Source organism: Candidatus Cloacimonadaceae bacterium, assembly GCA_030693415.1.
Taxonomy (GTDB): Bacteria; Cloacimonadota; Cloacimonadia; order Cloacimonadales; family Cloacimonadaceae; genus JAUYAR01.
The window spans coordinates 1-57,671 of sequence record JAUYAR010000094.1 but is presented as its reverse complement, the minus strand read 5'-3'; the positions used below and the strand labels follow the sequence as shown (position 1 = coordinate 57,671).

Here is a 57,671-nt window from a genome sequence, read left to right as displayed (position 1 = left end):
TCCTCGCTGCTGCACTATCTGGCACTGAAAAAGGAAAGCCTTGGGATCTATGCCATCCATGCTGAAAGCGAACTGGCAGCGATCAATATGGCGATTGGAAGTGCGGTCGCGGGTTGCAGATCGGCAGTTGGAAGCAGTGGAGGCGGATTCGCATTGATGCAGGAAGCTTTTTCCATGGCGGGAATCGTGGAAGCTCCGCTTTTGTGTGTGCTTACTTCGCGTCCCGGACCAGCAACCGGAGTTTCCACATATACGGCACAGGAAGACCTATGGTTTGCCATCAATCAGGGACATGGGGAGTTTCCGCGCGTGGTCGCATCACCGGATTGTCATGAACGGGCTTTTTCACTGGCAGCGGAATTGCTTTCCCTTGCCTGGGAAGTGCAAACACCTGCGATCCTGCTCACCGAAAAACAGCTTTCCGAGGACATGAGAAACCTCCACCTTGATCAGACTTCACTTCCGGAGGCGTCATGCCTTATGGATAACTGCTCAAAAGATTACAAGCGTTATGCGATCACCGAGAGCGGAATTTCGCCGTTGCAGTTTCCGCAGGATTGTCCTGAAAGTGTTGTCAAATGGAACAGTCATGAACATTTTGAGACCGGGCTCAGAACCGATGCCGCCGGTGCTATGATCGCGATGAAAGACAAACGCAACCGTAAAAACGCCGTTCTTGAAAAAGCCACACGGAAGTATCAAAGAGTGGCGGTTTATGGCAATGGAGAAAACGTGATCTTTGCCTATGGCTCCACAGTGATGGAATTGCGTGAAGCACTTAAATATACTGATTCCGGTTTCAGAATCGTGGCGCCAATCTATCTGGAACCCTTTCCTTTTGAAGAACTTAAAGAATATGAAGGCAAAGCGGCGATCGTGGTGGAACACAGCTCCACCGGTCAGTTTGCCAGGTTTCTTCAGTGGAAATTGAAACTTCAAACAAAGCGGAACATCCTCAAATATGACGGGCGTGCTTTCGATCCCATCAAGCTTGCCAACCTGCTCGAGGAGGCGATCCATGCGTGAACTGGACACCAATAAAGCCAATACCTGGTGCAGCGGCTGCGGAAACTTTGGCATCATCAATGCTGTTAAAAAAGCCATCCATGATTTGAACGCTAAAGAAGTCGGAACAGACGATATCGTTATCACCGCCGGAATCGGATGCCATGGGAAGATCTTTGATTACCTCAATCTCAGCGGTATCTATGGCTTGCATGGCCGCGCCCTGGCAACTGCACAGGGCATCAAACTCGCAAATCCGGATCTCAAAATCATCAGCTTCGGCGGAGACGGAGACAGCCTCGGCGAGGGTTTGGAACATACGCTTTTTGCCGCCAAACGCAATATGGACATCACTTTGATCCTGCACAACAACGGAAATTACGGACTCACGACCGGGCAGTTTTCACCGCTTAGTTTTCAAGGTTACAAAGGACTTTCCACTCCCTTCGGAAGCATCGAAAAGCCTTTTGATGCCGTGCCGTTGTTGATCGAAGCGGGTGCCACGTTCGTCGCCAGAGCCTATAGCGCGCGTATCGATCACCTCTGCGAGATGATCGTCAAAGCAGTGCAGCACAAGGGGTTCTCCTTCGTGGAAGTGCTGCAGCCATGCGTGGCATATAACAACACCTATCAGCTTTTCAACCAAAAAGTCAAGCATTTGGAAATCGTTCCGGACAAGCTTTCGCAGGCTCTCACGCTGGCAAGATCAACCGAAGATATCTATATCGGCATCTTCCATCAGGAGACAAGGGCAGTCTATCACGAACTGCTCTATCAGGACGCGAATCCTTACCGGCAAAGGAAAAGCGCCGCCGAGCGAAGGGAGCATAAAGCATGAAGATGGAACGTTCACAAAAGATCAGGCTGGCGATTCAGCTCTTGTTTTTGTTGCTCTCGCTTGCTTTTCTGGCATTGACGATAGCAGGAACACGCTTAAGTATCCATCAGGGTTGTCCTTATGCGATCGTCTGTTTCGGATTGAGCGGAACGACCTTTCTCCAGCTGGCGAATACCATTGCCTGGCTGTCGATCTTTGCCGGTTTCCTCATCCTTGTCTATGGCATGTTTCGCGGCAGGAAGTTTTGTGCCTATGTCTGTCCTCTGGGCACTGCTCAGGAAGGCGTTTTCGCATTACGCAGCAAAAAGTACCGGACCAAGAAACGTGTGCCATGGCTCTATGAGCGCAAGTATGCCTTCGTCAAATACCTGATCCTGCTGCTCACGTCGGTCATGGTCATCCGTGGCGTGGGATATCTGTTTATTCAATTATGTCCTTTCTACGCGCTTTCGCGGCTTCCCATCATCGGGCAAAGGGGTTTGCTGCTATTGGTATTGATCCTGTTCGCAGGCTTTTTCACCGAACGGTTTTGGTGCAGGTTTTTGTGTCCCTATGCGGCGTTGATGAACGTCTTTCAGTGGATCGGAGCCAGAATTGGGCTCAAACGCAGAAAGGTAAAACGTAATCTTGAACGCTGCAACGATTGCGGAGTCTGTATGCTCTATTGCCCGATGAATATCAATATCGCCGAATACGAATATGTGCGCGATCCAAATTGCATCCATTGTCAAATTTGTGCTGAAAAATGTCCCAAACCGGGAACCTATTCCGAGGAGTTCGAATGAACAAAATCTCCACTACTATCGTCATAATCCTCCTTTCCGGCATCGCTATATTGTTGCTGCTCTCCGGATTGGGAATCTTTCCAAGATATGAAACCGTGCCCGTCTGCCCAGTGGACGCGATCTCAATGGTAGGTCAAAAAGCTGTGATCGACAGCAACAAATGCATTGGCTGCAAGAGATGCGTGATCGGGATCAAGGTGCCGGTGAAGCAAAAATCGATCATTGATATCGGTGGCGCTTTGGCGGTGGAAGACAGTCTGCAACCACGCACTGTTCAATCTGAAAGAGAGCTTAGCTCCTCTGTGGCACCAGTGGCTGCGCAAAAACCAATCAAGAATGTCAAGCCGGTGGAGACAGCAAAAAGCACCAAACCCAAGGTCAATCCCGATAAATGCATCGGCTGCAAACTCTGTGTGATCTATTGTCCAGTGGATGCCATCACTATGGTCAAAGGCAAGGCGGTGATCGATGCTGACAAATGCATCGATTGCGGTATCTGCATCAATGGCAATGGTGATGATTTTGACGGCTGTCCGGTAAGCGCCATCTCAAAACCTTGAAGCTCTTTCATTGGCGAAGATTCTTCCATCATCTCCAATTTTGCTCAAATTGCTATTGACCAAATCGCGGGCTTTTTAAGACTTGCATTAAAGAATAAGAAACCAAGTGGAGGATACCATGAAATCAGTTGTGGTCGTTTGCGCAAAACGAACTGCGATCGGTAATTTCGGCGGAGCGTTCAAAGACGTTTCCGCGGCTCAGCTTGGCACGGCAGTGCTCAAAGCTCTTTTGGAAGAAACCGGCATCCAAGCGGACAGGATCGATGAAGTGATCATCGGCAACGTCTGCGGAGCGGGAATGGGACAAAACGTCGCGCGCCAAATAGCAATTCACAGCGGCATTCCGGTTTCCGTTCCTGCCTACACTGTGAACAAAGTTTGCGGCTCGGGAATGAAATCGGTGGCTCTGGCAGCTTTGATGATCGCGTCCGGCGAAGCGGAGATTATCATCGCGGGCGGATCTGAAAACATGAGCCAGATACCTTATGTCTCAATGGATACCCGCTGGGGAGCCAAGATGGGAAATCGGGAATTGATCGATCTGATGGTCAGAGACGGACTCAGCGACGTTTTCAACAATTACCACATGGGCATCACTGCCGAAAACCTGGCAGAGAAATATGCTATCTCCCGGGAAGAACAGGATGCCTTTGCCGCTGCCAGTCAAAACAAAACCGAAACCGCTATCTTCTCCGGTAGATTTAAAGACGAAATCGTCCCCATCGAAATTCCCCAAAGAAAAGGGGAGCCGATCGTCATCGACACCGATGAAATGCCGCGCAGAGGCGTGACTCAAGACAGCCTCGCCAAGCTTCGTCCCGCGTTCAAATCCGACGGCAGTGTGACTGCCGCGAATTCTTCCGGGATCAATGACGGTGCCGCGATGATCATGCTCATGAGCGAAGACAAGGCAAACGAGCTTGGATTGGAAATCCTTGCCCGATTCGTGAACAGCGCTTCCGCGGGTGTTGACCCTTCTGAAATGGGTTTCGGACCTGTGCCCGCGATTGCCAAAGTATTACAAAAAGCAAACTGGAAACTCGGTCAAATCGAGCTGGCTGAGCTCAACGAAGCCTTTGCCGCGCAATCTCTTGCTGTGCTGAAAGGCTTGGAATTGGAAAACATAGGCAAGCTCGATCACTCAATCGTCAACGTCAATGGCGGAGCCATCGCTTTGGGACATCCCATCGGAGCCAGCGGCACTCGCATTATTGTGAGCTTGTTGCATGAAATGAAAAAACGCGATTTGCACAAAGGCTTGGCATCGCTTTGTATCGGCGGCGGAATGGGCATCGCCAGTCTGTGGGAAAGATAAAGGAGAATCATCATGGCAGATAAATTGAAACTGGACAAAAGCTTCGCGCTCTTTGAAGAAGCGCAGACCCTTGTGCCCGGCGGAGTTGCAGGGATCAGACGTCCCTACAATTTCGTTCTGGGAGAGTATCCGATCTTTTTTGAATCCGGCAAGGGCGGTCACGTGATCGACGTGGACGGAAACGAATACATCGATTATCTTTGTGCATACGGTCCCATCAGTATCGGTTACCGCGAGGAAGAGATCGATGACGCGGTGATCGATCAGATAAAAAATAAGGGCTTTTGTTTTTCTCTAACCCAGCAAACACAAAACGAGCTTGTCAAAGCGCTCAAGGAAATCATCCCCTGCTGTGAAATGGCGGCATTTGTCAAAACCGGCAGCGACGCTACCACCATCGCCATCCGCGTCGCCAGAGCTTATACCGGCAAACTCAAGATCGCGCGTTGCGGCTATCACGGCTGGCACGACTGGTGCGTGGAAGTCAAAGGCGGCATCCCGCAAAAGTTCTATGAAGACGTGATCGAGTTTCACTACAACGACCTGCACCAACTTGAAGAGATTTTAAAGAACAACCATGACGACATGGCGGCAATCATCATCACTCCGGTGGGGCATCCTTTGGCAGCAGAGGTTCAGATGCCCGCTCCCGGATACTTGGAAGGGGTGCGCAAACTCGCCGATCAATATGGCTGTGTGTTGATTTTTGACGAGATCCGCAGCGGTTTCAGATGCCACATTGGCGGAGCGCAAGCTCTTTTTGGGGTGACTCCGGATCTCTCCACTATCGGCAAAGCCATGGCAAACGGATATGCCATTGCCGCTTTGGTAGGCATAAGCAGGATCATGAAAGTGATGGCGGACAAGGTCTTCCTATCTTCGACATTTTTCCCCAATAGCGATGCCCAGATTGCAGCGTTGAAAACGATCGAGTTTCTGAAGCAAAACAGGGTGATGGAAACTATCGCCGAGAAAGGATGGTATTTTGCCGAACAGGTGGAAAAGGTGATCGGTGAATCCGGCATGCCGGTTCGTTTTTCCGGAGCGCCCTGGATGCCTTTCATCACTTTCCCAAAAGACGAAACCGGTTTGTATAAGAATCTGAGAAACGAGTTTTATACTCAACTGATTCGCCGCGGCGTGTTTTTGCAGCCCTATCATCACGGTTACATCTGCTATCGGCATACGAAGGAAGACCTGGATTACACGGTCAACGCCATCAAAGAATCCCTTGCAGAAACCAAAAAACTGATCTGAGGAAACAAAGTGGCGAAATATATCTTTGTGATGGGAGGAGTGCTTTCTTCCTTGGGAAAAGGGATCGCAACGGCGTCCATCGGATTTCTGCTCAAATCCATGGGCTACAAAGTGGCAACGCAGAAATTCGATCCCTACCTGAACGTCGATCCCGGCACGATGAGCCCTTTCCAACACGGCGAAGTGTTTGTCACGGACGATGGCGCTGAGACCGATTTGGATTTGGGGCACTATGAAAGATTCGTCGATGAGGCGCTCACCCGCGCGTCAAGTTGCTCCGCCGGACAGATCTATGAAACCGTGATTCAAAACGAACGCAAGGGAGTCTATCTGGGCAAGACAGTTCAGGTGATCCCACACGTCACGGACGAGATCAAGAGCCGCATCACAAAGCTAAACGCCTTCTATGATATCATTATCACCGAGATCGGAGGCACGGTTGGCGATATCGAAAGCCTTCCCTTTTTGGAAGCGATCCGTCAAATGCGCCTCGAGCTCGGAAGTCAAAACTCGCTGTATATCCTGCTCACATACGTTCCCTACATCAAGTCCGCAGGCGAGCTGAAAACCAAGCCTTCACAGCACAGCGCATACAAACTGAGGGAGATCGGTATCCAGCCGGACGTCCTGCTCTGCCGTTCGGAAAAACAATTTGACAATGACATCTACAGCAAGATCGCCCTCTTCACAAACGTCCCCAGAGATCATGTGATCAATGCTATCGATGTAAAATGCGTCTATGAAGTACCATTTACTTTCCAGAAAGCCGGATTACCCCAAATCATTTGCGATCAATTCAACTTGGAAACAAGACCTATGGATCTGAGCGCCTGGGAAAAGTTTCTGGAGGATAGCACCCAACCAACGGACAAAGTCACCGTCGCGCTTTGTGGGAAATACGTGCGTCATCAGGATGCCTATAAAAGCGTCGAAGAAGCGCTGCACCACGCTGCTGCCTTTCACAGAAAGAAACTTCAGATCAAATGGGTGGATTCGGAACGAAGTTTCAAGCCCGGCGACCTGGAAAAAGAACTTTCCGGCGCGGACGGCATTCTCATTCCCGGGGGATTTGGAATTCGCGGCATCGAAGGCAAGATCAGCATCGCCGAATATGCCAGAATCCACAATATCCCATTTTTCGGCATCTGTCTCGGGATGCAGGTGGCGGTGATTGAGTTTGCCCGCAACGTCTGCGATTTGAAGGATGCCAACAGCACGGAGTTTGACGAATTCAACCAATACCCCGTGATCAATCTCATGGAAGAACAACGCTATATTGAAATGGTGGGCGGCTCCATGCGTCTTGGCGCCTATCCATGTCAACTGATTCCTGGCTCTCAAGCGGAAAAATCTTATGGGATAAAGGTGATCAGCGAACGGCACCGGCACCGCTATGAGTTCAATAATCAGTACCGTGAAACCCTCACCGAAAAAGGCATGGCGCTCACCGGTTTCTCGTTGGACGAACTCTTGGTGGAGATCATCGAAATCCCCAAAAACGACTTCCACATCGGCGTCCAATTCCACCCTGAATTCAAATCCCGCCCCCAAAACCCTCATCCTATCTTTCGCGAGTTTATCGGTGCAGCTTGTAAGTTCAAGCAAAGATAACACATAACCCAAGTTGTTGATTATTATCCACAGTTATTTGTTTGACTACGTTGCTATATTGATGATAATCCTTGCCTAATTCATTGACCTCTCTTTTAAAGACTCAAACTCGTGTTGATTAATGTTCAAAAGAAGGTTGGATCATGTGTAACGCTCTATCGATCGAGAGATTAGATGCTTAAATCGAAGCGAACGCTCTTTGCAGCGAAGGTGATCATCATATCGATTGTTTTGCTCAGGATTATCCTGTTTACCATATCCTGCAGCAAAAGCGACAACCTCCCGCAGGCTGAGCAAGAAGCATCAGCACTGGCATCTGCCGACAGCACCGATCTTTTCAAGATCCGCTTTCGACCCCAATGGCTGCATCAAGCTCAATTTGCCGGAGTTTACATGGCTCTGAAAAAGGGTTTTTATCGCAACTACGGTCTCGACGTGGAAATTCAAAGCGGAGGTCCAGACTACCCAGCCTACGAATCTCTCTTGAACGGGAGCACGGACATCGTCACTCTCGGACTGGCAACCGCAATCGCCAAGACGGCTCAGGATCACGAGCTGGTGAATCTTGCCCAAGTATCGCAGAAATCGGCGCTCATGTTAGTTGGCAAAAAAAGCCCCCGGCTGCAATCTATCAATGATTTGAATGGAAAGAAAGTAGGTCTGTGGCGTTCCGATTTTCAGGATTTGCCGCTGGTATTTTTCCAAGAAAAGAACCTTCACGTGAAAGTGATTCCCATCGATTGGACGATAAGCCTGCTTTTGAATGATGCAGTTGACATGATGAACCTGATGGTCTATAATGAATATCATCAGGTACTCATGTCGGGAATCGACAAAGAGCAGCTTTTTGAGATTCGTTTCAGCGACATCGGCTACAATTTTATCGAAGATGGAATCTACACAACCAGAGAGTTCTATGAAAAGAACCCGGTAATCTGCAAAAACTTCGCGGAAGCTACCATGGATGGATGGTTGTATGCGATCAATCATCAGGATGAGACCTTGGATGTGGTGCTGGACATCATGCGCCGCAATTTTATCCCGGCAAACATTCCCCACCAGGCATGGATGCTGAAGACTTGGGCTGATTTGATTCTGGCAAAACCAACCAGCATCGGAGTGCTGGAAAAAAGGGACTTCGAATTTGCCCAAGGCCTGCTGTTGAAAAACAAGGTCATCCCTCGAAAACTTGATTATGAGCGCTTTTACCCCCATGCAGCAGAATAAACCGACTAAGGCTTTTGCCTACAGCATCATCTCTTTTGTATTCATTTCCATGGCGATCATCTTTACCTTATCGATTATGATCAACCGTTATTTCGTGTCGCGGATTATGTTGCGCAACGTGTTGGATTCCACCACCTCCATTGCCAATGAAACTAAGCTCATGATCGACAACAAGCTGGATAAGATCATGACCATGGGGATGAGCCTGCGCTACATCAAGGAACAGGACTTGATCACGAAAGAGAAACTGGACGAATATGTCTTTCAGATGCTGCGTTTCAATCCCGATCTGACCTCCGTCTGCATTTCCTATGATCCCACGGTGGATACCATTCACCGCAACCGCATATATTCCCTGGGGCAGAATGTCAAGAATATCCAGTATCTTGCCCGTGGAGACTTTTTATATAAAGACTGGTTTCAGATCCCGCAGCTCACCCAGTCCGATCATTGGTCAGAACCCTGGTTCGATGAATTTGGAATCCGGCAACTGATTACTTCGTATTCAGTTCCCATTCGACGCGATGGAAAGACAGTTGGTGTGGTGCGTATGGACATCTCGTTGGACTACTTGGAAAACATCATCAAGCCCCTGCAGGTAAAGAAAACCGGCTTTGCATTTTTGATCTCCAACCATGGAACGATCATCACCCACCCCGCCGATTCGCTGATGATGAACTACAGCATTTTTGATTTGGCTGAGCTATATGAAGATATCGCTCTGAGGCGCATCGGACAGGATATGATCAGCGGCAAAACCGGGTTTCGCCAAAGCACCGGCAATTCTTTTTTTCGCGATGAGTGGATCTATCATACACCCCTCATTTCAAACCATTGGTCGATGGCAATCGTCATCAACCACAAAGAGATTTTTGCCGATTTGAACAGCTTGTTTTTGCTATACATCCTCACCTCTGCCGTCGTTTTCATAGCTACGGGATGGATCATTTTCTTTAAGACCATCCAGATCCACAGACCTCTGCAGCTTTTGGCGAAAGCGGCTAATCAGATCGGATCCGGAGATTTTGACGCAGAATTGCCCTCCACGAGCAAAGTCTATGAGATTCAGACGCTCATGGATTCTTTCGGGACTATGCAGCGCTCGCTGAAAGATTATATTGCCAACTTGCATCGGGTCACCGAGGTAAAAAACAAGATTTTCTCCGAAGTCGTCTTCGCCTCCACTATCCAGAAAAATCTGATTCCTTCAAACGTTGAATTTGCCACTCCCAGAGGAGAGATAAGCGCGTTTGGCATTCTGGAACCGGCTGGGGAGATCGGTGGCGACCTTTATGATTATTTCATGATTGATGAAAATCACTTTTGCTTTGACATCGCCGACGTGCTTGGCAAAGGGATCGGAGCAGCGATGACGATGACGATGGTCACTACCCTGTTGCGTTCGATCGCGCCAAATTACGAGACTCCCTATGATATGCTCGCCGTGTTGAACACCTTCCTGTGCAAAAACGAGCAGGAAACGAACTTTGTCACCATCATTCTGGGCATCATCGACCTGCGAACCGGGCAGCTCTGTTTTTCCAACGCCGGGCATGTTCCGCTCTATTTAAGAAAAAAAGACCGCCGGGTGATCAAATATGGAGAGACCCATTCCACTGCCATCGGCGTGTTTGACCACATCCAGATCGGTTCCGCTTGCGTGCAGCTCGATCCCGGAGACGAGCTCATTATGTTCACGGACGGAATCACCGAGGCGATGAGTTCCAAGGAGATTCTTTTCGGCACCGAGCGCCTGGAAGAGATTTTGAGCAAGCTGCAAAATCCCCAACCGGAGACGACCGCCAACGCTATCCTCAATGGCGTGCTCAAATTCTCCGATCCGGATCAATTTGGCGACGATATCACCATCCTCGTCATCGATTTCATCCACCCGCACAAATAAAACCGCCGCCACGATCCCCGACAGACCGCTCCCAATTGCGTTCGCCGGTCTTGAGGATGGCATTCTGGATCCATAAGCCCTATATGGCTTTATACCGGCAAATGATTTCCGGCAGGCAGAAAATTGGCATTGGGTAGCGCATTTTTATCTTGATCAAATGCTACCGGCACAAATAGGCATTGACACAAAGACCGAGGCTCAGGAACGTTGTCTCAATAAATGAGAGATGACGGAATTATGAGCGATATTATCAAAAAGATCAACACATACATGCGGGGTTTGAACCTCAGAATCGCCACCCGGACTGCGATCCAAGCCGGCGTATGCTTCGCGCTCGCGGTGCATCTGTATTTTCTTTTATGGCTGAATTTGCCCGCCGCGTCCCAGGCTTTGATCTATTTCAACATCGCGCTGAGAGTGTCTTTGGCACTCATTATTCTATACATCGTTCTTGATGCCTTGCGCTCGCGATACGCTCCGGTTACCGCCGCACGCTGGCTGGATCGCCATCACAACTTCAGCGACGATCTCTACCAGAATCTACTGGAGTTGAAACAGCAAAGCGAATCCGAAGCTGTATTGGACGCTCTGGCGATGCAGGCGAATGCGAGATTTGAAAGCTTAAAATATCGGCTGCCGCCGGTGCTAAAAACTTCCTTGCTGTTCGTTCTGCTCTTTTCTCTGGCGGGGTTGATGAGCGTGTGGGGGCTTTCTTGGGATGACTTTCGTCTTTCATTGAATCAGTTTTACACCAATAAGGCACAAAGCGTTGCCTATAAAGCAAGCATCGAGATCAGCCCCGGAAACCACACCATCGGCAAGAATCAGGCGCTTACGATCAAGATCCTCAATCCCGAACGCCGCCTTCCACATCGTCTTTTCTACCGTTGGGACACTCAATGGCGGGAATTGGGGATGACGGATTTCAGCTATTATTTCAGCTCCGTGGAGCATTCCTTTGAATACTACGTGGAAAACGAGATCGCCAAATCCGCGATCTTCAAGATCACCTGTCTGGACGAACCCTATGTGCGATCCTGGGAAGTGCATTATAAATATCCGCCGCACACGCGTTTACCTGCTTCCCATGACAGCCTGAACTACGGAAATATTGAAGCTTACAAATATACCCAGGCGATTCTTTCGATCAGAACCAATATCCCGGTGGAAAAAGCGGTCATGCGCTTTTCCGATGGCAGGGACATCATCATGCAAGCTATTGACGCGCATAGCTTTTCCACACAGCTCCAGGTGCTCGAACCCAAGAGCTGGTATCTGGAACTGACAGACAAACTGGGCAGAAAGTCCCAGCCCGACGAGAAGTATATCACTATCATCCAAGACGCTCCGCCGCAGGTGAAGATTCTCTATCCCGGTGAGGATGTGGCGTTGAATCAAACGCTCGTCCTGCCTCTGATCATTTCTGCCGACGACGATTTTGGCTTGCGCAATCTGGAATTGAAGTATCAGGTGAACGATCATGCGATGCAAACGATCGCCATCCAAACCGTGATCCCCAACCGGCTCTTCAATCGGGATTATCTTTTTGATATGAAAGAACTTGGGCTGCTGCCGGGGGATAGAGTTCTCTATTGGGCTGAGGTCTATGACAATTCTCCGGATCAGCAAAAAGCTGTCAGCGCCAAATATATCGCCCGCTATCCCACTATCGAGGAGATCTATCGGGAGATCGAACGCCAGGAAAGCAAAAAAACCGGCGAACTGCAATCCGCGCTTGAACAGACCAAAGACCTGCAGAAAGATTTTGAACAAAAACGCCGCGAACTGCTCAAACAGGATAAACTCAACTGGGAAGACAAAAAGCAGCTCGAAAATATCCTTCAAAACCAGGAAAATCTATCCCGCCAAGTGGAAGAAATCGCGCAGGATTTTCAACAACTTATTGATAAGATGCAGGTCAATCAAGCGATCTCACCCGAGACAATGGAAAAGATGATGAAGATCCAGGAACTGATGCAGGAAATCTCAAACGAAGAGCTGGAAAAAGCCATGAAGAAATTTGGCGACGCCCTGCAAAAGATCGATCCCGAGAACCTACGCAAAGCAATGGATAATTTCAAGTTTTCCGTGGAAGATTTTGCCAAGCGCATTGAACAGACCCTGCAGCTTCTCGAAAGCATCAAAAAAGAACAGGCGGTGGACAAAGCCCTCCAAATTTCCAAAGAAATGGAGAAAATGCAGGAAGCTCTTCACGACCGCTCCGGCGACCTCAAACAGGATAAAGATAAGCTCGCTGCCGATCAACAAAGCATCATGGACAAGTATCAGAACCTGATGGAAGAGCTGAAAAAGATCGATGCCATGCTCGATCCCGTTAAAGACAAGGAAACCAAACAGATGCTCTCCGAACTGGTGAAGGATATGCAGCAAGGCGAAGCTAAGAAAAACATGCAGCAAAGCAAAGCCAAACTTGGCGAAAACAATCGCTCCTCCGCCATGAGTGCCCAACAGGAAGCGATGAAAAAAATGCGCCAATTTACCACTAAACTTGATCAGATGAAGAGTTCCATGGGCGGTGGCAGCCAGCAGGAAGTCGTTCAGGCGCTGCAAAACGCCATCCGCGAACTGCTTATCTTCTCCAAAAAGCATGAGGAACTGGCGGCTCGTTATGGCAACGATCCATATCAGATCATGCCGGATCTGATCGCTCATTATGACGGTATCCAACTCTCATTGAATAAATTATTTGCCATACCTCAGGTGACGATGTTCATTCCCCCAAAGTTTTACATCGATCTCACCGATACCAACCGTGCCTACCGCGAACTCTTTACCGGAGTGGGAGAAATGCAGTATATGCGCATCCCCGAATATCTTACATCGATCCAGAAAGGCATCAACCTGATGGTCTATGACCTGATGCAATCGATGAAAAGTCCTTCTTCCGGCAGCGGTGGCGGAGGCGGCATGCAATCGCTGATGCAAATGCTCGATTCGATGAGTCAGGAACAGATGGCAATGAGCATGCTCACCGAGCAATTGATGATGCAAATGCAACAACAGGGCGGAGGCATGGACCCCGCGATGCAACAACAGATCCAGAAACTGGCAAACGATCAGCAGCGCCTGGCGGACAACCTCAAGCGCGCTCTGCAAAACGATCCTGAGGCTCAGAAACAAGGAAACGCCATCAAACAGATCATCGAGGAGGCGGAAGCGGTTGCCCGTCAATTGCGTTCCAACCAACTCTCACGGGATATCATGCAAAGACAGGAAAATATCGTCTCACGACTGTTGGATGCCCAACGCTCGATCAACAAACGCGATACCAGCCAAAGACGAAAAGGCGAAAGGGCAATCGATCAATATCAGGGAACAAAGCCGGAAACGATGGACATCAACGCATTGCGCCGCGCCGCGATGCTGGATGACGCTTATCGCAATTTCCCGCCCGCCTATCAACAAGTGATCATCCGTTATTTTACATATCTCAACGACAAGATGGAGTAAGATGATGCGCAAATTACTGTTGATCATCCTTCTGCTTCTTGCTTGCTCAATCACGCTTGCTCAATATAACGAAAAAGACATCCTCGCCCAGCAGGCTTATCAACTTCTCGCCCGCAGGCAATTTACCGAAGCGGAGGCGATCTTCATTCAGATTCTGGAAAAGTTTCCCAACGACGTCAACAGCGTCGTCCAGCTTCTGCAAATCTATTTTCAGACCTCGCAACTGGATAAGGCGGAAAGCACATTGAACCGCTATCGAAACGTCCTGCCGGAGCTGAGCGCCGAGGAGCAAACGATCCAGCTCTTTGTGATGCAAGGCTTACCAGCACAAGCATGGAGCCTGAGCATGACGCATCTGCAAAAACAAAGGCACGATATCCATCGCTATCGCATAATCGCTTCCTATTTCGAACGCCGCGGTTTCTATGAACAGGTGCTCGATCTCTATCGTCAGGCAAGGATTCAGCATAGCAACGACACGCTGTTCATGCTCGAAATTGCCAACACAGCGCTCAATTTCCGGCTTTTCGGCATGGCGCTGACTGAATATCTTCGCTTTCTGGAAGCCAATCCCACAAATATCTATCACATCAACAATCAGTGCAAGATCATCATGGCGCAGGATTCCACTATGATCAACGTCATCGGAGAATACGCAAATGCAAGCGGCAACGCTGCCGTGAAAGAACTTTATGCCAATTCGCTACTCTCCATGGGCAGACAGAAACTCGCCCTGAGTGTCTATAAACAGCTGCCCTGGGATAAATTGCATCGCTTTGCGGAAGATCAGTTCATTGCCCTTGTCGATGAGACCGCTTATCCGGCTTACGCTCATTTGATCGAAATCACACAGGACAAGATCCGCCGGGCTGAATACCTATATCGCATGGCGCAGATAGACTTTCGGAACAACCGGTTTGCGGGGTGCGACTCACTGCTGCTGCGCATCATCGACGATCCCACTTTGGTGGAAAGACAATACCGCAATCGCAGCCAGATAAACTTTAACGCCCGTAAACTGATGGCTCAAAACGTGCTTGCCGCGGACAAGGATCTGCTTGCCGGCATGCGCTGGTATCAAGAGGCACAGGGCTTTGCCAGAAACCAATCCGAATCTCAGGATATCGAGCTGGAGATCACCCGTCTGCTGCTTATCAATGGTGAATACATGAACGCCATGGACAAACTGCACAGCGTCACGGAGCCCCAATTGGTCGAAACGAGAGACTTTCTCACGTATCTTTCCCGCCTCATGCAAAAACAGATCGACGCCGCGGATTCCCTGATGAACGAATACATCATCCGCTATCCAGCCGGGAAGTATGTGAACGACTCCATCTATCTGATGATGTTTATGTTGGATTTTTCCGAGGCTCAGATGGATACATTCTTTGCCGCCTACAAGAAAATGCAGCTTCACGATCCTCTATCGGTCGATTTGCTTTTGGCTTTGTTTGAGACCAACAATGATGAGGAATTGCGCATCCTTGCCGTCGAGTGGGCGATCGCGCTTTCGGATAAAAGCCGCGCTTTGGAGATTTTGGATTATCCTTGGGAAGATGAGATCGCGCTTGAATATGCCGCTCTGCTGAAACTGCTGCTGATGCAGGATGGAAACGAACGCATCCGCCTGGCAAGAGACTTTTTGACCCAAAACCCCAATTCTATCTTTTCACCCAATTTCCGGCAGCGCCTGACAAGCCGTGAATACAGCAAACCAAAACTCTGAGCATGCTTGACAGGATTTCTGCTATCAAATTACTTGGCATCGTATGGAGCGATAAATGAAAAAGATCATACGTAAGTCCTTCACTTTTGATGATGTTTTGCTGGTTCCTCAGCATTCAAAGACCCTGCCGGCGCAAGTGAATCTTCACACCAAGATCACGCCAAATATCAGCTTGAAGATTCCGCTTTTAAGCGCTGCCATGGATACGGTGACAGAATCCGCTCTGGCGATTGCTATGGCTCGCGAAGGCGGCATCGGTATCATCCACAAAAACCTCACCATTGATGAGCAGGCGAGGGAAGTACATCTCGTCAAACGCGCCGAAAGCGGAATCGTGACCAATCCCTACACCTTATCCCCCTCGGACAACATTGCCACGGTCATGTCCCTGAAAAAACATCACAAGGTTGGCGGTTTCCCCGTGGTGGAAAATGGGTTCTTGGTGGGAATCCTGACCAATCGGGACATTCGCTTTGAGACCAACATGAAAAAACGCGTGAGTGAGCTGATGACTCCGCGGGAAAGACTGATCACCGCTCCCATCGGAATCGATATCGAAGCCGCAAAGTCGCTTTTGCAAAAAAACCGCATCGAAAAACTGCTGTTGGTGACACCCGAATTTCAACTTGCGGGCATGCTGACCGTGCGGGATATCATGAAAAGCATCGATTATCCCTCCGCAGTTCAGGATGCAAAGAATCGCCTTCTCGTAGGTGCCGCGATCGGTGTTACCGGAGATTATCTTGAACGGGCGCAAGAGCTTATACGCATGGGTGCGGATATCATCGTCATCGATACTGCCCACGGTCATCACCAAAACATCCAAAGCGCTTTGAAGAAAGTGAAAGCCAATCTTTCCATCGATGTCATCGCTGGAAATGTCGCCACCGCCAAAGCAGCGAGATTTCTCATCGATGCCGGAGCGGACGGTGTCAAGGTAGGCATTGGACCTGGTTCGATCTGCACTACCAGAGTGGTGGCGGGCATCGGAGTTCCCCAACTCAGTGCCATTATGGAATGTGCTGAAACAGCCGAAAAATCCGGCATCCCCATAATTGCGGACGGTGGCATCAAATACTCCGGAGACATCGTCAAAGCCATTGCCGGAGGCGCCAATGCCGTAATGATCGGTTCGCTTTTTGCAGGAACCGATGAGAGCCCCGGTGAATTCATCATCTACAATGGCAGAAGCTTCAAAAGCTACCGCGGCATGGGATCAATCGGAGCGATGAAACGCGGCAGCAAGGAACGCTATTTTCAAGATAGCAGCGACGAAAGCAAGCTCGTGGCGGAAGGCATCGAAGGCATGGTGCCCTATAAGGGACCGCTGAAAGACTTCATCTACCAACTTATGGGTGGTCTGCGTGCCGGAATGGGATATTGCGGATCCGCGAACCTTGCACAACTTTGCAAAAACGCCCAGTTTATCGAGATTTCCTCTGCGGGTCTCAAAGAATCTCACCCGCACGACATACGCATCACCAAGGAGACTCCGAATTACCACAGCAATGAATAGACCCGCCATGAGCACAAAACTGACCAGCCTGTTAAACAGCTTTGTCTATCACATCAAAGTGGAAAAGGGCATGGCGGAAAACAGCATCGAAAGCTATAAACGCGATATCAGAGATTTTCTGGAGTTTTGCCCCAAAGCTGTGGAACAATATGTGGCGGACGATCTTGTCCAGTATCTCATCGCGCTCTCCGACACCGGTTTGGTGTCTACCTCCATCGCCCGCAAACGCATCGCCATCAAGCAGTTCTTTCTATTTCTGTCCGAAAACGACTACAAGATCAATCTTGACTTTGATAGAGTGCCCAAGATCAAACTCAGTGAGCATTTACCCGATGTCATAGACGTGGAAACGATGCTTGGTTTTCTCAATCGTCTGCCCGTCTCAAACTCCCTGGAAACACGCAACAAGCTGATGTTTGAGCTCCTCTATGCCACCGGCATGCGAATCTCGGAACTGCTGGGTCTTTCCACCCACGATATCAATCTCACGGAAAAAGTGATCCTCGTCCACGGCAAAGGCAGCAAACAGCGCTATGTCCCTTATGTGGAAAGCGTTTCCGAGTGGATTGACCGATATTGGAAACAGCACCGTCCTGTCCTGCTGAAGTTCAAAAATACGGATGTCTTTTTTCTCAACAACCGCGGCGGAAAGCTCAGCCGCATGGGTTTTTGGAAGATTTTGCGCAAAGCCGCTCTGATTGCTAATATCAAACAGGAGATCACACCCCATACTTTCAGGCATTCCTTTGCCACGCATCTTTTGGAAGCCGGCGTGAATCTGCGTATCGTGCAGGCGCTGCTTGGTCATGCCAGCTTGAATACCACCCAAATCTATACTCACGTGGACATCCGCCATCTGATGGAAACACACAAAGTCTATCATCCGCGAGCATAGTTTCATATCATTATTTACAAATAGGAGCATAGATGAACAAGATTTTGACCGTTTTGCTGATGGCGCTTTTGCTATTCAGCGTGTCCTGCAAGAAAAAGAGTGACCTGCGCAGGGTCACGGTAGTATTGGATTGGACTCCAAACACAAATCACGCAGGACTTTACGTCGCTTTACAACATGGATATTTCCGCGATGCCGGACTTGATGTGAATATCATCCAACCAGGACAAAACACTGCAGATCAGATCGTCGCCTCCGGAAATGCCCAATTTGGCGTCAGCTATCAGGAAAGCGTGATGCTCGCCCGCGCGGAAGACATTCCGGTAATTTCAATCGCCGCGATTATGCAACACAACACCTCCGGATTCGCGGCACTCAAATCCGCCAACATCAAGCGTCCCAAAGACTTTGAAGGAAAACGCTATGGCAGTTCCGGCTGGCCTTCCGAGCTTGCCATTCTGGAAACGATCATGAAGGACGACTCTGCCGATTTTGCCAAAACCAAGATCATCTCAGGCGTCTATGACTTCTTTTCCACCATCGGCAAGGATGCCGATTTTGAATGGATCTACTGGGGTTGGGACGGCGTCGAAGCTCATCGCAGAAACATCGAGATCGATTTTATCCCGATCCGCGGACTCAATCCCATCTTTGATTTCTACACTCCGCTGATCATCGCCAATGAAAAGACCGTCAAAGCCGAACCGGAACTCGTTGCGGCTTTTCTTGCCGCGGCAAGCAAGGGTTATGAGTATTGCATCGAAAATCCCACCGCCGCTGCGGATATTTTGATCAAGCAGGTTCCCGAATTGAATCCTGAACAAGTGCATCTGAGCATGAATTACTTGAGTAAGGAGTATCGTTCCGATGCAGATAAGTGGGGCATGCAAAAGCTGGAAGTGTGGCAGCGTTTTGGTGATTGGATGCACGAGAAAGCTCTGATCCCTGTTCCAGTCAAAGCCGAAGCAGCCTTCACAAACAAGTATCTGCCCTGATGCATCCCATTCTGACGACCGAGAATCTGGCAAAGTCCTTCCTTTTCAAGGGAGAAAAAAAACCGATCCTGGAAGGAATCAATTTTTCGATTGATAGTGGTAGATTTGTCTCGATCATCGGTTCCAGCGGATGCGGGAAAAGTACTTTTCTGGAACTGCTTGCCGGAATCACGTTCCCCGATGCGGGATGTATCATATACCAAAATAATGACATTACGGGAAAGAGCGGCTGCCTTGGATACATGCCCCAGGACGATCTGCTCTTCCCTTGGTTGAACGTCTTTGACAACGCGATGCTCCCGCTACGCGTCAAGAATCTTGACCTGGAAAAGGGCAAACGCAAAATTGCGGAGTTGCTCCCCGTTTTCGGATTGGAAAACCATGAAAAGCATCTGCCGCATCAACTCTCCGGGGGCTTGTGCCAAAGAGTGGCATTTTTGAGAACTTACATGACCGGATCGGAGCTTTTGTTATTAGACGAACCTTTCGCTTCTTTAGATGCGATCACGAGATCGCAAATGCAAGCCTGGCTGAAAGATATCACCCGCGAATTAAAGCTCTCTGTGATATTGGTCACCCATGATATCGATGAAGCCATTATCCTCTCCGACTCCATCCATCTGATGACCGGCACTCCCGGCAGTTTCACGGAGAGCTTTGACCTTGCGTCCATAACCAATGCTCTATCCCTGAGAGACAGGATCCGGGAAAGTATCTCAGCTCAGCTCGGTTTTACTCCAGTTTCAAATCTTCCTTGATAACTGATAGATTGCTTCTACTAAACTCACCTCCTTCTCCCCCACGTCTATTTGTCGGGTGAGATAATGCTTTCAGCAAATAGGTCTTGACACAATGTCGTCATTTCTGCAAGAAGTGCTTTCAATGATATACGAGTAGTAAAATAAGAAATAAAAAACTAAACGAGGGAGGATAAGATGCGCTTTTTAAAGTATCTTATGCCATTGATCTTCATTACGCTGCTATTGGTGAGCGGATGCAGTAAAAACGTTTCATTGTACAATACCGCCAAGAAACAGTATAAGCACGGAAATCTGGAAGCTGCCCTACAGACGAATGTGCAATCGCTGACTATCAAGCCCGGCTACGTCAAAGCACAGGATCTGCTCAAGGATATCTATCCCCGTCTGATCAGGATCCGTGAAGAGAAGATCGCCAAGCTCGCAGCTTCGGATGACGCGCTCAAATGGGACAAACTCTATAAGGAATACACAGAACTGGACGCGATTCAAACCAAGGTGAAAGACCTTCCCAGGTTGATGAACCCCAAGACCGGCGAAGTGATCTATTTTGATTTTAAGGATTACAACCCGAATATACGTGAGAGCAAGACCAACGCTGCCGAGTATCATTACTCCAGCGGCATCAAACTCGCACGCAGCGGAAACAGCACGGACATCCAAAAAGAAGCCGCCAAAGAGTTTAAACTGGCGCAGGAGTTTATTCCAGGATACAAGGATTCCGCCTCCCGCTATGAGCAGGCACGCAAGCTCGCGATCAAACGCATCGCCATCATGGCTTTCGAGGACAAAAGCGGCTCAAAAAGCAAGTATGGTGGCATCCCGGAAATGCTGGTCGATTCCATCATTGGCTCTCTTTTGCAGGACAAAAGCGCCAGCGAGTTTTTGGAGATCATCACCCGCGATCAGATCAATACAGTACTGCTCGAGCAGAAACTCGGCGCTTCCGGTTTGGTCGATGAAAAAAGCTCGGCAAATGTGGGTATGCTCCTTGGCGCACATGAGATCATGACCGGCAAGATATTACAGATCAATTATGTCCAACCTCGCACCGTTGACTTGGAAAAGAAGGAAACCGCCAATGTCACAGTGAGCGAGGAAACCTATATCGACGTCGAAGGCAATGAACGCACCCGAGCCATCAAAGGCGACGTCTCTTGCCTCTATACCAAATACACCAAAACCGCAGGCGCTCAGATCACGGCTTCATACACGATCGTGGATGTCTCCACCGGCAGGATCAAAATCCAAGACAATTTCACTTCCGAAGAAAACTGGTCGGACGTCTGGGCAAGAAAGGGCGCCGGAGACGAAAGAGCGCTCTCCCCCTCTACCAAAGCTCTGATCGCCAAATCCGAACCTCTGCCGCCATCTGATGTCGAGTTGGTCAACCGCGCCGTTCGCAAACTCAGTGGTATGTTCATTTCCCAGATCAAAAACTACGTCAAATGAAAATAGTAAAGATCACGCTGCTTCTGATCATTATTTGGATGCTTTGTTCTTGCAGCTTTTCCAAAGCGGTGCCGACTTGGACAAAAGCGGAACCGATCGATCCCGCTTTCTATTCCAGTGTAGTCAATATCAACAAAGGCATCGCCAACTACAAGGATCGTGCATTTGATAACGCAGTGAAGAATATCTCCATGCAGATCAGCGTTCAGGTGGACGCGCAGCTATCCCTGATCGATACAGAGAGTTCCGGCATCCCGCGATCGGAGTTTGTTTCACAGATTCAAACCAGTTCAAGAGCGTTGTTGACGGATGTCCAACTCACAGGAACGTATGAGTCCAAGAAAGAATATTGGGCATATTACCGGCTCAGCAAGGATATCTATCGCAGCCAACGGATGAGACGGCGAGACCTTGCTGTATCTCAGGCTTTGGGGCAATTGATCCAGTATGATAATGCAGGTTCGGACATAGCCACCGGCATCCCGCTGCTACTGGAAGCCCTTGAACAGGTAGTGGATTATCTCGATCTGGATCTGAGTGCGGATTATCTTTCCCAAAGGATCAACCTCTATAATGAATTGAGCCGGCGACTGCGTCAATTGCCCTTGCAGCTTACATTCTCTGCCGATCCATCAATATTGGAGATGGTGGCGAAGCAGAAAACGGAAAAGAGAATACTGATCACTCTCAATTACAAAAAAGACGATCAGCAAAACTATGGCTGCGATCACTTCCCGCTGGTCTTCAGATTCTCCCGCGGCAGCGGAAAGATGCCTCTATCAGGAATGACCGATTCCAAGGGACAGTATCTCCTACCGGTGGAACGAATTACAAGTTTCGAAGCCAATCAGTTGATCGAGGTGGGGATCGATAAATCCCATTATGCCAAGCGGCTCACCAACCCTATCATCCGCAAACTTTTGGACACGATTGTGTTTAAACACGCCCAGATACCGATCCGAGTGGGCAAGCCGAAAGTTTGTCTGCAATACAGCTTCAATGATTCTAAAGGAACAATCTATCGCAAAGTCTTGCAGGACAGACTGATCGACATGGACATCGACATCACGGACAGCCCCCAATCCGCGGATTATATCATCGAAGTCAAGATCGTTTCACGTCCTGGCACTTATATCTCCGCGCTGAATTTGCATTCCGCCTTTGGAGACGTCTATTGTGCTATTAAAAATGCCAGAAGCGGTGAGATCATCATCAGCGACACGATTCAAAACGTGAAAAACAACGCTCCAAGAATGCTGCAAGCGGAGACCGACGCGGAACTTTCCGCTGTGAACGCTCTCTCCGATGGCGTTCTTTATCGCCTGGTGATGGCATCGATCATGGCGGACTAAGATTATTTAGGGAAAACTTACTCAGTCAATATAGAGCTTTATCCCCACTGGCCTGTGGTCGGACACCTGATTGTAATAGTTTGACCAGTTTCCCATCCAATTCTCAGCCACAATCGTTTTGCAGACGCTGCGAGAATCGGCATAGGACTCAAAAAGTTCGTTGGATATGAGAATGTGGTCGATGTGAGAAAAGGATATTGGGTAGGAGACCGTCGTCGATGTGGGGTTTTGCGCGGTGTGCATAGTGGTGAAAAGATATTCCTCAGGGCGGTTTAGGAAACTCAGGAACACGTTGGTCTCGACCGATTCCTGGATCTGGTCGTTCAAGTCTCCCAGCACGATCACCCTGTTTGTATCAAAGTTTTGGCGGATATACAGATCGAGTTTTTCGCAAGCGAGGCGGCGTCTCATTTCCTCATCCCATGAATCACTAACGTCGATAATGTTGTCACCCATGGCTTTCAAATGATTGTTGATCAGCACGATATCCTTTCCCTGCCAGGTGATTTCCAACACATAGGGCGCACGGGGAAAGGGATTGGTCTCACCATTAAAGATAGTGTATTGATCGCGCACCTCGACGGTTCTGCTATCATACAGATAGGCAAGGCGATAACTGGTAGTGGCAGTGTAAACATAAGCGTTGTAATGTGGAATCATCCCCGCAAGTTGCATAAACGCGGAATAATCCATGATCTCCTGAAAGGCGATCATGTCCACCTTCATCAGAGGAATCATTTGCGCGAGGACTTCAAGCGTACCGGGATTAATTAGCGGAAAGGTGCGCAGATTCCAAGTAACCGCATCAAAGCTGTCGTCGCTGCCAAAGAGCAGCACATCTTGATCATCGGGATTGGTCAGCTTCGTATTTGTCCCGCAGGAAACAGCAAGCAACAGCATTACGAGCACCAGGATCGAGCCAAGGCGAGTCTTTATTATCATTATATATCCTTTTAGATTTTGCGGCTGAGAACGCTCTCATAGATCATGCGTAGCGCTCAACCGCGAATAGAGCATAAGCTTTTAAATCAGTTGCAATTACTTTTCCAACTGTAAATAAATATCGGAGATCACTTGAAAGCACTTCGGAATAGTTCTTGCATATACACAAGGTACCAAAATTGGGAGGATTAATGAGATCATTTATATTATTGACACTACTGCTTTTTGTGAGCCTGCTAAGTGCGGCGGCTTATGAAAGATACGACACACATGCAGCAGGGCTAAACGCCAGGGTTGAAAACCTGCGCCTCGCCCCTGCAGAAGTGTCCGAACCCGGTGAGGATGATGAATTTGTATCCCACACCGCCATTTCCAAAACTTTTGCCCTGCCATATCAAGCGGCGACACTAAATATTTCCAGAAGTCTTTGGAACGTCTTTGACGAAAACGGAAACTTCCTATATACCGAAAGCAACCGCAACCACGACATGATCAATCTGGCAAACTCATTCACCATGCGCGAGATGCGTGGTTTCACAGTCGTCATCGAAACCCAGGTATTACGCGACGGCAAGATCTACACCCTCAAGGATGTGGATTTCGCGCTGGCGGGCTCACAGCCGATTGTCATGCCCACCTCCGTCTCCCCCGCTTTCATCGATGCTTACAAGGTTTTGGCGGATAATTTCGAAACGTCCTATTTGCGCAACCTGCCGGTGGCGCGTCCCAAAATGCTCATTCTGAGCCACACCAACCTTGCCAGCTATCAAAATGACTATATCAACTGGAAACGTTCCATTGGCTTTGATGTCTATGTGGCATACAAATCCCAGATCGGCACGACCCTGGATCATTATATACAATTCATCCAAAATCATTGGAATGAAAACCACTGCGACTATCTGATGCTGTTGGGAGACGTGACCGGAAACTATTCGATCCCCACGGCTTTCTTTCCCTCTCCGGAATATGCCGAAAACGACGCTGACGACCATCAGTACGCGCTTTTGGATGGAGACGATTATTTCCCCGAAATGCTTGTGGGACGTTTCTCATTCAACGATATCTCGGAGTTTATGACTATGGCAAACAAGACCGTGGTCTATGAGAGAAGCCCTTTCATGTCCAACCCTGCCTGGATGAAACGGGGGCTCGCAGTTGCCGGAAACTATGCCGAAGGCGGTCTCAGACCGATCACTCCGGTGCAAATGTCCCGTTGGTTGCGCAACAGGATGTTGGACTATGGATACACCCAGGTGGATACTGTTTTCTATCCACCTACTTATCCGGGCACGCAATCGATCATCTCCGCCATCAATCAAGGCGTGCAGATCATCAGCTATCGCGGATGGGGAGATGCCAACGGCTGGCACTATCCCTCTTTCCATATTCCCGATTTGAACAACACCTTCAACGGTCCGCGCATGCCGATCGTCTTTTCCATCGTCTGCAACACCGGTGATTTTGCCAATTCGGTGAATCCCAGTTTTGGCGAAAAATGGATGCGCATGGGCAGTGTCGCCCAACCTGGAGGAGCCATCGCTTTCGTAGGTCCCTCGGATCTGCACACCAAGACGAGATACAACAATTCCATTTCCAGCGGAGCCTTCCGCAGCATCTATGATTATGGCGTGAGAGGCTTTGGCACCAGCGTCCTGATCGGAAAGATAGAATTGTATAAAAACTTTCCCAATGACCTCGCGCCAAACCAATATGTCGCTTTCTATTACCATGTCTATAACCTGCTTTCCGATCCCAGCCTAAATATGTGGATACTGGAACCTTCGACGATCTCCTCAAACGTCATCCAAGGTGGATTGACCTATGCTCAGTCCGCAAGCCACATCCGCATCAGCGCTCCACATCTGGAAAACGCCATGGTCTCCGGTACTAAAAATCAAACCACATACTCCTATGCGGTGGTGAAGAACGGATATGCAATCCTGCCAGTTAATCCTGAAGAAAGCGGAAACCTTGTAGTCACCATCAGCAAGCCCAATTTTGTGCCGCTGGTAGCAACGATGACCCCCTCCGCCGCCGCTACTATCGGCATCACAGTAAACTCCCTTATCGAAACAACCATCAACCCGGCAACGAGCCACACTCTTCAACTAACCTTCAAGAATTATAGCAGCGGCAACTACAGCAACATTAACGTCTCCTTGATCAACATCGAGGGTGTTTCAATCGCAAATCCGACCCAGACTATCACTACGCTTGCAGCGGGCGCAACGACCACCTTGAGCTTCAACCTCACCGCTGGTGCAAACATCCAACCCCGAGACTTGCTGCATTTTGATGTCAATATCACCAATCCCGCCACTAATCACAGCTTCCAGTTGGTCGCCGGAGGAGCCGAATTCACCGTTGTGGACGCAAGCGGTATCCTCCACCTCGGTGTTTCCAGTCCGGTCGTCATTTCGGTTATCAATACCGGAAACGTGGCGCTGACAAATGCCGGCGTGCAAATAGTATCACTCACCGAAGCCGCGGTTATCGGATCAGGTCTCATAAATATCGGCACCGTCGCAGTCGGCGAAACCAAACAGTTCACCGCAAACATCCAGGTGGCTTCGGGTGCATGGCATGGCAGAAACATCCCGATCAAACTGCTCATCAGCGGCAGCGGATACAGCACCACGGCTTTCTATGCGCTCACTGCGGGAACGCCTGCAACCACTTCGCCCACCGGCCCTTGTCCCTACGGATACTATGCCTATGACAGTTTTGATGCCGGTTTTGCCCAAACCCCGACCTATAATTGGATCGAACTTGATCCTCTCCTGGGCGGACAGGGCAACCTTTGGTTGATCATGGACGATGGATCCCGCACGGTCGATCTGCCCTTCAACTTCAGGTTCTATGGCAGAAACTATAATCACGTCACCATGTGTTCCAACGGTTGGATCTCACTGTTGCCCACGGATATGGAAGATTTCTACAATCACTACATCCCCGCAGCTTTGGGTCCCTATGCCATGATCGCAGGTTATTGGGATGACCTCAAAGGAAGAAAAACCGGTGTGGACCCAGATGGCAACCCCATCTTCGCCAATATGCGCATTCTCTATTGGTTTGACGCGGCAAACAACCGCTATATCGTCCAATGGAACGATGCCTACAACCAATATACCATCAATTCAAACACCCCTTCGCTGGAAAAGTTTCAGATCATCCTCTATCCGCAACAGGATCGGGATGGCGACATCGTGGTTCAGTATCACACCGTTGACAACCCCGGGACCACGACAAACTATTGCACCGTCGGCATCGAAAACCACAGTCAGACTGTAGGTTTGTCCTATACCCACGCCAATTTTTACCCTCCGACCGCAACTCCTTTGCAAGCCGGATTGGCGATCAAGTTCACGACCATCCCACCGGATAATTATGTGAGCAACGATGATCACATCATTCAAAAACCATTCGAGCTGCTGCAAAACTATCCCAACCCCTTCAACCCCACCACCACCATCGCTTTCAACGCCGCACAAGGCGGAAACGCGAAACTAATGATCTATAACATCAAGGGACAGGTGGTTAAAACCTTGCTGGAATCCGATGTAGCGCGTGGAAAGCACTCAATTATCTGGAACGGAACCGATGACGGCGGCAAAGCTGTCGGCTCCGGTTTATACTTCTACAGTCTGTCTATCAACGGAAACAGCCAGACCCGCAAGATGCTGCTGTTGAAATAATTATGATCACTTCATCGGCGGATGGCGCTGCCGCTTTTTCGTCCGATGATCGATGACCCTATACGGGCGCGATCTCAATGATCGTGCCCGTTCTTTTTTTTATCATGAGTATCCTCCAGCATGGCAAATTAATCACCTTCAAATCCATAATTCCCTGCTTTTCCTCGTAGTGCCGCATCATACTCTCCCTGAATCGTTTACACGATCTCACCCTATCCTTCCCCGTGAGCATTACGGAGTCAATACGGACTAAGTCCGTAATGAGTCCGTATTGATACCGTAATGCAAAGGGGGAAGGTGTCCCGTCCTGATGGAGTTTTATCCATTCAAATCGAATTCACATCTCGCCTTCAATCAGTTTGCACATCGGGTTTCGATTCTTGATAAAACGAAATGGCAGATCATCTTGAAGAGCTTCACGAAGATGGCGTTTCAGAGTTGTTAACCGCCCTATCTTGAGATACAATTTGAGTATCTGTTGTGGCTTCGGCTTATTTGGTGTTGTTTGAGGATGGCTGTGTTAAGGGACATCTTTCACCCTTTAGCAGACAGCTTTTGCATAGGCTATTCTTGAGCTTTAGATAGCTATCTACCAGAATACCGATTTGGTTATCTTTGCTATTGTTAGATTTTGTCGCAAGCGCCAGATTCCGGAGCGCACCACCAATGGGTGTTACAAGCTTGTAATAGCAGAGCATATAGGAAACTGGAACGGCATTGCTAGTTTTCAGTTTCTCCAGTAATTTCTCATACTCCAAACTGGGGAAGTATTTTTTTTCTTTCTTAGCATAAGCTTGACGGTTGACAGGTATTCCCAAGCCAAGTATTTTCAGCGTTTCCATATCATGCGGCTCTGTCATCTTGACCATTATCTCGCAGGCAAGGTCTTTTCTTGGGCTGGTATTGGGAACACCCAAATACCACGTTTGATATAAAAACTTGGTTGGTATAACATAGGAAATTTGGTAGTCTTCAAAGAAATCAGGTTGGTTCTGCAAAACCGTATTGATCAATTCCTGATGTGCAGAATACCAGTCTCTGATGACTATAGTCTTGTTAACTCCTAAATCTTGGATATTACAGAGAAGGTCATTTTGCTTTTCATAGCTGTTTGTTAGAATAACACCAAGCTGTTCTTGCTGCCTCTCTTCCGAATTCAATTCGCAAAATGTGGCAAAGTAGTCCTCTGCAGAATGATTCTTGTAAATATAATTATCCTTTGTTTGGGGAGAAACATCTTTGCCTTTTCTGATGATCAGATCAATTCTCGGATCAATGTAAAACGGGTATGCCCTTACGTCGATACGTCCTTCAAAGAGTTCGGTTGGCTTGCCATCATCATCATAATTTAGTACCAAAGCATACTTTCCCCCATGCTCTTTGACGTCTTTCAACCTGATTTTATAGCCATGCTCCGGGCTGGTGGACAAACCCGTTGTGGGGTATCTATCAATTGCCGGATTGAAGAGTATATCCGGGATTATAAATGTTTCCTCTTCCTCGGTTGAAGCTATTTTAGTAGAGGATGTATGCATAAAATAGTAGGATTTTCCAAGGATGCATTTTTTAATGCGACTAGATTGATTGTCAGTTTCAAATGTTATTGAGGTGTAGTTATCATCTACTGTAACGAAATGTTCAGCGAACTTTTTGTTGTAATCAAGCGCGGGGTTATTGTAGAAATTGATATAATCCGATATAACGAGCAGGTTGCTCAGGTATCTGTGCAATAAATGACCGGGGATGATTTGCAGAGTAACGGCATCTTTCACGGATTCATTATCCAGAACGATCGACACATCGGAGATGCTATAGGGCTTGGTCGTTATGCTGACATCCTGATGTGATAAACTGGCGCTGATCATTTCCTTGATGTAATTGTGCCATTCGTTGATCGTGGAGACCGTTGCGACATCACCGGATTTGATAGTTCCGTAGTTGAGTTTTAGGGCTGATTTGATAGCCTGATTATCAATTTTGGCATGAGCTACTTCAAAATCATCAAGCAGTTTCGTTCTTTCCAATTGAAACCTAATATCGGAAATAAACTGGATAAACTCTTTCGAGTTACCTGGAGCAAAAATCCTGATGGGAAGCAAAGCATGTTCGGAACATGCAAAGTTTTTAATCAGGGAAAAGCTGTCCAATAATTCCAGTAAACCGTCTTGTCTTCTATAAACGTGCAGTGTTACCTCATTATGCAAGCTTCTTGAGGAGCGGGTAACCCGCATAGTGGGATACCAATTGCCCAGCAAGTTGATCTTTTGGAAGAGGAATACGTTATCCGCAATTGCCTGACACACTTCTGTGATCTCGTTGCTTTCACCATGGTTAATCGTATTGATCAACATCATGGTGATATTGTTCACAGAACTGAAATGAGCAAGGATGGTGAGCAGACTCTTCGCGGTAATATTGGAAAACACATTGACAAGGTTTTCACAATTATCCACTAATAGACGAGAAACTCTCATAGGATTTTTTCAAATAAACACAAACCCATACTCACTTACAGGGGATATATCAGCAACAAACGAACCTCATAATAGTCATGTGTTTCATTATTTCTTCTTAGACTTTAAGTAATAGAATGTCTTCGCTTGCCGGTAATCATGCTCCGTAAAAAAAGTTTAACTCACTTTGCCCTTGCGCGCACAACTCACTATCTCCATATCAGTTAAAGAATCCTCCATTATTTTCATTGACATATTATCCACTTTTACCTCATTATCATCTGAACGCTTATTTATGAAGTTGAGGATGTGCCCATGAAAATGGAAGAACTGAATTACTATTACAATAAATTCAAATTTGGCGAGGACATCTTTCATCAATTGATGCAAAGACGTGTACGGGATATTCTGTTGGTTTCCACTTTTTACGATGCCTTCATTTTCGAACAGGACGGACGCCTCTCCGAACAGATCTTTGGAGAATACCGCCAGCTCAATCTGAGTACCGCGCCACGAATCACCAGCGTGCCCACCGGCACCGAAGCCTTGGAGAAATTGAAGGAAAACAATTATGACCTCGTGATCACGATGATGCGCATCGGTGATATCGGTCCCTTCCAGCTCGCCAAGGAGATCAAATCCTTCAAGCCCGACCTGCCGGTGCTTCTGTTATTGAATGTGGCATCGGATTATATCATCTGGGAAAATCATCCCGAGGATAAGAAATATATCGACGACGTGTTTTTGTGGAATGGAGATACGAAGCTCTTCCTGGCAATGGTCAAAAACGTGGAAGATCAGATGAACGTGGAGTTTGATACTGCGAACGGTTTGGTGCGCGTCATCCTGTTGGTGGAAGATTCGATCCACTATTACTCAATGTTTTTGCCTTCGCTCTACAGCGTGATCATGAAACAAACCCAAAGGCTCATCGAAGAGGAAGTGAGCGACATCAATAAACGCCTGAGGATGCGCATCCGCCCCAAAGTGCTGCTCGCGCATGATTATGAAGAAGCGTTGATGCTATATGAGAAATACAAGAACTATCTGCTCTGCCTGATCTCGGACGTGCGATACAAGATCAATGGCGAGGTGCATGCCCAAGCGGGGATCAAACTGATCAAAGAAATCATGTCCAAGAACAAAGACCTGCCCATTATTCTTCAATCCTCGGAGGACGAAAACAAAGAGATCGCCACGGAACTTGGCGTAAACTTTCTGAATAAAAACTCAAAACATCTCTTTGCGGACTTGCGCAACTTCATGGTCTATAATCTCGGTTTCGGCAATTTCGTCTTTCGCAATAGCGACGGTGAGATCATCAACGAAGCGGCAAACATCGCCGAATTCGAGGAAAAGATCCTGCACGTTCCAGATGATTCGCTGATCTTTCACAGCAAATTCAATCATTTCTCAAACTGGTTGATCGCCCACGGCGAAGTACAAATCGCCAAACGCATCCGCCCGATGAAGATAGACGATTTTGCCAGCAAGGATGAGGTGCGTCAGTTTCTACATCACATCTTCCGCACCGTACGCATCGACAAAAACCGCGGCAAGATCATCAATTTCGATGCCGTGTCACTGAGCGAGATGAACCAGATTATCCGGCTCACGGAAGGTTCGCTCGGTGGAAAGGGACGTGGCTTGGCATTCTTGAACGCGCTGCTCACCACGATGGAGTTTGAAAAGAAATTTGAGAATGTCGGAATATCCCTGCCCAGCACGGCAATCATCGGCACGAACGAATTTGACCGCTTTGTGGAGAGCAACAGCATCGTGGAAAAGATCCATGGTAAGACAGATGAGGAGATCGATTCAATATTCATTGAGGGAAAACTCTCCGAGCAGCTCGTGCACAGGCTTGAGGTCTTCCTCGACCAAATCAAATACCCCATAGCCGTGCGCTCCTCCAGCTTGCTGGAAGATTCTCAGGCACAGCCGCTTGCTGGAGTCTATCGCACATTTATGCTGCCCAACAATCACTCCGATAAACTCCATCGTTTGCGCCAATTGATGGATGCGATCAAACTCGTCTTTTCATCCGTATATCTCTCCGACGCGCGCAACTTCCTTGAAGCCCTGAACTTCAAAGCCGAAGAAGAAAAGATGGCGGTGATCATCCAGGAGGTCGCCGGCTGCCTCAAAGGCGAACACTATTATTATCCTCATATCTCCGGTGTCGCTCAGTCCTACAACTTCTATCCGACCGGACACATGACCCATATCGACGGCATTGCCAATATCGCTTTGGGGCTGGGAAAATCCGTAGTCGAAGGCAAGCTCAATCATCGTTTCTGTCCCCGCTATCCAGATACCGAGATGCTGCCCCAGCAGGAAATGATGCGGTCTTCACAAAAAGAATACTATGTGTTGGATCTCTCCATGAACGATTTTGACCTCAAAAAAGGTGAAGAGATCACATTAGTGAAGCTGAATCTCAAAAATGCCGAATCGCATGGCGTCTTGAGATATCTGGCTTCGGTATGGGATTATGAAAACTATCGGCTCACGGATAACCTAAACGAGCGCGGGATGAGGGTTCTCACCTTTTCCGGTGTGCTAAAATACAATCAATTTCCCCTGGCAAGGATCGTGCGAGAACTGCTCGAAATCGGAGAAATCGCGCTCGGAATCCCGGTAGAGATCGAATTTGCCGTGAATCTGGACGTCGATCCGCGTTACAATCAGAAGCCCACCTTTTATATTTTGCAGATCAGACCGCTCTCCGTCAATACCGATGCCTATCGCATCGACACGGAAAACCTCGACAAGGAAGATCTGCTCATGTACACTGAGCACGGCATGGGAAACGGGGTGATCAACGATCTGACGGATATCATCTATCTCGATCCAAACAACTTTGATAAGACCATGACGCTCCCCATGCAGGAAGAGATCGAGCGCTTCAACGAAAAGATGGCAAGGCTGGGAAAACGTTATATCCTGATCGGTCCGGGGCGTTGGGGCTCGAGAGACAAGTTTCTGGGCATCCCTGTCCGCTGGCCCCAGATCAATCGTGCCAAGGTCATCCTCGAAACGGGCTTGAGGGATTTCATCGTCGAAGCCTCACAGGGCACGCACTTCTTCCACAATCTGGTGGCGATGAACGTGGGATATTTCACCATACCTTTCGTCTCCAGCACCGATTTTGTCGATCTGGAATGGTTGCTTGCGCGCCCCGTCACCGAAAGGGGGAACTATTTTGTCCATGTGGAATTCGACCATCCTCTGATAGTGCGGATGGATGGTAAAACCGGCGTCGCGGTGATCGGTAAATAGTTTTGATGCGTGGATATTAGGTGTATGAAATATAGGTTTAAGGCGGAAAGCGCATGATCGCATCAAACTACTGGTCGCGGGAGATCGAGCTCCTCGAAAAGATGATGCCCTATCGAGTGCATCACATTCTTCTGATCGCGTCGCTCTATGATTCATTCGTGTTTGAGGTTGATGGTTTCCTTGCCGAACAGGTGGCGGAGGACTTTTATCTGCTCAATCTGAGCACACAGCCCAGCATTTTTCACGCCTCCTCGATGGAGAGCACTCAAAGCCTGTTGGAGCTTGAGCAGATCGATATCATCGTGCTGCACCTTGCATCAATGCGTGGAATCGCTCTGGAACTGGTGAGGGTGATCAAAGAGACACATCCGGAGCTACCCCTTTTCTTTTTATTGGCAGCTCCACAGGATCTGATGTTCATCGAAAATCACGTCGAAGAACTCCGGAGCGTGGACGATATGTTCTATTGGAACGGGGATTCAAAGCTCTTTCTGGTGATCATCAAACTGTGGGAGGAGCGCAAAAACATCGCGCATGACAACAGCATTTTTCCCGTTCCGGTGATCCTCGTTGTTGAGACTTTCATCCCATACTATTCGCAATTCCTGCCGCTTTTCTATGAACAGATCATGCAACTAAATCAAGCCGTTATCCGCAGAGAGCACCAGGACATGAACAAAACCTTGTATATGAATGCCCGCCCGAGGATAATCCTTGTGCATGATTTTGCGGGTGCTATGGAATTTTACCAAGAGTATGAAGACAGTGTGATCGGCATTATCAGCAACGTCAATTATCACCATCGTGGCGAGTTTGAACGCGATGCCGGTTTGAAACTACTGCAATATATCCGAAAAAGCAAGCCCACCCTGCCTTTCCTCCTGCAAAGTTTCAACCCCATGTATCGGGATATCGTCACCAGCAACGAAGGTGAATTCCTCTACAAAGACCTGCCGGGCTTGAAAGTGCAGCTTCGTCGCTGGTTGGAAACAGAGATCGGCTTTGGCAAATTCATCTTCCGAATGCCGGATCAAAGCAATATCGGCGAAGCGCAGACCCTGATCGGTTTCATGCACCAGTTATCGGTCATCCCGGATGAATCTCTGCTCTATCATTATCACAATCTTCATATCCAAAACTGGTTGCGTACTCACGCGGAAACGGTGCTATCCCAATATGTTGCCCGTTTTGCGGAGATCAACGATCCCACTATTTTGAGAGAGCGGATCGTGGAAGCCTTCCAGTCCCTGATTTCCTACCGCCGGCGCGAGAAGATTCAAGATTTTAACCAGGAAAGCGATTTTAAGATCAATCTGATCTATAAGATCGGAGACGATTCAATCGGCGGCAAGGGCCGCGGACTGGCTTTTCTCAATGTCGTTCTCAACCGCTATAGCAACCTCTGCGAAAAGTATCCCGAAGTAAGTATCTCCGTTCCTGTCGCCGCTGTTCTTGCCACCGGCGTCTTTGACATGTTCGTGGCAAACAATCCCGTCCTGCAAGACGTCGGTATCTACGAAACCTTAACTGACGCTGAGATAGACGATCTATTTCTAAATTGCCATATCCCAACCAACGCGATCGCAGTGCTGAGCCAAATCATCCGTCAGACGGATTTTCCCCTTGCGATCCGCTCTTCCTCCGTGCTTGAAGATTCAATCACCAATCCCTTCGCCGGAGTTTTCAGAACGTTTCTCATCCCAAACAGTCATTCCAATCACGATATCCGCCTCCAGCAAATGGTACAGGCGATCAAACTGGTCTATTCCTCTATGTATCTGAAGAGCGCACGCGTCTATCGGGAAGCGCTACGCATCCCTTCCCGTGAAGAAAAGATGGCGATCATCATCCAAAAGGTTGCCGGCTCGAAACACGGAGACTATTACTATCCTTTGGTTTCCGGAGTGGCGCAGTCCTACAATTACTATCCCGGAACAAACATGAAACACGAGGACGGAGTCGTATCCCTATCCACCGGATTGGGAAAAACTGCCGTGGAGCGTGAACGCACCTTCGCTTTCTGTCCGCGCTATCCCAATAAGGATATGTTTCGTGCAATAGACATCGTGGAAGGTGCTCAGCGTCATCTATATGCCATCGCCCCGGATGTGACTGAATTTGACCTTCGCGAAGGGGAGGATGCCTCTTTGATCAAGATTCGAACTTCACAGAAACTGTATGAGACTGATCTCAACCTCCTAACCTCGGTCTGGGACTATGAAAACAAGGAATTCATCTCCGGTTCCTATGCTCGCGGTGCGAGAGTGATAACATATCGCAACCTTCTGCATTACAAGCAGTTTCCATTGGCAGACATCATCATGGATTTTATCAATCTGGGGCGGGAGGTGCTGGGTTGCGAGATCGAGATGGAATTTGCCTTCGACGTTGACGGCAAGACCGGTCTGGCAAGTTTTCACCTCTTGCAGATCCGCCCCATCTCCGTGAACATCCTTCAATACTCACAACCCTTGGAGAAATATACCGAGGAGCGCGAGGATTTATTGTTGTTCTCGTCTTATGCGCTGGGCAGCGAGATCAACGATGAACTGGAAACGGTTATCTATATCCCTCCAGAGAAATTTAACATCATCAAGACTGAAGAAATGGCGCGCGAGCTGGAAAATATCAATCAACGCATGCGCGAAAGCAAGACGAAGTATATATTGATCGGACCCGGCAGATGGGGTTCCAGCGACCGCTTTCTTGGTATTCCGGTAAACTGGAGCCAAATCTGCAACGCCCAGGTCATTGTGGAAGTCGTCCTGCCAAACATGTCCATCGAAGCCTCGCACGGCAGCCACTTTTTCCACAATCTTTTTAGCATGAACGTTGGCTATCTCACGGTCTGGGACAAAGCCGTAAACGACTATATGAATTGGAATTGGCTTTCGGAACAGGAGTGCGTGTTTCAGGGAAATTACTTTGAAGTGCGGCGCGCGCCGAAGAATCTGAAGATTTTATTTGACGGAAAGAACGCCGTCATAATCAAGTGAAATACCATGATGGAAATTAAATAAAACATAGAAACTCGTGTACAAAAAAAATCACAGGAGGTATGTGAATATGACCATGCACGAATTCTTGCACCAAGTATCGGCAAAAAACGCCGATCAACCTGAGTTTATCCAGGCGGTAACCGAAGTCGTCGAATCGATATGGGACGTCTATGAATCTAATCCCCAATATCGCAAAGCCAAGATATTGGACCGTATCGTCGAACCCGAGCGAGTGATTATCTTCCGCGTTCCATGGCAGACGGATAGCGGGGAAGTGATCGTCAACCGTGGATTCCGCGTGGAATTCAACAGCGCCATCGGTCCCTACAAAGGTGGCATGAGATTCCACCCCAGCGTGAATCTGGGCATCCTGAAGTTCCTCGGTTTCGAACAAATATTCAAAAACAGTCTCACCACCCTTCCCTTGGGCGGTGGCAAAGGCGGCTCGGATTTCAACCCCCGCGGTCGTTCGGACGAAGAAGTCCAACGTTTCTGTCATTCCTTCATGCTTGAGCTCTATCGTCACATTGGTCCGAACAGGGACGTACCCGCCGGGGATATCGGAGTGGGTAAACGTGAAGTCGGGTTCATGTATGGCATGTACAAAAAGATCGTGAACGAAGTGACCGGTGTCTTCACCGGCAAGGGACTCGATTGGGGTGGAAGCCTGATCCGTCCTGAAGCCACAGGCTATGGAACCGTATATTTTGCCGAGGAAATGCTCAAGACCCGCGGTGACAGCCTCCAAGGCAAGACGGTGCTCGTCTCCGGCTCCGGAAACGTCTCGCAGTTTGCCATCCAGAAGGTCAACATGATGGGCGGCAAAGTCGTCACTGCTTCCGATTCCGATGGTTTCATCCACGATCCGGATGGCATCAAAGGCGAAAAGTGGGAGTACCTGATGGAACTGAAGAACATCAAACGCGGACGCATCAGCGAATATGCCGATGAGTTTGGCGTCAAATTCTATCCCGGTCAAAGACCCTGGATCATCCCCGCTCAGATCGCTCTTCCATGCGCCACGCAAAACGAGATCAACGGCGAAGAAGCCAAAACCTTGATCAAAAACGGTTGTTTCTGCGTTTCCGAAGGTGCCAATATGCCCACTACTCCTGAAGGAGTCGAGGTTTACCTTGAGAACAAGATTCTCTACGGTCCCGGCAAAGCTGCCAACGCCGGCGGAGTCGCAACCTCCGGTCTGGAAATGACCCAAAACAGCATGCGCATCTCCTGGACCCGCGAGGAAGTCGATGCCAAGCTGCACAGCATCATGAAAGCCATCCACGCCCAATGCGAACGCTACGGCAAGGAAGGCGGATTTATCAACTACGTCAAAGGCGCAAACACAGCCGGTTTCATCAAAGTGGCAAACGCCATGATGGATCAGGGCTTGATCTAAAGCATCATTTGCGGAGTCCGGTTTTTTTATCGGGCTCCGCATTCCATTCAAAGCCGACCAAAGACCCCAACACCTTCATTTCGCTTTGCGAAGGGTTCGGCGCAGCTTATAGTTTGATTGAAATACCTATCTTCCCGCTGGAAAAAGCATTACCGCCACCCAGTTCCAGATTCACGCCCATGCTTTCCGTAAAATAGTAGCGCCCGCCGATTTGAGCACCAAGTCCCAAACCTGATGTGTGCGTTCCTTCATAATCATCCGGTGAGTTCCATACGTAAAAACCAACGTTTAATCCGCCATAGAAATCCCAGTTTTTCGGGATCTTCAGGACGTGGTTAAAGTGATAATTGGCATTACCGGATATCCCAATTACTGAATGCTTGTAGTGTTCATCGTGGAGTTTTTCACGGAAGGACTTGAAAGAAAACTCACCACCCATAGTGACATCCTTGTGTACTCCATAATCCAAACCCAAGTATATCGGCACACCCCAGGATGAAAAACCGAAACCCGCGTTGAATTGGGTCTGACCCTTTGCTACGGGATTTTGTGCAAAAACGGCTGCTACGGCTATTAGCATAACTATTAGCAAGAAAATCTTGTTCATTGTTTACTCCTTCTATTTATAGTTCGTGTATCGGGAAAAGGTTGGACACAGACCAACCGATCAGCCCTTTTGGCTTATTCACTCGATACTATCAAACGATTTCTGATATGATAAACATTTTCTGGAAATCTGCAAGTTTTTCTGATCTACTGCCCAAACAATATACTTGTACTTTCTTGCTTACCCATTTGCTCATCATCCAAGGATTTGTATATTTGCTTATCGTTATTTGTTTATCGCGATTCTACATATTGCCATATATCCCAGTGCATCAATTACTTACATGTTCATAGCCGATGCCACTCCCTTTCCATAGTGTTAATCAAGCGTTAGTTTTATTACGCTTGATTAAGGCTTGATTAAGGCATGATTGACGCAGTGGGGCGTGGTAGCGCAGCATGCCGATGCTGCGGAAACGAAAATGCAATAAACTTTCCGGTAGTTCAGCATGCCACTGCTGCTAAACTCCCCGGATTCCCAGATTAGCTTTCCGGATAAACAGCATCGGCATGCTGCTCTACATGTTATCATATTTCTCTGGGCAAAAAGAAAAACCCGGTGTTTCCACCGGGGTCATATTTAGATTTACGAGAGTTTAATGTTATTTTAACATCAGCATTTTGCGGGTATTGGTATAGCCCTTTGTTTCCAGGCGGTAGAAATACACTCCGCTGGCGACGCTGCGCTTGTGGTTGTCCTTTCCATCCCAGATGATGCGGTGTCTGCCAACGCCGAAAACGTCGTTTGCCAGGGCTTTCACCAATTGTCCTTTGATGTTGTAGATGTTGAGTTTCACCTTTCCGGCTTTTGCCAGATCAAAGGAAATGGTGGTGCTGGGATTGAAGGGGTTGGGGTAATTTCCCCTGAGATTTGTGACCAATCCTGGAGTCTGCGCTTCTTCCGCGTTGCTTACATAGGGGAAGGCAAAGGACACCGTGTCGCTGGGAGTTCCCTCGGTATTGATGTAGCGGACGGTCACGAAGTATTTATATGTGCCGTGGAGGCTGATGGTTTCGCTGAAATAGGTGGAGGTCGTTTCCTGGAGTAGGGTGAAAGGACCTGAATCAAATTTCTTGTAAACCTTGTATGCCATCACCGGCAGGACGGGGTCGAATGGTTCCATCCAGCTCAGGTTCATCAATCCGGTGAGGTTGTTCACAGTGAAGTGAATGCTCGCCGGCTTGGGAAGGCTGATCAGGGTAAACTCCGTGTAGCGATGAGGCACGGAGGGTGAGATATTGACGTTGTTCGTTGATGAGCTTTGATGGTGCGGCAGAGAAGCTGTGACGGAGAAATTGCCAAAGGGTAGATAGAGCTTGAAAGTGCCGTCGGCAGCAGGATTCGTGGCAAGATAGTTGTTTGCCGAAACCGTTGCCAAGGTAGGGGAAAAATCGGAAGTGGGAATCACGATTCCATGCAGATAGCCGGTCTTGCGATCGACTCCCGTGAGCATGAAGTCATCCAGGAACCAACCGATATTGCTCACCGCTCCGTCTGATCCAAAACGGAAACGCAGCCTGATTCTTTGCCCCGCGTAGCTATTCAGGTTGAAACTTGCGGACATCCAGGCATTGCTGTTTCCGGAATAGCCTGGCTCACCGTTCAAACCGGAAAGCGCAGTATGGGTGTATCCGCCCACAGGGGTCAGAATAGTCCAGGTATTTCCATTGTTTATGGAGATGCTAACGTTGCAGCCGTCATAGCCAGATTCCACATTGTAATAATGTTTGAAGCTGAGCGTGCTGGCGGCTTGCAGAGTGTAGGAAGGAGTGAAGAGGTGATATTCCACCAAGTGGGGATATGTTCCGCTCAGGTTGGTCGCCCAGACTTTCTGTCCGGAGTATGGAGCCACCTGCGAAGGTGTACCCCAAGCCCAACCGGTTTCGGAGATGAATCCGGCATTTTCCTGTTCGAAATTGCTGAAAAGCTCCGGAATATTGTAGGGAACATGGATAGTCGTGGAAAGCGGTAAACCGTTTCCGGACGTGGCATTGAATTGGAAAGGCACATAATTGCCGGTTCCGCTAACGCCGTTGAACTGCAGGTTAAAGACAAACTGCATGATGTTATTTGCCTGGATTCCGGGTTTGATCAATATCGGTGCGGAAATGACCACGTCCGGATTCGAAGTACTGAGAACGGCGACGACATTTCTGGCTTCGACCGCAGCGTTGTTTCTGACGTTGACTACGAGCTTGACGGTTTCCATCAGATCAATGACACCGTTGAACTCTGCTATGGAATCCTCGATCAGGAATGAGTGGTATTCCAGCACGGAGGCATCGATGCGGATGCTGAACTGACGAGTCCAGAGGTATTCTCCGGAGACGACCTGCAGTGAGAAATTGATGATCTGACCATTGGGGCAGAGGGGCGAAACGCTGAATCTGTAGGGACTGCGGTTCACGCCATAATCATCTGCGTTTAAAGGATAGTAGTCGGAGACACCGTTGATGATCGTCACAAATTGGTTATCGGTGGACAGTGTGGCGACGATGTTGTCCGCTAAAGTGTTTCCCGCGTTGTTGAGCTGAATGCCGAGTTCGACTGTTTCACCGGGCTCGCAAACGCTGTTGCCGTTGCTGTCCGTGATATAGGTCTCGCCCAAAATGACATGCGCCACTTGGAGATAAACTGGCACGTTGGTGATGTAGATGGCGCGTTGGTTGCCAAGCGGAGAGGCACCGGCTGGATATTGATTGTTGAATGAATATTCAAGCCCCACCTGACCGGTGTGGTCTTCGATTCCGATGGTGCTGAAATTGCCATGACGGCTTCCGGATTGAGCGTCAACGTTATTGAAGGTGTGATATTGGATCTTGATTGGTCCGTCGCCAAGGCTGGTGGAGTGGGTGGATTGATCATAGAGAATGATCTGGAAGGTTTCCGGAGACGTGCCGTTGTTGCCGTTGCGCATATTGTACCATTCGATCACAAAAGCATGATTATTACGGTCGAACCAGGTGTATATGCCGCTGCCGGCATGAGTTGCAAGATCATCCCAGAAAGCAGCGATCATGGGATTGGGACCCATGGCGCCCGGCAAACGGAAGTTTCGGAATTCGGCATTGGCGGTCACACCCAGGGCGATGAATCCGTTTGAGCAAACAGTGATCTGGCTATACAACCTGCCATAGAATTGGAAGGGGAAGGGCAGAGTGACGACTGCGAGTGCGTTTGCACCCACTTGGTCGCCTTCGTTTCCTGAGGTATATGAATCTGAGATCGCGAGCGGTGTGCCTACTCCTCCCTCTGCGGGAGCGATTCCCACCCAATCATAGATAGGGCGTTGGCTATAGGAGGCATCCGTATCGTCAAAGATCACATATCCGTAGGTGTCTGGACCCAGAGGATCGTTGACGGTGACGACGCCGACGGTGAGGGTAAATTCAACCCATTGCTCGAAACCGAGTGCATTATATAGTTTCAATCGCATCGGGATCAGCATGCCTGGCAGTGTTTCGGAACGTGCAAATAGCTGGAAGTTATCGGTGGTGGGGTTCGCCTGTGCGTTCACTGCCAGATCGCCATAATAAGCTGTGTGATCCGGAGTCGAAACGAGATCGTTCAAGCTATAGAGCCTGCCGAAAACACCGGTCACAGGCATGGCGCCGATATTTGAGATCAGCACATTGAAGGCACTGGTTTCACCGGGATCAAGAGCGTTGTTTGTGTTTCCGACCATGGCATAGGAAAGATATCTGATCTTGGCGTTGTGCACGATGATAAACTCCGAGACGTCATATTCCGTGCCCTGTGAATCGGTGAGTATCAGATGAATGCGAAGGGTTTCCAGATGGGGAGTGTTTCTGGCGATATTCATCACGATCGGAGTGTTATTGAAGCCAAGCCCCTGACCGGGAATACTCGGATAAGACAGCGTGGAATCTGTAAAAGTCACATAGGGACTGGTAGTGGTGATGTATCCGCTAATGCCGCTGATCGTGGTCGAGCCGGTGTTATTCAATCCAAAGAGCACTTCAATTGTCTCGCCGCCATTGGCAAGTCCGTCTCCGTTTCCGTTCGAAGGAGCGTTGGCGTCATCTTCGATAAGGATTGAATCAGGAACGAGGGTTGCGATGTTGGCTACCGTGATATTTTGCTGCAGCGGTTTGAAATTGTGCGCGGAAACGGTGATGATCATCGCTCCGGCAACCATCGAGACAGGCAGGTTCATGATCACGTTTCCATTGATATCGGTGTAGCCTCTGGCGATCACGTTGGTGCCTTGAGTGAGGGTCACACAGGCGCCTTCGACAGCGAGGTTTCCAACATTTCTGACCGCGATATCAAGCAGGCTCAAACCAAGCGGGATGGTACTTTGCGCAGTGATATTGAATTGATTGGGTATGCCGACGAAGACTTCCATGGTGGGATCGCCCATTAGGTTAGACCATTGCGCAAAGCTGATGACGTTACCGGGTGAGGAAACCCCAAATATCTGATTCAGATACAGCTTGCCATGCAGGAGAGCCTCGCCCATGGTTCTCATTTCATGGGCATAGACTCCGGCAAAAATGGCACCGTGCACACAATTGTTGAAAGTCGTGTGGGTGGATGAAGTAGCCATGCCGATGGCGGTCACCGCTCCCTTGGGAGAGGCGGAAGTGCCGAGCCGGACAAAGGCTTCGGAGGTGGCTGTGCCGCCGCTGAAATTTCCCGTTCCGCAAGTGATGATCACTGCATGCAGCAAGCGGAACGCATTGTTCAACGACTCCGAAGGAGACCATCCGCTCATGCCAAGATATCCGCGAAAGCTGAAAAAGCCGACGCCTTGGTTGATGGCGGTATTCATAGAGGCGGCGGAAGGCTCTGCGCCATAGAGTTCCGTGAAAGTGTAATTCGGATTCACGTAGAGCGCCAATTCCTTGATATACTTGCTGATATACATGGTGGAAATGCCTGAGGGAGACCAGTCTCCCACTAACAGCATTCTTTCCAGCCAGGCAGCGGTGCTGACGTTGATGTCTCTTTCATAAAGATAGGTCTTTGCCAGCATCAGATTGAACTGAGTGAAATCCTCGACGGAGATTCTGCCGATAAACACATCGCCTTGACCGTCTCCTCCGGCAAGATGTGTATAAGGATAATCCCCGGGACCGCCACTGACCGTGAACGTGGGGATTGTGTAGGCTCCGCCGGTGTCTCCAATTAAGATGACATGATCAGGGCGCGTGGCGGGATTGTTGTAGGCGCTTTGGATATAGTTCTTGATCGAAGTAGTGCTTGATCCCGCTGAGTTTGTCGCAGTACTGGCAACATCGACATCCGCACCTTTTTGCTTTTTCCAGAGAATATAGCCGTTCAAGGCAGTGTGGAAGTTCTGATCGGTGGTGGTGCCATAGATGATCAGATAGCGGGGCGGCACGTTTGCATACATCGGATTGCGGTAATCGTTAAAATTGAGGATCATGGATTCATAGATCTTGGTGAAACTGGGGGAATAGCCTGTCAGCTCACCTTCGAGTTCGTTGATTCCGATGGAGTTATGATAGTTCAGCCGGAAACTGATGTTTTCACGAACGACAAGCTCCTGGTTTTCGGCATCGTAGGAAAAGGGATTGATCTGAACGGTGATGATACGAAAATCGCGAATGATCATCGGATCACTATATTCGATAGCGGCTTCCGGATAGATGCCACCACTGTTGTAATAAGAATTCTTGATCACAAAGGCTTTGGGACTTTCCAGCTCATGTCCCTGCTGCAAAGGATACGCTTTGAACTGAGATACATTGGTCTGATGAGAAGCGAGCGCTTCGATGGAGACTCCGCCTCTGCGCGGGATCGCAATGTTGATGGAGATAGTGGGTAGCTCCGGCATGCCGCTTTCCATCAGGGTTCCGGCATCGGGCAGGAGGATTCGGTGATAGATCGCTCCGCCCACGTTTTCTTCAACGATCTCATATTCAGGCAAGCTGAAATTGATGTCCATATAAGCAACGTTTCTCGAACCGATCGAGAACGCATCGTTATATGTACGAAATTGGTGTTCAGTCTGTGCGGCAAATGCGACATACACACACACACTGAGCAGTAGGAGAACCACAAGTTTTTTCATTGTCTTTCCTTAGTATTTTGGAATAATCTTTATGACCGACACTGTTGCAAGTATCGTTCCTTAAATCACAAATTGTAATAGAGGATCATCTCATGGGGATGAACTCTGTTTAAAACAGCCTCGTATTCGGCGAGCTTGAGCTTGATGTGGCTCTCAATCAGTTCTTCGTTGAAGACTCCGCCCTGCAGTAGGTAATCATGATCTTCTTCAAGACACTGCATCGCTTCCTTGAGGTTTGCGGGGATCGATAGCAGGGTCGCTTTCTTTTCTTCACTCCAGTTAAAGACGTTATCGTCATAAGGACCGAAGTTATACTGTGCCGGATCAATCTTGTTTATGATGCCGTCGAGCCCTGCCATCAGGATGGCGCTCATGGCAAAATAGGGATTGCAGGTGGCGTCACCGGTTCTGAATTCAAATCTTTTGCTCTCCGGAGTGTTTGCATATTTGGGTATGCGAATCGCTGCGCTGCGGTTTGCCAAGCCATAAAATAATTTCACCGGAGCTTCGAAACCGGGCAGCAGTCGCTTGTAGCTATTGGTACTGGGATTGGTGAAGGCAACGAGGCTGCGTCCGTGTTTGAGCACTCCGCCGATGAACCAGATCGCTTCTTCCGAGAGATCTGCATAGCCACCTTTTTTAAAGAAGACGTTGTTGCCGTTTTTATGCAGCATGATATGAAAGTGCATCCCGTTTCCAGCTTGATTGTAAACCGGTTTGGGCATGAAAGTAGCGGTGACGCCATATTCGAGAGCGGTTCGCCGAATGATATCCTTCATCACCATCGTATCATCGCAAATCTTTGGAAAGGCGAGCAGTTCGGTCTCGATTTCCTGTTGTGAGGAGAGCCCCACTTCATGATGGTGATAGCGAATCTTGATGTCATAATCTTCGATAGTGTCCACCATCTTTTGTCTGAGCTCATAGAAACGGTCATAGGGTGTATCCATGTGATATCCCTTCACGCCCTGCTGGGCGATCCCATCGATGTCGTCAAAATCCATCGGCAGGCACGCCTTGTTCTCAGACGAACTGATCGTATATCCCGAAGAGAATTCATCCGAGTTATATTCAATCATGTCAAAGAGGTGGAATTCGAGCTCCGGAATCCAGGTGCTGCTGTCTGCGATTCCTGTGGAGATCAGATATTCGTGCGCGCGCTTTGCCACACTACGGGGATCTTTCTTGATGCCCTTGCGGGTTTCGGCATCGCAGATCGAGCACAGCAATCTCAGGGTCGGCGTTTCGTAGAACGGATCGAGATGAGCGGTTTCAATGTCCGGCATCAAAACCATGTCTCCGGATTCGACTGAACGCATGCCCGGAATCGATGATCCGTCAAAAGGAACTCCGCGTTCGAGCACGTTTTGGATTCTACGCGCCGGAAAAGTGATATGATACCAGTGTCCATTCATTCCACAATATTTCAGGTCGATTGCTTTCACTTCGTGCTCGTCAATCATTTGCATCAGTTTGTTTTTGTCCATGATTCTATCCTGTATGTTTTTATTTGATTATGATATGCAATAAATTAGCCAATCCCCAACAGATTCATGATGAACTTGACCGGAGGCAAAACCACGGAGCCGATCGCGTTCAAGCCCAACAGCTGCGATGCGATAATAATGATAAAGAGCGCAAACATGCCTTTGCGCTCTTGTGCCGTCCATTTGAAATATGCCTGATCCGGCAGAAAAATGCCCAAAACCTTGGAGCCATCCAGCGGGGGGATCGGTATCAGATTGAAAAACGCTAATAAGAGATTGAAAAACACCACCATATAAGCGATGCTTTGAAAGAGGGCAAATCCCTGCAAGAGATGATAGACCAGAGCAAAGACGATCGCGATCATCACGTTTGTGACCGGACCAGCTAACGCAGACAAACCCATGTCCCGCTTGTAATTGACAAAGTTGTGGGGATTAATCGGCACTGGTTTTGCATAGCCCCAGATGAATCCTGCGGTGAAATATAGTATCAGCGGCATGATCACCGTGCCAAACATATCGATGTGCTTGATCGGATTTAAACTCATGCGTCCCTGACGTTTGGCGGTGTCGTCACCAAGCCAGAGCGCCACCAGCGCGTGGCTGATCTCATGCAAAATGATGCAGTAAAACATGATGCCGATGATTCCAATTGTGACACCGGTCTTGACGATGCTGTCTTGCAGATGCTGGTCCATCAGATTCTCCTAATGCGCACGAACTTGCGTTTGCCGGCTTTGATCACCATCCCGTCGGTGATTTCGAGCTCCGCTTCGATGGAGGATATCTTGTTTCCATCGATAGAGATTCCACCTCCGGAAATGAGGCGTTTTGCCTCTCCTCCGCTTTCGCAGAGTCCGCTTTCGGTGAGCAGTTTCACGATGCGCATGCTTGTGTCAGGCGTGAAATATTCCGGTATCTCCTGCGGGATTTCCTTTTTGGAAAAGAGTTTCTCAAAGTGCTCCTGAGCTTCGCGGGCAGCGCAGTCATCATGATAGAAACTCACGATTTCGCGCGCCAGACGCTTTTTCAAGATCATCGGATTGATCCCGCCTTCCAGCTCGAGTTTGATCGCTTCGATAGCCTCTTCATCATAGTTCGCGGCATATTTGAAATAGTTTAAAAGCAGGGAATCCGGGATGGACATCACTTTGCCAAACTTATCGTCGGCGCTGTCGAAAACGGCTATATAGTTATTGAGTGATTTGCCCATTTTGTTGATTCCATCGGTGCCGGTGAGGATCGGAGAGAGCACCGCGACCTGTTGTTCCATGCCAAAGTGTCTTTGCATGTCGCGTCCGCAGAGGATGTTGAACTTCTGTTCGGTGGCGCCCAGTTCCACATCGGATTTGATCGCCACGGAATCATAGCCTTGCAGGATGGGATACATGATCTCATGCAAGCCGAGCGGGAGTCCTTGCTCATAACGGTTGCGGAAAGTGTCGTGCGCCATAAATTGCGCTAAGGTAAACTTTCCCATCATACCAAGCACGTCCATCATGCCCATGCCGCCAAACCATTCGCTTTGATAGCGCACTTCGGTCAATTCCGGTTTCAGCACGGTAAAAAGCTGTTCCATATATCTTTCGCTGTTATATTTGATCTCGTCCAAAGTAAGCGGGGGTCTGGATTCGTCACGCCCGGTGGGATCACCGATCTGAGCAGTGAAATCTCCGATGATGATCACTCCGAGGTGTCCCAAATCCTGAAAATCGCGCATCTTGCGGATCGGCACCAGATGTCCGATGTGGACGTCATAACCGGTGGGATCGATGCCAAATTTGATCCTCAGGGGCATGCCGGTTTTTTCGGATTTCTCCAGTTTTTTGATCATATCTTCCAGCGGTAGCACTTCGTCCACCGCTCGTTTGATCACTTTTAATTCATGTATAAATCGCATTTTATCTTTCCTGATCCGTATTAGTTTGGAGATTACCACGCCTCGAAGGGGAGCTATTTGTCAAGAGAATCCGTGCTTTGGAACTGAATTGCGCACCTTGCTCCGCCCGATTGTTGAATCGTCTCCTGCCATGATCTTCGTCATTGCCCCACTAAATAGGTAAAATAGTTTTCCCGATTGATCAGGTTCACCTTCGCATTGGGGTAGAGATTGTTGAAACTCCTTGTCCGTGCGCGTTTTTGTGAATTCCATTTGATCTCATAAGCCGTGAGTTGAGCGTTTTCAAGCTCCAGAAAATCGATCTCACCGCTGCCGACAGAACGCCAAAAATATGGCTTGGCTATGGAATTGTAATTACTTCTGAATTTATGGAGTTCGGACACAATGTAGTTTTCCCAGAGCTTGCCGATATCGTCTCTCAGATCAATCTGTCTAAAATCCGATATCAAAGCGTTGCGGATTCCATTATCTATAAAATAGATTTTGCGGGATTTTTTGATCTCGTTACGCTGATTTGTGCTGTAGTTAATGAGACGAAACACGATATATGCCCTTTCCAGGATGAGGATATAGCGTTCGATCGTCGCCGGATCGCTGGAAAGTAGTTGTGCCAGTTCGTGATATGAAACTTCAGAGCAAATCTGCAAGCTAAGTGCCATCAACAGTTGCTCTATCAATTCCGGCTTGCGGATATCATACAAACTAAAGATGTCTTTATAGAGATAGCTGGAGCTCAAGTTGGTCAATACATCGCGCTCTTTGCCGGGATTATTGACGATTTCCGGATAGGAACCATAGATCAGGCGCGGCAGCAGATGCTTGATTTCTTCCATGGTATCGCTGTGTTTGGCGAGCTCCTCAAAGGAAAAGGGATAGAGATGAAATTCCCATTTTCTGCCGGTGAGCGGTTCGTTCACCCGGTCGGAAAGCTCAAACGCGGATGAACCACTTGCAACGATCTGCACCATTGGCAGGTTGTCCACCATGATCTTGATGGTCAGTCCGATGTTGTCAACCCTTTGCGCTTCGTCGATCAGAATCAATTTATTTTCTCCGATCAAGCTTTTCAGGATCGACAGATTCTGATTGGAAAGCTGGGCGCGGATATCTGTTTCGTCGCAGTTAAAATAGAGCGCGTCATTTTGATGAGCCTGCTCCAATCGCTTCAGAATCGTGGTTTTCCCGCTTTGACGCGGACCAAGAACGATGATCGCCTTCCTGCTGAACAAACGCTGCCGTATATGATCTTCGATAGTTCTGTTTATCATAAGCTTACCTCAGAATCAAACTTGAGAGACGCTTGAAAATTGTCAAGCTGTTTTTGCCGGTTTTCCGATGATAATCCCCAATAAACGGCTTTATTTCCGATTATGATCCTAATATAATGCCTTATTTTCCGATTAGTTAATGTGGCATACATTTCCGGTTGTATGGGTAAAAACGTATGCCACATATCTTTAGCTCAGATATGTTTGTCCAAAAGCTCCCAATTGCGGATCGGATCCATCAAGCCGTCGGCGATCGCGTTTTTAATGCTGATGCAGGGTAGATTATTATCATAAATCTGGTTGCGGGTGAGCGTTTGCAGATCGACGAGATCGGGATATTTCCTTTGCATCGCCCACATCATTTTCACCCAGATGCAATACCAGCCGGGGGCGGAAAAACTATCGTCCGTATCTCTGCGCACGGAAATATAAATCTTGAAATCCGCTTTGAAGAGTTCCGATGGATTGATCGCCTTGAGCGCTTTGCTGATCTTGCGATATTTGTCGTTGATCGCCTGCTTTGGCATCTTTGGTTTGCTGCGCATCAGGGTGCGTTTCAAACGCGGATGATAATAATATATCGCTCCGTCAATTTCGCCCGCAAGCCCCATTATGCCCGCTTTAATCGTTACTTTCATGGTAACCTCCACTTCGTTGGCGCCACTATCCTTCCCCCTTCCAAAGTGTCAAGCAAATGTTAATCAAGCCTTAATCAAGCGTAATAAAACTAACGCTTGATTAACGCTTGATTAACGCTTGATTAAGGCTATGGAAGGGGAAAGGAATGAGCATGGATCACGTAAGCGTTTGCACAATAACGAGATATAAGATCATGAAGAAACACGATAATCCCAGCAATGAGTGTCTTCAGGCGTGAGTAAAAAAAATAATGCTTGACGTATAACTTGCGGAATCTACAATGCGCCGATGAGGAAAAACTTCAAAGGAGTCAACATGAAAAAGACCATTATCGCCTTATTGGTTTTGATTGTTCTGATCGCGCTCGTCGCATGCGGAAACAAAGCCGACAAAGTTGCCAGGAAATTCTTCGACGCTATGGATAAGAAGGATTTTACAGCTGCCAAACAGTATGCATCAAAGCAATCGCAAGAGCTGCTCACTTTCGCCGAACAATTTATGAAAAACCTCAATGAAGATCAGAAAGGTGACATGGACGATATGAAGTATAATATCGTCGAAACCAAGATCGAAGGCGAAACCGCCATTGTCACCTACGAGCAATGGAAGAAAAGCGATCCCGGCAATAAACAATCCAAGACCTTGAACATGGTCAAGGAAGACGGAGAGTGGAAAGTCAAGCTCGACAAAGGCAATGTCGGCAAATAAGAAACTCATTTTCATTTTAACCTCATTATTCCTCATCGTCATCGGAATCCGTTTTCAGAGTCGGATGGATTCCGCTGTCGGTGAGGAATATTCTCATGCGGGAAATGTTTCCAAGCCCGACAGCAGCCTTTTCCAAGGCGGGGATATCCTTCTACGCAAGGGCAACAACATCGTTTCGGATATGATCATATCTGCTTTCCCCGGTGGAAAAGGTATGTCCCATTGCGGCATTCTCGTACGTGGAAATGAGCGCTGGATGGTGATACACACGATCTCCGGCAGGATCTCCGCTTTTGACGGAATCCGCATCAATACGGTAAAAGATTTCATCGCGGGAGCGCATCAAAACAAAGTGATGCACGTCCAACCCGTTTTCCCCATAAATCGGGAACTGGTCTCGCAAAGAGCATTTTATCACCTGCAACGCAAAGCCGCTTTTGATCATGATTTTGACCTGAACGAATCCGATAAACTCTATTGTTCGGAACTGGTGCGCAAAGTATATCTGGAAGCCGGTGTCAGGGACGTCTTTTCCTACCGTGCAATCGGAGAGAAACTCATCCTCGATTTGGCAATATTTGGGGATTCCACCCTTTTCAAGGAAGTGAAACTGCAACCCTCTGTCATGCAATAATATCGTGAAGTGATATTTGAAACATTCTCTTTTTTGCTTGGCATTTGGTGGAATGTCAATATTATATAGGCAAGACACAAATACCAAGTGCAGAATCATGGAGGATTTATGAAACACTTCGTAAACCTGGCTCTGAAATGTCCCGCGTGCGGGAAAATGCTTGTTGATGAGAATACGTTGGTGGATGAAGTTCCCTCGATCAAGCTGATGATCAGCATCGGCGATAGGGAAGGCTACATCTGGCTATCATCCATCTATGGAAGCTACAATCTGCAATCCGACATCGACATCGAAGATGAATCAATCGCCACTCTCACATGCCCACACTGCCTCGCGGATCTCCGTTCCTCCGGCGAATGCAGTGAGTGCAAGGCGCCGCTGGTGGATTTTCACTTGATCGAGGGAGGAAAGGTATCCATCTGTTCCAGAGCCGGCTGCAAAAAGCACTCGATCGAATTTGAGGATATTGGCACTGCTCTAAACCATTTCTACAACGAATTTGAAGTCCAAAAGCTACCTACCGGCAGTGGCAGTGATGCCAAGTCCGAAGGTTGATTCCCACCTCAGCGAAAGAGGTTGATAAAACAGATTATTGAAAGGTCTATGATGTGTTCAAAACCCCGAAGTGAAAGCTCCGGGGTTCTTTTTATTGTAGTGAATACCGCTTTTATGCGAGTGTTTGTTTGATGTTTATTGCCTCATCTCAGGAGTAGGTTTTGCATTGTCGTCCCGCGCCCAACGGTCATCGATCTTGGTCTTGATCGGGCTGGCTTTTTTGAAGTAGTTCACGATGGCGTCGCGCAGGTTTATCTGATGATAGATGATATCCTCTTCTGGAACCTGAGTGAGTAGTGACAAGCCGGCATTGCCCTGCATGAGGAAATCCGTGGTGGTGCAGAGATAGATCTTCTTTGGATCCCAAAGCTGTCCGCCGATGCGTAGAGAGGTCACGCGATCAAAATTAGGACGCTTTTTGCTGTAAATAACGTTTGCTCCGGAGACGATCAGACCATGGCGACCGCCTTCCACACGGGTCTCGATGATGCGGCGCAGAAATTCTCCAGTGCATCTGAAGCTCACGACCATGTTGTCGAAAGGCATCACATCAAAGACACTGCGATAGGTGACCGGTCCGCTTTTGATGTCGGAACGGATGCCGCCAAGATTGATGAAGGCAAAATCCGCGTTCACTTCTTTGCGCATGGCGTCCACGACCGTGTTTCCCATCAGGCTTTGGGCGTCCACGTTCACTCTTGAAAGATAGACTCCCGCAGTGCCGATCACTTCATCCATACCCTTTTCGGCGATGGCAACCTGTGCGGCAATGGTGCTTCCGATCTGTTCATCGGGAATAAATTGATCCTCAAAGAGGGTGATCATGGCGCCTTCGCGAATGGCGGGAAGCTCGTATCCGGTGATCGTTTTGGTCTCAGGATCGATTTTGAGAGTGATCCAACCGAGGTTTGACCCATAGGCATAGCCCTGAATCACCATGGTGTGGGTATAGGGATCCACCCACGGCTCCGGAATGCCGCGATGCATGTGTCCGCCAATGAAGAGATCGATGCCGGGAACTTCACGTGCGATCTCCTGAGCGTCGTATCCCCAAACGGCATATCGTTTCTCGTGAAGGGGATTGCCCTTGGCGTCGTAGCGGCTGAGATAGGTGGATTCGATATTATATGGCAAACCGGCATGACCGAGGACGATGACGATATCCACTTTTTCCTCTTCCCGCAGGATGCGGACATATTTGTTGACCGCTTCTTTCTCGCTTTGGAAAGAGATGTTTTTGATATTGTCCGGAAAGCTCATCTTCTCCGTATCGGTGGTAGTGAAACCGACAACGCCGAAGCGAACTCCCAAGCGGCTGAAAATGCGGTAAGGCGTCACATACCAGGGGAAGGTTTGGGTGCGTTTGTCGATAATGTTGCAGGACAGAATGGGGAAGTTTGCCATTTCGAGCGTTTCCATCAGTTCGGTGTCCATGATATCAAATTCGTGATTGCCGAGGGTCATGGCATCATAGCCGATGGCGTTCATATATTCGATCACGGCTGTGCCTTTGGTCACCGTTCCCACCGGGCGTCCTTGAAAGAAATCTCCGGCATCGAGCAAGAGGTTGCTTCTTTTCGGATTCGCCTTGGAACGGATGTGCCTGATCAGTGTGGCGGCAGAACCTCCTCCTCCGAGTTGGGGAGGAAATTCCGGATTCATGAAAGTAGCCTGGGCACGGTCGATGCCGCCATGGACGTCATTTGAAAACATGATGTCCAGGCGCAGGTCTTCAGCGATGAGAAGACCGAACAGCGCCAGGCTGATGAATATCAAGCTGAGGTGTTTCATAGTATTACCATGTGAAAGTGATGCTGCTATTGAAGCTGACGTTGTTTTCTTTCACCTTGTCGGGGTTTTCCCAGCCGCGGTCTCTCAGGACGATGTATTGATTCGGCCACAAAACGTAGGTGCTGTTTCCGGTATATAGCTTATCATTGTAATAGGTATCTTTGAACATATCAAGGGCTTCGTATTCACGCCAGGAATAGCCAAAGCCGAGATCGATCGTCAGGGATTTGGTGAGCGGGAAACTGCTGCCGGCAGTAATCATCGGAGAGAGAACTTTTTTGACGATGATTGATCCATCCGCTTCTTCGTTGTAGAAATAATTGTGCTGTGCCTGGAAGCCCAGACGCAGGGGCAAGCGGTTTTCCACGTGGTGTTCGACTCCGGCATAGAAATTGACGACATCGTCATAATGGGATGAAATATCCGACCATTTGACAAACTCGACATCAAAATTGAACCAGGTGCGCATGATGTTTCTGGGCTGATAGAGAAAACCGACGCGAATCTCCGAGGGAAGGATATAATCCTCGCCGATGACGACCGTGGTATCGATCGCAAGAGTGTTACGATAGGCTTCGCGCTGAATGCGGTTAAACCCGGTACGATCCAAAGTTGCCATAAACGTTTGGGTAACCGCAAATCCGAAACGGTTGTTCACGCGGATGCCAGTTCCGACCTTGAGCTGGCTGCCATTCAGATCGGTTTCCACAGTTTGGGTGTAAGCCGGTAGAATATTCGGACCTGTGACGTTTGCCGCCCATTGCGACCAGCGGATGGTTTTGAGCATCGTGCTGGAACCATTGAGTTTGGCATAATCCACGCCAAGATTGATATCCGCGATTTCGCCAAGACCAAAACCAAAGGAAAGCACTCCGGCGCTCTGATTGAGCACACCGCTGTTTTCGATCATGTTTTGGGCAATCTTTTCCGGATATACGTCGTTGTCAGTATTGCGGTTGTTGCGGATTTCTTCCACGTAGTTGCCGTCGAAGCTCAAGAGCGGTTTGAAATATGCTCCCAAGCCGATTCTGAGATCACCGAAGGACAGTGCTGAGAAGCCGGCGCTGGCATAATCATCATAGGAATTGATGTTTGAGGCATAGACGGCATCGTCGATGTAGTTATCAAACGAGTTATAGAGCGGCAGGCTGCGGTTGTCCTCATTGCGGATGACAAAAGCAGCGCCCTGAATGCCGATTTGTTTTTTCATCAGAGTGAGGTTTGCCGGATTGACCGAGATCCCGAAAGGACGCTGGTCATTGAAAACTCCAGCCCCGCCCATGGCATAGGAGCGGGCATCGAGATTCGTGATTTTGTTGCCGAAATAGGTGTCCGTGATCGACCAAGCGGAAAGCGCTGCGGACAAAGAGATCAACAGACTGAGCAGGACAAGCGTTTTGCTGGATTTAATTAATAACATGTTTCCTCCACGTTAGAAGCGGTAGTCGAGACCAATGCGAATAGTGTTTTCGATGTGTTCCACCCGTTCAAAGTAGTTTTCCGCGGCAATGGGGACGTTATATTTGCGGATATAAAGCTCTTTGGTCTGGTAGGTTTTATTTCTAAACTTTAGCGATAAATACATATTGCGGGAAATGCGGCTATGCAGCGCGACCCAGGCTTTGCTTCCTTTCTCGCCCATGAAATCGATCTCCATGTCTTCCCAATCCCAGTGAGAGATGCCATGTCCGAACCAATAGATGAAAGAACCCTGCAGCTTCAAACTCTTATTGAAGTTGTGAGTATAATTCACTCCGATATAGTCTCCGGTCATGAGCGTCATCGCCCCTGCGATCGAATTGTTACCCGGTTGAGCGGGATTGGTGAGCGATGTATATGGCGGCATGATCACCGTGTTATAGCGATATTCAAATTCCAGGAAGTTGCGGTTTGAAAGGAAGGTGCGGACGGACATCGTATATTCGTTCGTCTTGGAGACTCCGCGATCGGCGGTGTCGTCATAACGATTCACCTGATTCTTATAGCGCATCCGCAGCCCCAATTGATAGAGTGGGCGAAATTCCAGCTCGCTTTGGAATCTGGCGGTGCGGCGTCCATCGGTGAGACGTTCGAAGACATCAAGATAGCTGCGGCCAACCGTGAAATAGTTGTTGAACTTATAACGCGTCTCAAAATAGACCCCGCGCTCCGGCTGTGCTTGCGAGCTATTCAGATAGACATCGGAAAGCATCGGATTGGTGAGCGCATAGACGTTCTTTTCCAATATCGTGTCGTCAAACTTCTCATGCTCGGAGAAAGCATTGCTGTAAGGATTGTCAAAATCCACATCGTAATGGCGGAAGAGCGTGAGAAAATAGAGATTTTCAAACTGAGTATAGGCCGAAACGAGGTATGCCTTGGGATCGTCTCCAATCTTGTGATCTTCGCCGGTGACCGTCAGCTCGGCATATTCACCTTGGATGGAGGTATTGCCGATCACGGTGTGTCCATCGAAACCGATCACTCTTCTGAAATCTCTGTCATACTGACCCGGTTTGTAAGTGCTATAAAGCCCAGTGATCTCGGCATCCATCATCTTAAATTTGGGATAGTAATAGGAATCCCGCACCAACAGAGACCTCAGATCGTTGAATCCCGGCACCACAAAGTGGGCGCTGTCATACAAAGCGGTGTAGGTGGTGAAACCAAGCTTGGTGCCGATGAAAGGAGATACTTGCAGGTGAGTGCCCCAAAGGCTTTCCTTGAGAGCGTCCTTGCGGTAGGCAAGATTCACGTAAGGAACGGCATAGGCGCTGCCCTGAATCAATTCGGCGTTGAAAAATGCCTCGGCTTCACGCAGCTCGGCATTGTCAAATCTGATCGAAGGAACGACATAGGAAAATATCTTGTCCCTTCCGTTGATTTGAAGCGTTTCACCACTTTGATCCACATAGACGATCGCATCCTTGTTATCCTGAGAAACCCATGCCGAGATGCCGATCACCGGATGAGTGAGCTCCACCGCAGCTCCGCGCAGGGCAAATTCCTGGGTTCTGGAAAGATCGGGCGTGATGCCCAATATCCTTTTGCTGAAACCATATCCTGTCTTGCGGGCGCTGTAGAAATCGGTGTTTTCCATCACCAAGCCCTCGCCGTAGGTGACGCGGTAATGACCAAGATAGAGCTTCAATCTGGTATTGTCGAGGATGGATAGCGCGTCATTCTCGTATCCGGCATAGAACTTGGAATCCGCGATGATCTCCGAAGCCGTCTTGGTTTGCAAACCCGGCTCGGCTTTGGAAGTATAGTTTATGAAACCGGTCTTATAGTTGTTGCCATAGCGCATGCGCAGCTTCATCAGCACATCGGGATCGAGTCGATCGAGATTAAAATAGCCCCAATAGGCAAGATTCTTGTTGTGTGGGATCACCACGCTGGCATTGCCATAGCCGCTGCGCAGGAAGGATTCGTGCAGCATATCATATTGTCCCTCTTCAAAATAGCGGGTATAATACTGAAGCTGGGCATCATACATCATGCGGTTGCGCACCGGGGGATCGGTGTAATAGACATAGCTGCGCAGATTGGTGTATCCATAGTGGGAAAGACCCACGGAGTTTCGCATATCACGCATATCGGCAATGGAATCTCCCCGGGCAATTCTTTTCAAGATCGCGACCGCGTCCACCGGAGAGACATTCGGCAGGCTGATCAAATCGTCAAAGTGCATGCGGTTTACGTTTTGTGGCGTCATCAGATAGTCCATCCAAACGTCCGCCATGCCTTCGGAGGCGCCTTCGTTGCTATCGAGCCGCTCAAGCAGATCACGAATCTCTTCGCGACGCACAGCGGCATCATCGCTTTCCCGATATAAGGAAACGACCACCAAATCCCTGATCCTCAGAAGGGTCTTCTGATCGATCGAAGGGATCTTGCGCAGCTCAAAAAGGTTTTTGAAATAAGCCACGTATTCCCGGTATTCGAGGATATCGCGCGCTTGTTTCTCCGAGATCGGCAATCGCATCAGCTCACCGAAATCGGCGGAATTGAGATCCACCTTCTCGGCAAACAAGCCCATTGCACAAAGGGCAAAGAGCAGAATAAGTAATTTTTTCATCGCTATTCCTTCAAGGTGCTTTCTATAATTTTCATCTTGTTTTTCATTGTGCAGACAAGATCAAAATAAGCCTGTAAACTGTAAAGTCTTTTTTTTATGTGATCGTTTCTACGGGAGCAAAACGCAATTGGCATTGCAGTTTTCAGGCGGGAAAATCGTTCTTGATATAGACATGGTTTTTGGCGTGGATTTTCGTTTTCGCAGCATGCCGACGCTGGAGCAAATGCTTGAGATGCAATTTGATGGAATTGCGCTTGGTTGTGGCTCTAAAAGGTGTTTTCACAGATTCACAGCAAAACTGCAGATTCACATCGGAGCTGCAAACGTCCCCGTTTGCATTGGCTCGCAAGAGCTATGTATTTCAACGCAAGCCCATAGATATGGTGACCGGCACAATGTAAAGCCCTGCCGGGATTTGGCAGACGGGGACGTCTGCCGTTCCTGTTTCATATAATTTTTCGGTCCGCCTACTGCGGATTTTCAAAGACCAAAGACCAAAGAGCCAAAGTCCATTTAATGGAT

36 protein-coding genes (1 of these 36 running past the window's edge) are annotated in these 57,671 nt (G+C 48.6%); 24 read left to right on the top strand and 12 right to left on the bottom strand.

Features of this window, described 5'->3' with window-relative positions; all coding sequences use genetic code 11:
* The 17 genes from Q8M98_05750 to Q8M98_05670 all read left to right on the top strand — a co-directional run.
* Window positions 1-1,026: the 3' portion of a 2-oxoacid:acceptor oxidoreductase family protein gene (locus Q8M98_05750; protein ID MDP3114266.1), read on the top strand. Its footprint begins 642 nt before the window's first position; 1,026 of the gene's 1,668 nt are visible here — the last part of the coding sequence; the start codon falls outside the window, past its left edge; the stop codon is at window positions 1,024-1,026.
* Window positions 1,019-1,843, top strand: coding sequence for a thiamine pyrophosphate-dependent enzyme (locus Q8M98_05745; GenBank protein MDP3114265.1), 825 nt, complete (start codon window positions 1,019-1,021; stop codon window positions 1,841-1,843). Before Q8M98_05750 ends, Q8M98_05745 begins: the two co-directional genes overlap by 8 nt.
* Window positions 1,840-2,628, top strand: a complete 789-nt coding sequence (locus Q8M98_05740; protein ID MDP3114264.1) for a 4Fe-4S binding protein — start codon at window positions 1,840-1,842, stop codon at window positions 2,626-2,628. Before Q8M98_05745 ends, Q8M98_05740 begins: the two co-directional genes overlap by 4 nt.
* On the top strand, window positions 2,625-3,188 hold the full coding sequence (locus Q8M98_05735) for a 4Fe-4S binding protein (GenBank protein MDP3114263.1): 564 nt from the start codon (window positions 2,625-2,627) through the stop codon (window positions 3,186-3,188). The genes Q8M98_05740 and Q8M98_05735 overlap by 4 nt, the downstream gene beginning before the upstream one ends.
* Window positions 3,189-3,306: 118 nt before the next feature.
* Window positions 3,307-4,503 (top strand): acetyl-CoA C-acetyltransferase, encoded by a 1,197-nt coding sequence (locus Q8M98_05730; GenBank protein MDP3114262.1) that lies wholly within the window; start codon window positions 3,307-3,309, stop codon window positions 4,501-4,503.
* Window positions 4,504-4,515: 12 nt separating this feature from the next.
* Window positions 4,516-5,760 (top strand): aminotransferase class III-fold pyridoxal phosphate-dependent enzyme, encoded by a 1,245-nt coding sequence (locus Q8M98_05725; GenBank protein ID MDP3114261.1) that lies wholly within the window; start codon window positions 4,516-4,518, stop codon window positions 5,758-5,760.
* A gap of 9 nt (window positions 5,761-5,769) precedes the next feature.
* Entirely contained in the window at window positions 5,770-7,371 is a 1,602-nt protein-coding gene (locus tag Q8M98_05720) for a CTP synthase (protein MDP3114260.1), read from the top strand.
* Between the two features lie 174 nt (window positions 7,372-7,545).
* On the top strand, window positions 7,546-8,598 hold the full coding sequence (locus Q8M98_05715; GenBank protein MDP3114259.1) for an ABC transporter substrate-binding protein: 1,053 nt from the start codon (window positions 7,546-7,548) through the stop codon (window positions 8,596-8,598).
* Window positions 8,567-10,501, top strand: coding sequence for a SpoIIE family protein phosphatase (locus tag Q8M98_05710; GenBank protein MDP3114258.1), 1,935 nt, complete (start codon window positions 8,567-8,569; stop codon window positions 10,499-10,501). Before Q8M98_05715 ends, Q8M98_05710 begins: the two co-directional genes overlap by 32 nt.
* Before the next feature lie 237 nt (window positions 10,502-10,738).
* Entirely contained in the window at window positions 10,739-13,972 is a 3,234-nt protein-coding gene (locus Q8M98_05705; GenBank protein MDP3114257.1) for a hypothetical protein, read from the top strand.
* A gap of 4 nt (window positions 13,973-13,976) precedes the next feature.
* Window positions 13,977-15,701: a tetratricopeptide repeat protein gene (locus tag Q8M98_05700; protein ID MDP3114256.1), complete on the top strand. Its 1,725-nt coding sequence runs from the start codon at window positions 13,977-13,979 to the stop codon at window positions 15,699-15,701.
* A 55-nt stretch (window positions 15,702-15,756) separates the two neighbouring features.
* Window positions 15,757-17,217 (top strand): IMP dehydrogenase, encoded by a 1,461-nt coding sequence (guaB, locus tag Q8M98_05695; protein ID MDP3114255.1) that lies wholly within the window; start codon window positions 15,757-15,759, stop codon window positions 17,215-17,217.
* A 7-nt stretch (window positions 17,218-17,224) separates the two neighbouring features.
* Complete coding sequence (locus tag Q8M98_05690) at window positions 17,225-18,112, top strand: tyrosine recombinase (protein ID MDP3114254.1); 888 nt, start codon at window positions 17,225-17,227, stop codon at window positions 18,110-18,112.
* Window positions 18,113-18,144: 32 nt separating this feature from the next.
* Window positions 18,145-19,107, top strand: coding sequence for an ABC transporter substrate-binding protein (locus tag Q8M98_05685; GenBank protein MDP3114253.1), 963 nt, complete (start codon window positions 18,145-18,147; stop codon window positions 19,105-19,107).
* Complete coding sequence (locus Q8M98_05680; protein MDP3114252.1) at window positions 19,107-19,865, top strand: ATP-binding cassette domain-containing protein; 759 nt, start codon at window positions 19,107-19,109, stop codon at window positions 19,863-19,865. The genes Q8M98_05685 and Q8M98_05680 overlap by 1 nt, the downstream gene beginning before the upstream one ends.
* Window positions 19,866-20,042: 177 nt before the next feature.
* A complete protein-coding gene (locus Q8M98_05675) occupies window positions 20,043-21,317 on the top strand; it encodes a CsgG/HfaB family protein (GenBank protein MDP3114251.1) in 1,275 nt (424 codons plus the stop codon).
* Window positions 21,314-22,669, top strand: a complete 1,356-nt coding sequence (locus tag Q8M98_05670) for an LPP20 family lipoprotein (protein ID MDP3114250.1) — start codon at window positions 21,314-21,316, stop codon at window positions 22,667-22,669. The genes Q8M98_05675 and Q8M98_05670 overlap by 4 nt, the downstream gene beginning before the upstream one ends.
* A 21-nt stretch (window positions 22,670-22,690) precedes the next feature.
* On the opposite strand, the gene Q8M98_05665 is transcribed toward Q8M98_05670, so the two are convergent.
* Window positions 22,691-23,611, bottom strand: a complete 921-nt coding sequence (locus tag Q8M98_05665) for an endonuclease/exonuclease/phosphatase family protein (GenBank protein MDP3114249.1) — start codon at window positions 23,609-23,611, stop codon at window positions 22,691-22,693.
* 191 nt (window positions 23,612-23,802) lie between these two features.
* Here Q8M98_05665 and Q8M98_05660 point away from each other — a divergent pair, with 191 nt between their 5' ends.
* Entirely contained in the window at window positions 23,803-27,309 is a 3,507-nt protein-coding gene (locus Q8M98_05660) for a C25 family cysteine peptidase (protein MDP3114248.1), read from the top strand.
* A 491-nt stretch (window positions 27,310-27,800) separates the two neighbouring features.
* Here the strand turns inward: Q8M98_05660 and Q8M98_05655 are convergent, their stop codons facing one another.
* Complete coding sequence (locus tag Q8M98_05655; GenBank protein ID MDP3114247.1) at window positions 27,801-29,762, bottom strand: hypothetical protein; 1,962 nt, start codon at window positions 29,760-29,762, stop codon at window positions 27,801-27,803.
* Between the two features lie 315 nt (window positions 29,763-30,077).
* On the opposite strand from Q8M98_05655, the gene Q8M98_05650 reads away from it, so the two are divergent.
* The 3 genes from Q8M98_05650 (at window position 30,078) to gdhA (ending at window position 37,442) form a co-directional block, all read left to right on the top strand.
* Window positions 30,078-33,044, top strand: a complete 2,967-nt coding sequence (locus tag Q8M98_05650; GenBank protein ID MDP3114246.1) for a PEP/pyruvate-binding domain-containing protein — start codon at window positions 30,078-30,080, stop codon at window positions 33,042-33,044.
* Window positions 33,045-33,097: 53 nt separating this feature from the next.
* Window positions 33,098-36,040, top strand: a complete 2,943-nt coding sequence (locus tag Q8M98_05645) for a PEP/pyruvate-binding domain-containing protein (protein ID MDP3114245.1) — start codon at window positions 33,098-33,100, stop codon at window positions 36,038-36,040.
* A gap of 70 nt (window positions 36,041-36,110) precedes the next feature.
* Window positions 36,111-37,442, top strand: a complete 1,332-nt coding sequence (gdhA, locus tag Q8M98_05640) for an NADP-specific glutamate dehydrogenase (protein MDP3114244.1) — start codon at window positions 36,111-36,113, stop codon at window positions 37,440-37,442.
* 106 nt (window positions 37,443-37,548) lie between these two features.
* Here gdhA and Q8M98_05635 read toward each other — a convergent pair whose 3' ends face one another.
* The 7 genes from Q8M98_05635 to Q8M98_05605 all read right to left on the bottom strand — a co-directional run bounded on the left by Q8M98_05635 (window position 37,549) and on the right by Q8M98_05605 (window position 49,403).
* Window positions 37,549-38,049, bottom strand: a complete 501-nt coding sequence (locus tag Q8M98_05635) for a hypothetical protein (protein ID MDP3114243.1) — start codon at window positions 38,047-38,049, stop codon at window positions 37,549-37,551.
* A 601-nt stretch (window positions 38,050-38,650) separates the two neighbouring features.
* Complete coding sequence (locus tag Q8M98_05630; GenBank protein MDP3114242.1) at window positions 38,651-44,110, bottom strand: C25 family cysteine peptidase; 5,460 nt, start codon at window positions 44,108-44,110, stop codon at window positions 38,651-38,653.
* Between the two features lie 65 nt (window positions 44,111-44,175).
* A complete protein-coding gene (gene glnA / locus Q8M98_05625; GenBank protein ID MDP3114241.1) occupies window positions 44,176-45,597 on the bottom strand; it encodes a type I glutamate--ammonia ligase in 1,422 nt (473 codons plus the stop codon).
* 44 nt (window positions 45,598-45,641) lie between these two features.
* Window positions 45,642-46,295, bottom strand: a complete 654-nt coding sequence (locus Q8M98_05620; protein MDP3114240.1) for a site-2 protease family protein — start codon at window positions 46,293-46,295, stop codon at window positions 45,642-45,644.
* A complete protein-coding gene (tyrS, locus tag Q8M98_05615; protein ID MDP3114239.1) occupies window positions 46,295-47,497 on the bottom strand; it encodes a tyrosine--tRNA ligase in 1,203 nt (400 codons plus the stop codon). The genes Q8M98_05620 and tyrS overlap by 1 nt, the downstream gene beginning before the upstream one ends.
* Before the next feature lie 140 nt (window positions 47,498-47,637).
* Window positions 47,638-48,765, bottom strand: a complete 1,128-nt coding sequence (locus tag Q8M98_05610; GenBank protein ID MDP3114238.1) for an ATP-binding protein — start codon at window positions 48,763-48,765, stop codon at window positions 47,638-47,640.
* A 194-nt stretch (window positions 48,766-48,959) separates the two neighbouring features.
* Window positions 48,960-49,403: a hypothetical protein gene (locus Q8M98_05605; protein MDP3114237.1), complete on the bottom strand. Its 444-nt coding sequence runs from the start codon at window positions 49,401-49,403 to the stop codon at window positions 48,960-48,962.
* 316 nt (window positions 49,404-49,719) lie between these two features.
* Between Q8M98_05605 and Q8M98_05600 the strand changes: the two genes are divergently transcribed.
* The 3 genes from Q8M98_05600 (at window position 49,720) to Q8M98_05590 (ending at window position 51,301) form a co-directional block, all read left to right on the top strand.
* Window positions 49,720-50,112, top strand: coding sequence for a DUF4878 domain-containing protein (locus Q8M98_05600; protein MDP3114236.1), 393 nt, complete (start codon window positions 49,720-49,722; stop codon window positions 50,110-50,112).
* Window positions 50,099-50,746 carry a YiiX/YebB-like N1pC/P60 family cysteine hydrolase gene (locus Q8M98_05595; GenBank protein ID MDP3114235.1) on the top strand — a complete coding sequence of 216 codons (648 nt, stop codon included), beginning with the start codon at window positions 50,099-50,101 and terminating at the stop codon, window positions 50,744-50,746. Before Q8M98_05600 ends, Q8M98_05595 begins: the two co-directional genes overlap by 14 nt.
* A gap of 108 nt (window positions 50,747-50,854) precedes the next feature.
* The gene (locus tag Q8M98_05590) at window positions 50,855-51,301 is read left to right on the top strand and encodes a hypothetical protein (GenBank protein ID MDP3114234.1); all 447 of its coding nucleotides are present in this window, start codon (window positions 50,855-50,857) and stop codon (window positions 51,299-51,301) included.
* A 135-nt stretch (window positions 51,302-51,436) separates the two neighbouring features.
* On the opposite strand, the gene Q8M98_05585 is transcribed toward Q8M98_05590, so the two are convergent.
* Genes Q8M98_05585 through Q8M98_05575 form a run of 3 tightly spaced genes read right to left on the bottom strand, consistent with a single transcriptional unit; the run spans window position 51,437 to window position 57,149 of the window.
* Window positions 51,437-53,092, bottom strand: coding sequence for a bifunctional UDP-sugar hydrolase/5'-nucleotidase (locus Q8M98_05585; GenBank protein ID MDP3114233.1), 1,656 nt, complete (start codon window positions 53,090-53,092; stop codon window positions 51,437-51,439).
* A gap of 4 nt (window positions 53,093-53,096) precedes the next feature.
* Window positions 53,097-54,512, bottom strand: coding sequence for a hypothetical protein (locus Q8M98_05580; GenBank protein MDP3114232.1), 1,416 nt, complete (start codon window positions 54,510-54,512; stop codon window positions 53,097-53,099).
* A 12-nt stretch (window positions 54,513-54,524) separates the two neighbouring features.
* A complete protein-coding gene (locus Q8M98_05575; GenBank protein ID MDP3114231.1) occupies window positions 54,525-57,149 on the bottom strand; it encodes a helix-hairpin-helix domain-containing protein in 2,625 nt (874 codons plus the stop codon).
* Between the last annotated feature and the right edge of the window lie 522 nt (window positions 57,150-57,671).

Bases quoted from the DNA above. Each gene is read 5' to 3' on its own strand.
- Q8M98_05745 (MDP3114265.1), top strand. From the start codon at position 1,019: ATGCGTGAACTGGACACCAATAAAGCCAATACCTGGTGCAGCGGCTGC.
- Q8M98_05740 (MDP3114264.1), top strand. From the start codon at position 1,840: ATGAAGATGGAACGTTCACAAAAGATCAGGCTGGCGATTCAGCTCTTG.
- Q8M98_05735 (MDP3114263.1), top strand. From the start codon at position 2,625: ATGAACAAAATCTCCACTACTATCGTCATAATCCTCCTTTCCGGCATC.
- Q8M98_05730 (MDP3114262.1), top strand. From the start codon at position 3,307: ATGAAATCAGTTGTGGTCGTTTGCGCAAAACGAACTGCGATCGGTAAT.
- Q8M98_05725 (MDP3114261.1), top strand. From the start codon at position 4,516: ATGGCAGATAAATTGAAACTGGACAAAAGCTTCGCGCTCTTTGAAGAA.
- Q8M98_05715 (MDP3114259.1), top strand. From the start codon at position 7,546: ATGCTTAAATCGAAGCGAACGCTCTTTGCAGCGAAGGTGATCATCATA.
- Q8M98_05710 (MDP3114258.1), top strand. From the start codon at position 8,567: ATGAGCGCTTTTACCCCCATGCAGCAGAATAAACCGACTAAGGCTTTT.
- Q8M98_05705 (MDP3114257.1), top strand. From the start codon at position 10,739: ATGAGCGATATTATCAAAAAGATCAACACATACATGCGGGGTTTGAAC.
- Q8M98_05700 (MDP3114256.1), top strand. From the start codon at position 13,977: ATGCGCAAATTACTGTTGATCATCCTTCTGCTTCTTGCTTGCTCAATC.
- guaB (MDP3114255.1), top strand. From the start codon at position 15,757: ATGAAAAAGATCATACGTAAGTCCTTCACTTTTGATGATGTTTTGCTG.
- Q8M98_05690 (MDP3114254.1), top strand. From the start codon at position 17,225: ATGAGCACAAAACTGACCAGCCTGTTAAACAGCTTTGTCTATCACATC.
- Q8M98_05685 (MDP3114253.1), top strand. From the start codon at position 18,145: ATGAACAAGATTTTGACCGTTTTGCTGATGGCGCTTTTGCTATTCAGC.
- Q8M98_05680 (MDP3114252.1), top strand. From the start codon at position 19,107: ATGCATCCCATTCTGACGACCGAGAATCTGGCAAAGTCCTTCCTTTTC.
- Q8M98_05675 (MDP3114251.1), top strand. From the start codon at position 20,043: ATGCGCTTTTTAAAGTATCTTATGCCATTGATCTTCATTACGCTGCTA.
- Q8M98_05670 (MDP3114250.1), top strand. From the start codon at position 21,314: ATGAAAATAGTAAAGATCACGCTGCTTCTGATCATTATTTGGATGCTT.
- Q8M98_05665 (MDP3114249.1), bottom strand. From the start codon at position 23,611: ATGATAATAAAGACTCGCCTTGGCTCGATCCTGGTGCTCGTAATGCTG.
- Q8M98_05660 (MDP3114248.1), top strand. From the start codon at position 23,803: ATGAGATCATTTATATTATTGACACTACTGCTTTTTGTGAGCCTGCTA.
- Q8M98_05650 (MDP3114246.1), top strand. From the start codon at position 30,078: ATGAAAATGGAAGAACTGAATTACTATTACAATAAATTCAAATTTGGC.
- Q8M98_05645 (MDP3114245.1), top strand. From the start codon at position 33,098: ATGATCGCATCAAACTACTGGTCGCGGGAGATCGAGCTCCTCGAAAAG.
- gdhA (MDP3114244.1), top strand. From the start codon at position 36,111: ATGACCATGCACGAATTCTTGCACCAAGTATCGGCAAAAAACGCCGAT.
- Q8M98_05635 (MDP3114243.1), bottom strand. From the start codon at position 38,049: ATGAACAAGATTTTCTTGCTAATAGTTATGCTAATAGCCGTAGCAGCC.
- Q8M98_05630 (MDP3114242.1), bottom strand. From the start codon at position 44,110: ATGAAAAAACTTGTGGTTCTCCTACTGCTCAGTGTGTGTGTGTATGTC.
- glnA (MDP3114241.1), bottom strand. From the start codon at position 45,597: ATGGACAAAAACAAACTGATGCAAATGATTGACGAGCACGAAGTGAAA.
- Q8M98_05620 (MDP3114240.1), bottom strand. From the start codon at position 46,295: ATGGACCAGCATCTGCAAGACAGCATCGTCAAGACCGGTGTCACAATT.
- tyrS (MDP3114239.1), bottom strand. From the start codon at position 47,497: ATGCGATTTATACATGAATTAAAAGTGATCAAACGAGCGGTGGACGAA.
- Q8M98_05610 (MDP3114238.1), bottom strand. From the start codon at position 48,765: ATGATAAACAGAACTATCGAAGATCATATACGGCAGCGTTTGTTCAGC.
- Q8M98_05605 (MDP3114237.1), bottom strand. From the start codon at position 49,403: ATGAAAGTAACGATTAAAGCGGGCATAATGGGGCTTGCGGGCGAAATT.
- Q8M98_05600 (MDP3114236.1), top strand. From the start codon at position 49,720: ATGAAAAAGACCATTATCGCCTTATTGGTTTTGATTGTTCTGATCGCG.
- Q8M98_05595 (MDP3114235.1), top strand. From the start codon at position 50,099: ATGTCGGCAAATAAGAAACTCATTTTCATTTTAACCTCATTATTCCTC.
- Q8M98_05590 (MDP3114234.1), top strand. From the start codon at position 50,855: ATGAAACACTTCGTAAACCTGGCTCTGAAATGTCCCGCGTGCGGGAAA.
- Q8M98_05585 (MDP3114233.1), bottom strand. From the start codon at position 53,092: ATGAAACACCTCAGCTTGATATTCATCAGCCTGGCGCTGTTCGGTCTT.
- Q8M98_05580 (MDP3114232.1), bottom strand. From the start codon at position 54,512: ATGTTATTAATTAAATCCAGCAAAACGCTTGTCCTGCTCAGTCTGTTG.
- Q8M98_05575 (MDP3114231.1), bottom strand. From the start codon at position 57,149: ATGAAAAAATTACTTATTCTGCTCTTTGCCCTTTGTGCAATGGGCTTG.